Here is a 57,671-nt window from a genome sequence, read left to right on the forward strand (position 1 = left end):
AAAATCATGAATAAGCCTAAAAAAATTAGAATAAAGCCAATGGCATAATTCATCCATTTAAAAAATTTCATAAATCTTTTCAAATATTGCATCAGGGCATTGATTAATAAAGATAATACTAAAAAAGGAATTGCTATACCAAGTGAGTATGCTCCAAGCATCTTTAATCCTGTAATAACGCTGCCACTCATGCCTGAATAGATTAAAATACTTCCAAGCAAAGGTCCTATGCAGGGTGACCATCCTGCTGCAAAACCCAAACCTATAAGAAAGGCTCCCAATGGGCTACCAAATTTTTGAATTTTCAGATTTAATCTGAATTCTCTTAAAAAAATTCCTGATCTTATGAGTCCTAAAAGTAAAAAACCAAACAGAATAAGAAAAACTCCACCAATAATTTTCAAATAATATTGATAGTCAAAAAAAAGACTTCCGATAAGAGAACTTCCAGCACCAAGAGCAAGATATACAGTGGAAAAACCGGCAATAAATAAAAGAGTGTGAAATAAAATACGGAGTTTAGAACTACCCTGAGATATTTCAGTTATTGAGAGTCCTGAAAATAGTGAAATGTATACAGGGAGTAAAGGCAAAATACATGGAGAAAAAAAGCTTAAAAATCCACCTGCAAAAGCTGCAATCAGTGTTATCTCATTCATCTACCGCACTCAGAAGGGTCTCCCTTGAGTTTGTCAATTGCATGGGCAAGTGCATCCATTATTGTCTGCAGGGATTCTTTTACAGCTTTCGGGCTTCCAGGAAGATTTATTATTAAGGTTTTTTCTCTTATACCTGCAATTGCTCTTGAAAGGATTGCAGTCTTTGTTTTCTTGTATCCTTCCCATCTCATAGCCTCTGCAATTCCAGGAACCTCCTTTTCAATAATTTCACGGGTTGCATCAGGGGTTACATCTCTTGGGTGAAGCCCTGTTCCACCATTTGTGAAAACTAAATCTGCCTGAGTTGTTGCTTCAAGAATTGCCTTTTTTATTTCTTCCTTTTCATCAGGAACTATTTTGTAAAAAACAACATCTGCCCATGAATGAACCATCTCCTCAATAACTTTTCCGCTCATGTCTTGTCTTTCACCTTTTGAGCCTTTATCAGAAACAGTAATTATGGCAACTTTGTACTTCATAGCTTTAATATCTCATCTCCAACTTTAATTTTTCCTCCTTTTAAAACCCTTGCAAAAACTCCTTCTTTTGGCATAATGCAGTCACCAACAGTTTTAAAAATCTCACATTTACTATGACAGCTTTTACCGTGCTGAGTAATCTCAAGGATACATTCTCCGATCTTTATCTTTGTTCCTATAGGAAGGCTTATTAAATCAACTCCTTCAGTGGTAATGTTTTCTGCAAAATCTCCATAATTGAGATTTAAACCTTTTGCCCTCATTTTCTCAATACTTTCAACGGATAGAAGACTAATTTGCCTGTGCCAGTGGGAGCCTGCATGCGCATCTCCTTCAATTCCAGAGTTTTCAATAACAATTGCCTCTGAAACAGATTTTTTTGTTGTTCCTTTGTTTTTGCTTATGTTTATTGAAACAACTTTACCAATCATAATAGCATTATAAAACAAATTTAAGAAACAATCAAAACAGGTTTTACAGAATTTTTTATAATACTTTCAGCAACACTTCCAATTATTACCGACTCTGTGTAGGACCTTCCTTTAGAACCAATTACCACCAGATCTATGTCCTTTATTTTTTTTAGGATTTCTTCCGCCGGATTGCCTGAGACAACCTCATAATTCAGGCTTTTGTTTATTTTTTGAATCTCCTCACGAGCTTGTTGTTTTAGATATTCGATATATTTTTCTATCTCTAAAGGTTCTTCAATAATCCCTTTTATCTTCTGCTCTGGCACAACATGTAAAATCTTTAATTCAGAACCCCATTTATTTGCTATTTTCCTGGCAATCTCTAAAGCTTTTAATGAATAAGTAGAAAAATCTAAAGGGCATAGAATTTTTTTTATTTTTATAGCCTCAGGACTGATCTCTTTAAACTCCTCTGCCTTCACAATCAAAACAGGGACTTTCAATCCTTTAAGAATTCTTTCAGAAGTGGAAGGTCTTGTGATATGTGTTTTAAATCCCATTACTGCAAAAGCTTTTTCATCTTTTATAACTTCTTTTATGCTTTCAATTAGCCTTCCAAAAGCAACTTTAAAATCCACATTTAATCTGTATCTACCAAGCTCTTCAGCCAGTGATTTAAGTTTCTCTTCAATCTTCTTTCTTTCTCTGCTAATGTAAGGCATTAAATATGCAGGTGGAGTAAGAGTATACTCCATTATATGAAAGAGACAGATGCTTTCACAATCAAAAGTATCCTTAAGCCAGACTGCATATGAAAGCACGCTCGGGGTAGCAGGTTTAAAATCTATAGCAACATAAATTTTCTCTATATTCATTTTTTCACCGGTCTGCCAAGTTTTTCTTCAACTGACCTCACCTTTGCCTCAATTCTTCCTTTGGCAGCTTTCCTGTCATCAATTTTTATATCAATTACAATTCTTTCCACTTCCTGCATCAGTGCATCTCTACATTTTTTTATAAGACCCATTACTTCATCCCACTGTCCCTCTACAATTGTTCCCATTGCATGAAGTTTATAAGGAAGCCCGCTTTCATCAACAATTTTAATGACCTTTGCTACATAACTACTAACACTTACTCCAACTCCTAATGGAACTATGCTAAATTGTGCAATCATTTTATCCTCCAATTTTAATATACATCTCGAGCAATTTTTACTGTAAGATCACCAAGCATGTTTGTGTAACTGCCAAGCTCATTGTCATACCAGCCATAAATTACTGCCTGAGTTACAGGAATCTGCAATTTATCAACCTTTGGCGAACCAATACCGCATATTTTTGATATATCAAGAGTAATCATGGCTGTTCTTGTGTGAGTTTCACTTCCTTCAATTATTGCTGCAGGACCAAAAAATCCAATTATATCAGTAGATACTTTCTGATCATCTGTGAAAAGTAGATATCCTCTTTTTTCCCTTTCTGCAGCTTCCCTGTAAATGCTATTTATAAGTTCTCCATTAATGATATTGCTTTCTTCATCTCTAAAGGCCACAACAAGTATTATTAATGATCCTGTTACAACAGGCACTCTTACAGATTGAGCAATAAATCCTATATTTTTCATTTCTGGTAAAACAAGTGCAAGAGTTTTTGCTGCTCCTGTGCTTGTAAGAATTATGTTGTTCATTGCAGAACGAATCTTTCTTAAATCCTTCGCATCTGTTTTTGGAACTCTGTCAAGAACCTGTTGAGAGGCTGTTACTGCATGAACAGTTGCCATTGAAACACTGAGGATTCTTTCAGCTCCGAAATAATCAAGAAGAGGTTTCATCATATGGGCTAAACAGGTGGTAGTGCATGATGCACCTGAAATAATAATGTGTTTTTTACTATCATACATCTCTTCATTAATTCCCATTATTACTGTAACAGAGTCTTCTGGAATGTCCTTGGCTTTGTCTTTGATTTTAAAAGGAGCGCTAACCAGTACTTTGTAGGCTCCTGATTCAAGATGTCCTCTTACTGAGCCATCTTTTGCATCAGAGGGCAATGTGGGATCAAGGAATTTTCCTGTTGTGTCAACAACAAGTCTTACTCCGTGCTTTTCCCATCCAATGTCTTTAGGATTTCTATTTTCAGTAAGAACTTTTACCGGGATTCCGTCAATAACAATTGTAGAATTTGCTTCATCAATTTTTTCTATAACTGATTTTGAACGATAACCGTAAAGATAATTATGAAGCCTGCCATAGGTGGAGTCATGCTCAATATAAAAAGCAACATCTTTTAAAGATTGACCAACTTTTCTACCAAGATTAACGACAATCTGAGAAAAATGTTTTCTTCCCACATGATGCCATAAAGTAAGCTTACCAATTCTTCCCAAACCATTAATCCCCAAAATCATTTTTAAACCTCCTTTTTAGTTTTAAAAATACTCTGTAGAAAGATAAATTGTTTGTCTTGGATGCTTTCCAAAATACACCAACCCATTTCTGCCATCAATGCTTATGAAATCCCCTTTTTTAAGTATCTTTTTACCAATTCTACATTTTTTCTCATTTTGATAAACAATCATCCTTGAAAAACCAACCACACAGGTTTTACCAAGTTTTGTGGCAATTATGGATGCATGTGATGTAGAGCCTCCTCTTGCTGTAAGTATTCCATCTGCTGAGGCAATGTGAACAATATCATCAGGAACAGTATCGGCTCGAACAAGTATAAGTGGTGTTTCTGGTTCTTTTTGTTTAAATTCTTTTATGTCTTCAATATCAAAAACAATCCTGCCAGAAAGAGCTCCACCGCTTACACCAATGCCTGTGCCAAGCTTACTTTCATTTAAAGATTCTCCTGGAATAAAAACTGTCATCAGCTGTCTTCTGGCATAACTCATTTCCCTTGTCTGAAGAATATACAGGTCATTTTTACCTCTTCCTTCAAAGGTAAACTCAATTTCCTGATGATCCCATCTTTCTTTGTAAATCAACTTTTCAGCGATTTCCTGCAGAGATTCATAAATTTCAGGGAAAGCTTCTTCAAGGGATTTTTCAGTTTCTCTTCCCTCAATAATTTTCTGCTGCACTGAAATAGGATAAGTTTTTACCAGTCCAGAAACAATGTCTTCACCCTGAGCTCCTGGAGTATAATCACCCCATAATATGAGCGTATCTGTGGATTCCTTAGGATTTCGTGTGAATAAAACACCAGAGCCAGAATTTGTATCAAGATTTCCAAATACCATCTTCTGAACAATGGCAGCTGTGCCCCAGTCTTCAGAAATTCCAAGAATTTCTCTGTAAGCCTTTGCCTTGTCTGAATACCAGGAATTAAAAACCTGTGAAATTGCTATTTCCAGTTGTCTCCATGGATCTTCTTCTATGTAAATACCTCTTGATAAGATAAACTCTTTGTATGCCATTGCCACTTCTTTCATCTGTGAAGGTGTAAACTGAATCTTAAATTCTGCTTTGTATTTCTTTTTAAAATCATTGATAATATTGTCAAAATCATCTCTATCCAGTCCAAAAGACATTCCCCAGCACTGTAAAAATCTTCTGTAACTATCCCAGACAAACCAGGGCTTGCCTGTGTGTTTTATAAGTCCTTCTATGATTTTTTCATTTATTCCCACATTTAAAAAAGAATTCATCATTCCAGGCATTGATATAGCCCCACCACTTCTTACAGAAACCAGTAAAGGATTTGCTGAATCTCCAAAGGTTTTCTTTGTAAACAATTCAAGCCTTTTCATGGCTGAATGAATTTCCCTTGTCAAATGTTCTTTAACAGGTTCAAAATTATTTATTGCTTCTCTGCAACGGAAGACCTCTGTTGTCAAAATAAATCCTGGAGGGACAGAGATTCCTTTATTTGTAAGCCTGATTAAATTATGCCCTTTATTCCCAAGATGAATCCTATCGTTGATTTCTTCTCTTGGATGATAGATATCACACAAAATTTTTTTCGGATCATATGTCATTAAAAGGTCAAGGTCTCTGTAAGTTAACTTTTCTGCCTGATTATAGGAAGCCTTGATAATTCTACTTATTAATCTGTCAAGCTGACTTAATCCAGGATACTGCATAACCATCTCTCTTAAGAATTTTTCTGAGAGAGCATTGACAAGTTCAAAGTCTTTTAGTTCTGTGTCTTCCATATTATTTGAAAATTTCATTATTATTTTTTTTAGCCATTTTTTATAAGGTGCCATGCAGTATGTATTTACAATGTCACTTACAGATTCTGCAAGAGTTCTGAAAATATCCATGTACTGTGAGAATGTAAATCTTCTTATTTCAAGAGCAACAGAAAGCATTGATAGAGTATTAATGTATTTCTGCGAGAAAATTCCATTGAGTTCAAGAATTCTGCCAAAAAGTTTAAGATACTTCTCTATCCTGAAAAGGGTTGCCCGTGTAATGAAACTCAGGTCTATGGATTGTTCAATTTCATCAAGAAGACTGTTAAGCAAGCTTTCTAATCTCAGGAAAAAAGAAAGAGCATTAAATTTTCTCTCACTATATCTTCCTGAAACAGATGGGATTCCAGCGACAATATGTCTTTTATGTGTTATATCTTCAATAGCTTCGTATTTTTCCTGTGAAAGTATGATATTTTTAAGACTCTCAAGATATGTTACAAGGGAGTCAACCTTTCTGGATAAGGAACTGTCTCGTAAAACATCAATTAAAAAACTTGCATCAGGCAAACCATAATAAAAAGCCTCTTTTAAAAAGCTTTCAATCTCAACAAGTTCTGTTTTATATTTTGCATGAAGTAGTTGATAGAGCCTTATTGTTAATATTGCCTTGTTTTTAACAGTCTTGCTGACAGGAAAGGATTCAACCTTACTTACCAGCATATTTAATTGAGTGAAAAGAATTCTCTCTAAGGTGGAATCCTGCACGAGCTTTTTAAATAAATACTGAAGCTCCTTTAAATGTTCCTCTATCAAATTAAGATCTTTCAAAATTTCTTCAGAGACATAAGGGGTGAGAATTTTTCTATCAGCAGTAATCCAGAATTGTATTGTTTTTTCCAGTAGCTCAAGCAAAAGGGGGCTGCTTTCTACATGAATCTGTTTTCTTATAAAATGCATAAGAGGGTCTTTTCTCTTAAAGATTTCATCAACCTCAGTTGAAACTGTTCTTAATTGACCTTCTGCATTTATTTCATTAAAGTAAACAGGGATTTTTCTGAGAAGTGGCTTTACAAGGTAAAATACTTGAGAAATATCAGAATTAAGAAGCTTTGTTATATCTCTCTGGAAAAGATCAGTATCCTTTATATGAATACCGCCAAAAAATAGATAAATACTTAGTGCTGCAATAAGTTCCTTTGACTCTGAAGGATTTTTTGAAATCAAATCAAAATATAACCTGAGGTTACTTACATGATATTGATTAACATTTATTGTGTAATCTTTATAAAATCCTTTAAACTGAGGAGTATAAAAACCTAAGGAGATTAAGTGCCCTATGTAGGAATTTAAGATTTCCGATGTTTTCAATTTATAAACAGCACTGCCAATCTCATTAAGACAAAAGATTACAGATACAGGCATTAGATAAAAGAATTTATCAAATTTAGAAAAAACAGCGTCTAAAAAAGGCGTGAATTTTTTAATATCAATCTTTTTAAACTGCAATAAAAAATTCTTTAAAATACGCCCGATTTCTCTTAAAGAAAACTCATGAAGTTCTTTTAAATGTTCCGTATCCAGTATCCAGAAATGATAGTAAACAATAGTCTGCAGATTAATCCATGCATCACCAGAATCAGAGAAATTTTTTGGTAATTCTCTCAATTTGTTGAAAAATTCCGCCTCAGAAGGAATACTAATAAGTCTATTGATGTCATAGGTTTTTGAAATTTCTTGAGCCATTGACTCTACTTCATTAAGTAAAGCTTCATAAACATGCTTTATGAAGGTAATTCCTTGAGGAAAGAATTTTTTTAAATATTCATCAAGTGGCGGAATTGAAAGAAAGAATGAATAAAATGTGTAAAGATATTTCTGATAAAAAACTGCAAAAGAATTTATCAGTTGAGGCTCTTTAATTCCTTTTTTTATAATTTCTCTTCCTATGTTTTTCAGCACTCCAAGCTGGCAGATGTAGCGGTCAAGAGGGATTGCATAAAAATATTCAAAAACCTCTGAAATAGTGTTTACATAGAAATAATTTTCATTAGCTTTACCTTCTTCAAAAAGTTTCAGGATAATTTTAAAAATGCTCTTTAAAAATGCCTGTTTTTCCTCAGTCTGTTGAAAGCCTTCAATGAGATAGTGAATTAAGGCAGAGGTTGCCTCTTGTCCCTGAGGATCCTTAAAATAATAACTTGCATATTTTACATAATGACTTTCTATTTCCTGAGCTATCTCTGATGTGTAAGGAGAATATTTCAGTTTTTCAATCAGGGCAATAGTATTTTTTAAGACTCCGGGATAAGAGGAAAAAATAGCAGTGATTTTATCAAAATCTTTGTCCACAACTGGCTTCATTTACATTTTAATTATATCAAAATTTTATAGTAATCAGAAGCACTCCTGTGTTAAAATTAAGAAAGACCTTACATAAAGATGAACAAAAGCAACCTTTTTTATGAAATCCATGAAGAATGTGGAGTTTTTGGTATCTTCGGTCATCCTGAAGCTGCCAATCTTACCTATTTGGGTCTTTATGCTCTTCAGCATCGGGGACAGGAAGGTGCTGGAATTTGCTCATCCGATGGAACAAAGCTTTATCTTGAAAAATCTCTCGGACTTGTTGCTGAAATATTTAATGAAAAAGTTTTAAAAAATCTTCCAGGACATATTTCAATAGGACATAATAGATATTCAACAACAGGTTCAAGCACAATAGAAAATGTTCAACCATTGATGGCAACCTACTCTCTCGGAAGCATTGCAATTGCTCATAATGGAAATCTTGTGGATATAGATAAATTAAAAAGCAAACTTGAAAAGGATGGTGCAATATTTCAAACCACCTCGGATAGTGAGATAATTTTGCATCTTATTGCGAGAGCAAAGGATGGCGAAGTGCACGAAAGAATTGCAAATGCTGTAAGACAGGTAAGAGGCGCTTTTTCATTGCTTCTGATGAACGAAAAAGAACTAATTGCTATCAGAGATCCCTATGGAATTAGACCCCTGTCATTGGGACAGCTTAGAGATGCCTATGTAATAGCTTCAGAGACATGTGCCTTTGATTTAATTGGTGCCACATATATAAGAGACATTGAACCTGGAGAAATGCTGATAATAAGTGAAGAAGGAGTGAAATCCTTAAAAATATTTAATTCTGCTCCAAAAGCTCACTGTGTATTTGAATTTATTTACTTTGCAAGACCTGACAGCTATATATTTGACCATATCTGCGTAAACACAGTAAGAAAAGAGCTTGGCAGACAACTTGCGAGAGAAAACCCTGTTGAGGCTGATATAGTTATTCCGGTCCCAGACTCTGGAGTTCCTGCCGCGCTGGGATATGCTGAGCAAAGTGGAATTCCCTTTGAATTTGGCTTAATCAGAAATCACTATGTGGGAAGAACATTTATAGAGCCAAAACAGAGCATCCGACATTTTGGTGTTAAAATTAAGCTCAATCCTGTAAGAGAAGTTTTGCAGGGTAAAAGAGTTGTTGTAATTGATGACTCAATTGTAAGAGGCACAACTTCAAAAAAGATTGTAAAAATGATAAAAGAACTTGGTGGAGCAAAGGAAGTTCATATGAGAATAAGCTCACCTCCTACTGTAGGACCCTGTTTTTATGGAATTGATACACCAACAAGGCAGGAACTAATTGCTTCATCCCATAAAATTGAAGAGATAAGAAAATACATTACTGCAGACTCCCTTGGTTATCTGAGCCTTGAAGGATTAAAAAAAATTATTCCCAATTCAGAGTTTTACTGTATGGCATGTTTTAATTGCAAATATCCTATTGAGTTTGAATCTAAGAAATTAAGCCAGATTGAGCTTTTTTCATGAATACACAGCCTCTTATAAACATTTACAAGATAAATCTTAAAGTAAAAAAACATGAACGAGTTTTGATTTTTACTGATACTATAAGAGCAGATGAAGTTCTTCCTGAGAATGAAATTAAAAGAAGAGAAACTTTAAAAGAAATAGCAAAACATCTTGAAAAAATTGGCAAAAACTTTGCAAAAAAAATTATCTATGCAGAATATCCATCCTTAGGCAGTCATGGAACTGAGCCACCAGAACAGTTATGGAGGCTTGCTTTTGGGAACAAAGCTATAGATAGCCTTAAAAAAACTAATCTCTTTGAAAAACTTCTCAGCAAAAATATTTCAAAAAAAGAACTTTTTCAAGCAAGACAAATAATAAGACAATTTTGCAGTGAAGCTGTTAATGCTGTAATAGCTATTGCTAACTTTTCTACAAGTCATACAAATTTTAGAGACTTTCTTACAAAGCTATGCGGTGCAAGATATGCGAGTATGCCACTTTTTGATCCCTCAATGCTTGATGGAGCCATGTGCGCAGACTGGATAAAACTCAATAAAAGAGGGATTGCAATAAAAAAACTTCTTGACAGCATTTCGAAATTATATTTAGAAACACCAAATGGAACAGAAATTGTATTATTTAAAGGAAAAAGAAAAGTTCATATTGATTCAGGAATCTTGAGCAGAAAAGGTTCCTTTGGAAATTTACCTGCTGGAGAAGTATTTTTTGCACCTCTGGAAGGCTCAGCAGAAGGAAAACTCGTAATAGAATGGGCACCTACAAGGAAGCTCAATTTACCTTTGATTTTAAATGTTAAGCAAGGTAAAGTTGTTTCCATAGAAGGAAATGAGCCTTACAAGAGAGAACTTGAAGAAAAATTAAATAAAGTTGAGAATAAAAATATAGCAGAGCTTGGCATAGGCATTAATGACAGAGCAAGCAAGCCTGACAACATTCTTGAGTCAGAAAAAATTCTTGGCACAGTGCATATTGCCTTGGGTGACAATTCATCCTTTGGTGGCAAGATTAGAACGCCATTCCATCAGGATTTTATATTTTTCAATCCCACTTTATATACCATTGACGAAAAAGGACAAAAAATAAAAATTTTAGAAAAAGGTAAATTTCTGGTATAATATGTTTTTATGAAAGCCATTGTTGAAATAGAGTTTAAAGATTTGCCTATAGAAAAAATTCAGAAAATACTTGTTGAGATACTACATGCTCTGAAGGTTTCTGAATATATTGAAAACAGTAAATTCCAGATATTTACACCTGATGGAGTTGTTACTGAAAAATGTATCCTTGAGGCGAGTAAAGTAATCGCCTGAAGAAGAAATCCTCTGCTGTAAGCAGAGCTAACTAAAAATGTCAATAAAAATCGTCTGCCAGAATAAAAAAGCCTATGCTGACTATTTTATTGATGAAACAATTGAAGCTGGAATTGTTCTTACAGGAACTGAGGTAAAGTCTTTAAGACAGGGAAAAGCAAATCTTAAAGATAGTTATGTAATTATAAAAGATGGTGAAGCCTGGCTCCTTAACTGTCACATAAGTCCTTACAGTCATGGCAACATTTACAATCATGATCCGTTGAGAACGAGAAAATTACTGCTTCATAAAAAAGAGATTGAAAGACTGAGAGGCAAAATCCAGCAACGTGGTTACACTCTTATCCCATTAAAGATATACTTCAAAGGTCCCTATGTAAAGGTTGAAATAGCCCTTGCAAGAGGTAGAAAAAAATATGAAAAAAGAGATATAATTAAGAAAAAAGAAGCTCAAAGAGAAATTGAACGTACTCTTAAAAATAAATGATCTTTAACAAGGGGGCGAAAGGACTCGACGGAGGTAGTGAGGGCTAAGCTGCATGCCGTGGTTCCTGCCACCACGTAAAACAGGTAGGAAAAACACAACTGCCAACACAGAATTGGCACTTGCTGCTTAATTAAAAGCAGCCGCCTTCCTGAGTTCTGCTCTGAGGCTCGGGAAAGGTGTCATAAATCAGAGCTACTCTTAAGTGTTTAACCCGACACTTAAGAGAAAATTTAAGGGTTGTAGGCTATGGGTAAGCCTGTGGAAGGGCGTGCCTTTAGCTGGAACTTAAAACTTCCACTAAGCATGTAGATGCTTAGCAGTAGCACCTTCGGACGCGGGTTCGATTCCCGCCGCCTCCACCATATTATACTCTATGATATTCCTTGTCCTTAATAAAATTAAAACATCCTGTATCAAAACTGAAGCTACTTTAGTAAACATAAACCAGGTTAAAGAAGAAAGGTTTCTCTCAGCATCCGATAGTTTATCGCTTATAAACGTCGTTTTTTCAGCTGAGATACCTCTTTTTCAATGTTTAATGCATCCTCTGTGGTTACTATATTAAAATATTGCTAAAAAATTTAAAATTCACATTAAACATAACCAATTGACAAATTACCATTGAATAAGTAAGTATTAATTATGCAAACAAAGCTTACAAAAGAGGAAATAAAGAGGATAATTATTACAGAGCTTCCTAAACTACTTAAGAGGGATGCTCTAACAAGGGAGTATATATCATCACTTTTTAAAGAGAAGTTTGCTGACAAAAAGCAGACTGAGGACAGATTTGAAAAACTGCTAAAAGAATTGCAGGAACAAAGACAGGAATGGAACAAGAGATTTGAACAAACCCAGGCTGAATGGAATAAAAAGTGGGAAGAAAATGAAAAAAAATGGGCTGAATGGAACAAGAGATTTGAACAAACCCAGGCTGAATGGAACAAAAAGTGGGAAGAAAATGAAAAAAAATGGGCTGAATGGAACAAGAGATTTGAACAAACCCAGGCTGAATGGAATAAAAAGTGGGAAGAAAATGAAAAAAAATGGGCTGAATGGAACAAGAGATTTGAACAAACCCAGGCTGAATGGAACAAACGCTGGGAGGAGAATCAGAAAGTTATAAATTCTATACTTGAAGAAATAAAGCTTCTTCACAGAAAGCATGACACCACCATAGGTGCACTTGGTGCAAGATGGGGATTTAGGGCAGAAGCTTCATTTAGAGATGCAATAAAAGGAATACTTGAGGAAAGCTTTCCTGTAAAAGTGCAAAAGTATTTAGCAAAAGATGAGGAAGGAATGGTTTTTGGAAGGCCAGACCAGATAGAGCTTGACCTTATAGTGAAAGATGGAGAGGTAATAGTGGCAGAGATAAAGTCATCCATAAGCAAAGGTGATGTAGCCACATTTTTAAGGAAAGTAAGATTTTACGAGCAAAAGGAAGGGGTAAAGTTAAGCAGAAAGCTATTGATTTCACCTATGATAGATAATGCAGCGAAAGAGTTTGCCTTAAGCTCTGGCATAGAGGTATATGGATATCCAGAGGAAGTAGAGTTTAAAGAGATACAGTCATCCAATTAGAGAAAGTTAACAGTTTTGAAGCTTTTTTTTATTGTTAAAATGTAGATTCCTCTCTCAGTTCGGAATGACTGTATAGAGTGTCATCACGGTGGCATATGTACTGAGCCCTTCGGCTACGCTCATGGTAAACTCCGCAAAGGATTTGCCAGAGAAATTTAACTCCTAAGTTATCCAGAACATGAGCAATGTCTTTTCCTTAGGATGAAGATAATTGAAAACAAGATCATGTTCAGTGCATTGATTTTTAAGTATTTGTAAGTTTTAGAATTCTTGGTTCTTTTATGGCAACCCTGTCTGAAGCAATCGCCATAGGTGAGAAGTGCGGAATAAGTAAAGTATTTGCATGAGCTTTGTTATTCTATGAAAAAACCAATTTTTACAGGAAGCATTGTTGTAAGTCTTTCTGTTTTATAAATAACGCCTAAGGGAATACGATCACCCCATTCAAGGGATTTTTCAAAGGCTCTTATTCTATCAGTTGGATCATAGTCCTTTTCAAGTTTATATATTCTCTGACGATACCATTCAAAGGTATTAATTTTATTAAAGCTCACACAGGGCTGAAGAATATCAACAACTGCAAAGCCTTTATGATTGACCGCTTCTTTTATTATGTATTTCAGATGATCTATGTCTCCTGCAAAGGCTCTTGCAACGAAGCTACAGTTTAAAGCAATTGCCATTGTTAAAGGATTAAACTGCTGTCCCTTTTTCTTAAAAGTTTTCTTTACAATCTCATACATAATTTCAGGATTCATACCAAGCATACCAATAACAGCACCTACTGCTACAGTGTTTGCCATGATCTTGCTTCCGCCATGAGTTTGGGCAAGCTCAAAAAGAGGAAAATCTAAAAAATTGGGTTTATCATACTTTTTCTTGATAAAAGTGGAGTCATAAAGAACATGTGCCTGTGGACTTAGTTCCTTTTCATGCTCTATGATGCTTTCTTTATCAAGGGCAACAATTATATCAACCTTGCTTCTGGAAGCTGTTACAGGTTTATCGGAGATTCTAATCTGATAAAAATTATGTCCGCCTCTTATGCGGGATTCATAGTCCTGATGGGTGAATACATGATAACCTGCATGAGCAAATATATGGGACAGGGTATCCCCCACTGTCTGGATACCCTGCCCTGCTTCTCCACCTATTTTTATGGTGTAATCCATCATGTTGGAGTTACACCATATTTAACAATATTTATTAATGTGTTTTCAGGTTTTGGAAGTCCTGCAATTTCTGTAAAATTCTTGATAAACTGACCTATCGGAACTCCAAGATAAACGCACTTTACATTATTCATACAGTCATCGGCATCCTGTTTATCAAGATGGGTTATAGTTCAGAAGTGCCTTTCTGGAATCTGATTATGTAAGCCTGTTTTTCTTCACTATAGTAAATATTGACATTGAAACCGTGTTCATTTACTTCAGAATACATCTCAAGAATTTTATTCTTTAAATCATCAATTGTGTAAGCCATAATCTCCTCCTATTTTATTCTTTTTTCTACTTCCTGCCAGTTAATATTTTTAAAGAACGCTTCAATATACTCTGCGCGCTTAAGACCATAGTCAATCATAAAAGCATGTTCAAAAACATCCATAATAAGAAGAGGATTGCAACCTGATGGATGTCCTGTATCGTGCTCATTAATCCAGAAATTAAATAATTTCCCTGTTAAAGTATCCTGATACAGAACTACCCATCCAATTCCACGCATTGTTCCTGTTGCTTTGAAGTCTTTAAGCCAGTTTTCAAAGCTGCCAAAGTTTTCATTTATAAGTTTTGCCAACTTGCCATTCTGAGGTAATACACCGTCTCCACCGAGATTTTCAAAATAAAGCTCATGAAGCCTTGCTCCATTCCACTCCCATCCAAGCCTTCTTTTGAGTTCTGCATACTCTGGTGTTGTTGTTTTACCATCATTTAGCATTGCTTTGAGAGTATCAATAACTTTGTTTGTATTTGTTACATAACCCTGATACAAGGTGAAATGATTTTTGAGAAGTATTTCACTAAAACCCTGCATGCCAATTAATTTTGAATAATCCTTTGCCTCATAGGACATAATGACCTCCCATTTTAATATTATTTTTTTATACTCAATATTAACAAATAAATTTTTAATTGTCAATTTATCCTTACACTCGATTTTAGATACTCTTTGCCTTACTCAATGCTCCCATCCTCTGGACTCATTTTTAAAGATTTAAAGACTACATAGTGGGCATCATATTTACTCCAGTCCGTATGAATCAGCCTTTTAGAATCGCAAGGGGATCAATGTCGGATGCACACCACCAAGAATAACAGTAATGCCCTTTTTTCTTATTCTATCAGCAATAGCATAGGCTCTTGGTGCTATAGATGTAGTAGTTTTTTAAGCATATTACTTTTTCAAACCTTAAATGCCCTTCATTAAATCTTTAATTTCTTAAGCCTCAAAGCATTTCCAACAACTGATACAGAACTGAAACTCATGGCAGCTGCTGCCAATACGGGACTTAGAAGAATGCCAAAAAATGGATAGAGAACTCCAGCTGCAATAGGCACTCCAATGGTGTTATATATGAATGCCCAAAAGAGATTTTGTTTTATGTTGCGCATTGTTGCTCTGCTAAGTCGCCTTGCTCGAACAATTCCCATTAAATCACCTTTTACAAGAGTCACATCAGCGCTTTGCATTGCTACATCTGTGCCTGTTCCCATGGCAATACCAACATCTGCCTGTGCAAGAGCTGGTGCGTCATTTATACCATCTCCTGCCATTGCAACTATTCTTCCTTCTTGCTGCAGTTTTTTCACAATCTGAGCCTTTTCTGCAGGTAATACCTCTGCAATTACTTCGTCAATGTTAAGTTTCTTTGCCACTGCCTGTGCAGTTATTTTATTGTCTCCTGTTACCATAAATATGCGAATACCTTCTTTATGAAGGGCATCAATTGCCTGAGCAGTGGTCTGTTTTATTGAATCTGCCACTGCAAGAACTCCCATTACTTTCTCATCTATAGCAACATAAATTACAGTTGCACCTTCAGCACGAAGGCTATCTGCTTTCTTTGAAAGTTCAGAAAAGTCAATACCAAGGTCATCAAGGAGTTTATGATTACCAACAATAATTCTGTAACCATCAATTCTTCCGATTAATCCTTTGCCTGTTATAGATTCAAAATCCATCACATCAGTAAGTTTTATATTTCTTTCCTGAGCAGCCCTGACAATTGCTGAAGCAAAAGGATGTTCACTACTCCTTTCAAGGCTTGCAGCAAAGTAGAGTATTTCATCTTCTTTAAAACCCTGAACAGGAACTATCTCCACAAGCTCTGGTTTCCCAACTGTGAGTGTACCTGTCTTGTCAACCACAACAGTGTCAACCTTTTTCATTAGCTCAATTGCTTCTGCGTTTTTAAATAGCACTCCCATTGTTGCACCTTTTCCCATAGCAACCATTATTGATACAGGTGTGGCAAGTCCAAGAGCACAAGGACAGGCAATAATTAAGACTGCCACTGCATTGATAATTGCATGTGTCATTTTGGGTTCAGGACCAAGCCATGCCCAAACAATAAATGTAATGATTGCCACTGCTACAACTATCTGAACAAAATATGCTGCCACAATGTCTGCAAGTTTTTGCACAGGTGCTCGACTTCTCTGCGCTTCAGAAACCATTCGAACAATCTGTGAAAGTAAAGTATCAGCTCCAACTTTTTCTGCTTTAATTATAAGCATACCTGTTCCATTTACAGTTGCAGCAATTACACGGTCTCCTTTTTCTTTATATACAGGTATTGATTCTCCTGTAATCATTGATTCATCAACATAACTTTTTCCTTCAATTACAATTCCATCAACAGGTATCTTTTCTCCCGGACGAATGCGAATTAAATCTCCTATTTTTACATGATCCACAGGGATATCTTCTTCAATACCATCTTTTATTATCCTGGCAGTTTTTGGAGCAAGTCCAAGAAGTGCCTTTATGGCAGCTGCTGTTTTACTTCTTGCCTTTAATTCAAGCACCTGACCAAGACACAATAACTGCTGCTGCCTCAAAATAAACAGGTACTTCTCCATTTTTTCTGAAGGAAGGGGGGAATATCTCTGGCATGAATGTGGCAACAACGCTATATCCATAGGCTACTCCAACACCAAGACCTATCAATGTAAACATATTTAGGTTTCTGCTTGAGATGGATTGCCAGAAACGAACAAAGAATGGTAATCCACCCCACAGGACAACTGGAGTTGCGACAATAAATTCAAGCCACTTCATAAGTTCATGAGGAAAAAATTTTTTTAATGGCATACTGATTACAGGACCCATTGTGACCAGAATAAGTGGTATTGTTAAAACAAAGCTAATCCAGAATCGTCTTCTCATATCAATTAATTCAGGATTTTCTTTTTCATCCACTGAAACTGTTTTTGGTTCAAGTGCCATTCCGCAGATAGGACAAATCCCGGGTGCATCACGAATAATTTCAGGATGCATTGGACATGTCCATTCAACTTTTGCCTGACTTCCAGCAGGAGTAATTGGTTTAGATGCATGTCCACATTTTGGGCAATGTTTGTGATCTTCACGGTGTATGGAAGATTTAAAAGTTATTTCTTTTGTCAAAGATGTTGAAGGTTCTTCAGTAAGATAAATTTCAGGGTTTTTGTCAAATTTTTCTTTACAATGTTTTGAACAGAAATAATAAGTTATACCCTTATAAATACTTGTTTCAGCAGCATCTTTATCCTCTATCAACATCTTACATACTGGATCAATAACTTTCATCAAAACCTCCTTATATAAAACTTGAAAAAATCTAAATCATCTTCAACTCCTATAAATTCATTACCTGTTTTCTCACCGCAGGCAGGAATGTCTTCAACAGAGCCATCATAGTCTGTAACTATCTCTATTATTTGTCCCGGCTCCACCTTTTTAATTAATTCTTGAAGCTTTAGTAAATGCATCGGACACATAAGATGAACTATATCCGTAGAAACATTTGCTTGAACATTTTCTACAAATTTAAGCTTTCATTTCTACCTCCCTATGGTTAAGTTCTATAATGTCCTTTAAGGTAATTGTATTAAGAAACTCTTTCATTCTTTCTCCGAGTTTTTCCCAGATAAGATGAATTACACATACGTCAATCCTTAGACAGCCTTTTTTTGGATTAAGACATGGTATAAAAGCTAAAGGACCTTCAAGTTTTTTCAAGAATCCTCTGACAAAGTTATTATTTTTAATGAACAGACTCAATTTTTTGGTAACATTTAAATAAATTAAACCAAAATTAATAATTATTATTTACAATTAAATCACTTTTATGAAATAATTCATAATATGAGGCAAATCACAGAAAATATTATAAATCTAACTAATAAAATTGAAACCATTGATGAAAATCTTATTATCCACGCAAATCCTTTTCAAATAAAAGAAATTGCAAAACTGCTTGTAATGCAGCAAGCAAGATTTATTCATTTAACCGCTATTGATTTTATCACTCAAAAAAATCAAATTGAACTTAATTATTTTTTCTCCCTTATTGATTATAGAATGAATATAATCGTGAAAACATCTTTAGAACCGTCAGACCCTACAATATCATCAATAGCAGAGATAATCCCAGCTGCAGTATGGGCTGAAAGAGAATGCAATGATCTGTTCGGTATAAAGTTTGAAGGACATCCAGATCCAAGAAAGCTTGTTCTTCCCGATGACTGGCCAGATGGAATTCATCCTTTAAGAAAAAATTTCTCTTACAACAGCAAACCTCCTAAATCAAAACAACCTTCACTGCTTAAGAAACCAGAAGAAGGTAAAACAGTTATCCCAATTGGACCATTTTATCCTTCTCTTGAAGAGCCTGCATATTTTAGATTGATTGTTGATGGAGAAGAGATTGTTGATTTTGATTACAGAGGATTTTATGTTCATAGAGGGATTGAAAAGCTTGCAGAGAGTGCTTTGAATTATCAGCAGATTCCATTCCTTGCCGAAAGAATTTGCGGAATATGCGGGTTTGTTCATTCCTGTGCTTACTGTCAGGCAGTAGAAAAAGCTGCTCAAATTGAAATTCCTTTAAGAGCTAAGTTCATCCGTAGCATGTTTCTTGAACTGGAGAGACTACATAGTCATCTTTTATGGGTTGGGCTGGCAGCTCATATTGTTGGTTTTGATACACTTTTTATGCAGGCATGGAGAATTCGTGAACCTGTAATGTATATTTGTGAAATCATTACGGGAAATAGAAAAACATATGGAATAAATATTATTGGAGGAGTAAAAATTGATGTTCACCCCCAGCATCTTAAGGACATAGAAACAGTAATCTCTCAAATTGAAAGAGAAGTAAAAGAACTCAGAGAGATTATTCTTGATGATGAAGTTATACAGGTAAGATTTAAAAATGTAGGGATTCTAAAGCAGGATGATGCTAAAAAATACTGCGTATGCGGACCTCTGGCAAGAGCTTCAAGTATAAATATTGATATGAGAGTTAATTTTCCCTATGCTGCCTATTCTGAGCTAAATCTCAAAGTTCCTTTAAGTAAAGAAGGAGATGTATGGGCAAGAACAATTGTAAGACTTGAAGAAATTTTAATTTCAATAAATATTCTCAGACAAATTATTGAAAATATACCAGAAGGACAAACATCAGTAAAGATTCCAAAAATTGAGCCATGGAAAGAGGCAATATCATACATTGAAGCACCAAGAGGACAGCTTTTTCATTATGTTATGACAGGCCCTGAAGGAAGACCATATAGATGGAGTGTAAGAGCTCCGTCATATCAGAATTATCAGGCTCTTTCTGTTATGCTTAAAGGAGCCTCGATAGCTGATGCTCCTTTGATTATTGGAAGTATTGATCCATGTTTTTCCTGTACTGAAAGATATGAAGTTATTGATTTAAAGAGACAGTCTGTAAGGGTTTACACTTCGGATGAATTGAAAAGATGTTTAAAAGTAAAATAAAAGCACTTTTACTTTCATCAAGGCATAAAAAAATCACGAAACCTTATCCATTTGTTCCTGTTACTCCACCTGAAAATCTAAGAGGAAGACTTGAAGTTGATTCAAATAAATGCATTGGATGTGGAAGTTGTGTTCGAATATGTCCTTCAAGATTAATAACCATTGAAGATTATGAAGATGTAAGAATAGTGAAATTTTCTGCAGGCAGATGTATATATTGTGGAAGATGTGCTAATGTTTGTCCTGCAAAAGCAATCCGAATTACCAATGAGTATGAACTTGCCACTGACAATAAAAAAGATCTTGAAATTGTTATAAAAATAAAAATGGTAAAGTGCCTTATTTGTGGGAAACCTTTTATTTCATTAAACATGTTAAATAAACAAATTGATAGATTTCAGGACAAAAGCGAAGAACAAATAAACAAGCTTAAAATATGTCCTGAATGCAAACAAAAACAGCTTATTAAGGAGTAAGTATGGATTTTCTTGCTTTAACATTAATCATGCCTTTTATAGGAGCATTACTGGCTTATTTATTCAAAAATAAAGCAGAATTTATTTCCTCTCTGTTTTCTCTTATTACTCTTCTATTCAGCATATTCAGTATTTTTGAAACATCCTTTTCAAAAGTAAAGATTTATTACACTTTTTCACTGTTTAAATGGCTTTCCGCTGAATTAAATTTTGGACTTCTTTGTGATCCTCTCACATCAATTCTACTTATTCTTATTACTGTAATTGGCTTTTTTGTAATCTTTTACTCTCAAGGATACCTCTCTCCTTTAAATGTTGAACATCAATTTTATAAACCCTACGGAAGTTACTACTTTCTTATGCTCCTTTTTATAGGTGCAATGGTTGGAATAGTTACAGCAGTTAATTTCTTACAATTATTTTTCTTCTGGGAAATAACAACCCTTTGTTCATGGGCATTAATTTCCTATACAAAAGAAAAAAAGGCTTTGTTTTCAGGATTAAAGGCTTTCATAATGACTCACATTGGAGGGATTGGTTTTTTAATTGCTCTTGCTTTAATGTATTATCAGGCAAAATCCTTTGATTTCTCGGTAATTGATTCTCTATCTTCATCCAGCAAATTTATTGTTTTTGTTCTTCTATTTTTTGCAGCCACTGCAAAGTCAGCTCAGATACCTCTTTTTACATGGTTACCTGATGCAATGGTTGCTCCAACCCCGGTAAGTGCCTATCTTCACGCAGCTGCAATGGTTAAAGCAGGAGTTTATTTAATGGCAAGAATTTATCTTTCAAATTATTATTTAACAGAGAATGAAGCCTTTGTTGTAGGGATTATTGCCATTTCAACAATGATGCTGTCTGTGATTTTATATTATTTTCAGGATGATCTGAAAAAACTGCTTGCCTACTCAACAGTAGGACATCTTGGATATATTTTTTTAGGTGTTTCCTTAGGAATTTATGGTTCAAAAACAGCAGGGGTTGGAGGAATTTTTCATGTAATAAATCATGGATTTGCAAAAGGATTGCTTTTTCTGTCAGTTGGTGGAGTTGCCTATGTAACTGGTTCAAAAAGTATTAAAGAACTTCAGGGTGTTTCAAAAAAATTTCCTCTTTTTACTGGGTGTTTTCTTATAGGAATGTTTGCAATAATAGGAGTACCACCTTTTTCGGGATTCTGGAGCAAATTCATGATTTTTACAGGAGCCTTTGAAATTAAAAACCTCTCTGCAAATGTTTTTGGTGTAGTTGCAATTCTTGAGAGCATTCTTGCTTTTTGTTGGTATATTTTTGTTGGACATAAAGTTTTCTTTGGTGAAGCTTCAGAAAAGGTAATGAAAGCCAGTAATAAAGTCCCTTTATCCATGAAGTTCAGTTTGATAATGCTTTTAATTTTAAGTTTGATATCTCCTTTAATTGGTTATCCTTTTATTGAAGTTTTAGTAGGAGGCCGTTGATGCAGTATATTTATATTTCATTTTTATCTTTGTTTTTAGGAGTAGCCTTAACATCATTCATTAAAAATAAAAATTTTTCTGGTTTTTTAACAGTTCTTTTCACAGCCATATCCTCGATATTTCTTTTTTATATCTCAATAAATACAATCGCAGGAAACAAAATCATTGAGGATGAAGTTTTTTCACTTAAGCCCTTATTAAACTCTTCCTGTGTTGTAAGCATTGATTACCTTTCTGCTTTATTTCTTATGATAATTTCTCTGGTTTCCTTATGTGTATCTTTGTTTTCCTGGAAGTATCTTAATGTCTATAAAACAAGATCTTCAGCAAGATTCTATCCATTTCTAATGTTGCTTTTTATTTCATCTGTTGGAGTAGTATGTGTAAAGGACATTTTATTTTTTATCATTTTTTGGGAGTTTATGACAGTAAGTTCATGGTTTCTTGTTGTTTTTGAAAGAGAAGAAAAATCAGCAATAAAAGGAGGACTTCAATATTTCATAGCAACGCATGTGGCAACAGCATTCTTAATTCTTGCCTCTGTAATTCTTTATTCATACAGCAATGATTTTTCTTTTACAGAAATAAACAAAAGCCTTGCACTTATCATAAATTATCAGCCAGGCATTGCTCATTTTATTCTATTTTGCTTTTTTATTGCTTTTGTGACAAAGGCTGGAGTTCTTCCTTTCGGATTCTGGCTACCAAATGCATATCCACAACCTCCCTCATCAGCTTCTTCTTTCTTTGGTGGAGTTATGTCAAAGCTTGCAGTGTATGCTCTTGTGAGATTTTTTTGCTCGGTACTACCTCTTTCTTTTCATACTCAGGTATGGGGATTTGTTATTGCAGTATTTGGAGTTTTCTCAATCTTTATTGGAACAATTGCAGCGCTCACTCAGGATGAAGCTAAAAGACTCATGTCCTTTCATGCAATAGGACAGGTAGGATACATTCTCTTAGGGATAGGTGTTGGACTTTATTTTATAAAAATTAATCCATTTCTTGGTGCTGTTGCGCTGGTTGGAGGGTTGTTGCATGTTTTTAATAACTCTATTTATAAAAGTCTCTTATTTTTGAATGCAGGCTCTATTTTTTACAAAACAGCAACTACTGATCTTAATAAAGTCTCAGGATTGATAAAAGTAATGCCTGTTACAGCGATAACTGCTCTTGTTGGTTCTTTATCAATTGCAGGAGTTCCGCCTTTTAATGGTTTTATATCAAAACTGCTTATTTTTGAATCCTCAATCTGGTCAGCAAAACAATCAGAAGTCTTCTTACTGATAAAAGGAGCCTTTATAGTTTTCGGAATTATATCTATTTTTATTTCTGCAGTCACTTTAGCATCATTTCTTAAATTTGTAAACTCTGCTTTTATGGGAAAGCTTCAGGGAGCAGTTGATGAAAAAAGAAACATACCCTTGCTCATGACTCTTCCTCAGCTGATACTTGCAATTGTTTGTGTTTTAACAGGTTTGTTCCCAATCATTCCTCTAAAACTTATTTATGCTGGTACTGTGTCTTTATTTAATGATTTACCTGATTTTTCATTAATTTTTGGAGATACTTTTGCTGGAGTAAGTATAAGTTTTTTAAAAAACTATTCGCAAGGAGCATGGTTTCCTGTCTTTGTTATAATTCCTTTAATAATTCTTTGTCTTTTAATATTTTCCTTTGAAAAATATGCTCAAGCACCAAAAAGAGAAGTAAAAACATGGTATGGAGGAAAAGAACATGTTCCTGAAGAAGTAGCATACAGAGGACACAGTTTTTATCAACCCTTTAAAAACCTTGTTAGCTTCAGAATTGGAAAAGTTCAATTTAAGGGATTTTATCCTGTCACAACTCCATCAATAAAAATTTCAGTATCAGAAAAATTTTTAAAAATTCTTCAACCAGATGAATGGCTTTATTATCCGCTTACTAACAAGTGTGTAAAACTTTTTGAATATGTAGAAAAAATATATGAATTAACTACTAAAAAATACATTGCATGGCTGATACTTGGTAGCATAGTAGTTATGGTTTTACTGTTTTATATTTCCGGGGGAAAACAATGAATTTAGAATTCATAATATATTCATCGATTGTAAATATATTTGTTGTTTTGTTATTATCTCCATTTTTTGATGGATTCACAAGAAAAGTAAGAGCATTGATACAAAGCAGAGTAGGACCTCCTCCATTTCAATCATATTATGACATTGTCAAGTTAATGGGTAAGGAAGATCTCAAATCAACTATAAATCCACTCTTCAGACTTTCACCTTATCTTTCTGTTGTAAGCATTGGGATGGCATCTCTTTTAATTCCCATAACAGGATTAATTCCTCCATTAAACTTTTGGGGAGATATATTTCTTTTCATTTACATAATTACGGTTGTTGGAATAGCTATAATTATTACTGCCTCTGCATCAGAAAATCCCTTTGCTTACATTGGTGCTTCAAGAAAAATGATGCTACATCTTTCAGTTGAGCCAATTCTTGCAATTGCTCTTATAACTGGTGCTATAAATGCTGGTTCATTTAAAATTGGAGAGATAGTAACATGGTATTATTCAAATGGTCCGAATGTATCTATGCTTCTTGCCACAGTATGTGTATTTCTTTCACTTCAGGCATTAATTGGTAAGATTCCTTTTGATATATCTGAAGCTGAACAGGAGATTGCAGAAGGAGTCTTGATTGAATTAAGTGGCCCCAAATACGCCTGTGTTAAATGGGCAAATATGTCAAGACAGGTTCTTTTCTGTCTTGTTTTTACTCAAATTTTTGTTCCGTGGACCCACTTAGAAAACTCTTTATTGAACACAGGTATTGCACTGATAAAGGTTACAGCGCTTGTTTTTGTAAGTACTCTTATTGAGGCTTTAAATCCAAGACTTAGAATTGACCAGGCGCTGAAATACAATCTGACTCTTGCTCTTTTTTCATTAACATCTATATTTCTTGCTCTTTTAGGAGTTTAATATGGCAATGATCTATATAGCAATTTTATTTTTTACTCTTCTTGCAGGTGAAGTCAAAAATTTGAAAATTTCAGTTTTAAGCCTTATACCTCATTGTCTTTTTATTGTTATCGCAGTTTTTACCATTGCATATATAAATGAAATATCATCTCTCTATCTAATAGGAACAGTTGACTTGCTTGTAAGAGCTATTTTAATGCCTGTTTTTCTATTTAAGTGTCTGAAAAATAGAGTTGAAACAGAAGAAAAACCATCAATATCCCTTCCTCTTTCTATAGCTTTATCAATAGTTGTTCTTTCTGTTGGTTATCATTTTATTGAAATATTCAAAACCTCTCAATTACATCAAGTGCTTTCAAGTTTTCCCTGCGGATTAACTCTTTTTATTTATGGTTTATATCTTCTTCTATCAAAAAAAGACATGGTTAAAATGATCATAAGCTTTTTCATTATTGAAAATGGCATTCACTTCCTGATAATAAGCATGATTCCTCATATGTCCAAACTTATTGAAATTCTATTAACTTTCAATTTTATTGTTGCAGTGCTGTTTTTTGTTTATCTTACTGTTAGGTTAAATGAAGTGTTTGTTCAAGAAGAAATTAAAAAATTCAAAGAATCAAAATCCCAGAGGACGAACAATGAAACTTGATGTGATATTTACTTTAAGTTTTGTTGCTCCAGCTTTAGGCTCTTTAATAATTTTCTTTTTTGGTAAAAGAGGATTACTAAAAGAATTTGTTTGTATTTCCTCAATAATTTTGTCTCTACTGGGCACAGCTCTATCATGGAATTCATTGGCTTTATCAGATCAAAAAGCTTTATGGTATGGACAGATCTTTTACATCGATGGATTAAGCATAATCATGCAGTTAATGGTTGAGTTTGTGACTCTGATGGTGATTTTATATTCGCCTAAATACATTGCCAGGGTTTATAGCCACAGAAAAGAAAATTTTCATACTTATTACAGTATGATAATTCTCGGAGCAGCATTTATGAATCTTGCATTCAGTCTGAATAATCTTTTCTTGGTTTATATTGCCCTTGAGTTGAGCAGCATTCTTTCAGTTTATCTTATTGTTTTTAAATTAAATAAGGAATCATTGAGAGCTGGTTTTAAATACTTTATTTTAGTCAATGTAGGCATTCTTTTCAGTTTACTCGGAATTATTTTACTTTTTTACTCAACAGGGAGTCTTGTAACAGTAAGTAACATTGGAGAAGTTATTAAGAACCTTCCCAGAAATATAGCTTTACTGTCTGGATTTTTATTTATTGTCGGATTTTTTACAAAGGCAGGATTAATTCCATTTCATCTGTGGTTGCCTGACTCCTATGCAGAATCACCTTCAGCTGTAACAGTATTCTTAGCCGGTGCAGTAACAAAGCTTGGATTTTATGGATTACTCAGAACTGTAACAGTGTTGTCTTTTAATTATGAAGAAATAAAGCATCTGGTGATAACACTTGCATCATTAAGTATGTTGGCTGGAGCTATTCTTGCATTTAATCAAAGGGATATTAAAAAAATGATTGCATACATAAGTATAAGTGAAATGGGATTTATAGTATCAGCTTTAGTTTTAAAAACATATGAAGGAATCTTTGGAGGCCTTTTCCATCTTATTAATCATACACTTATGAAAGGAGTTCTGTTCTTTTCAGTAGGTGCAATAATTTATGCTACTGGAAGTAAAAAAATTGAGGAAATAAGAGAATTGATAGGAAAAGTGCCAGCCATTACGATATTCTTTTTCATTGGTTCACTGGCAGTAGGAGGAATGCCTCTTTTTGCAAGCTTCTTAAGTTCAATTACAATATTTATTTCACTTGCCAGTGAAGGCTTTTTATGGGTATCAATAATTTTAATTATATCAGAGTTTGTCTGCACTATTGCTCTTTTAAAAACTGCCATATCAATATTTTGGCAAAAAAAAGAAAAAAGCGAGTTATTCAAAAGTTCTATACCTTTTTCAATGATATTTTGCACTGCAGTGTTTGTAATTTTGGTTATAATTTTTGGAATTTACCCAGAAATTATTTATCCTGTGATTGACATTGCAGCAAGAGGAATTATTAAAATAGCGGGTTAAAGGAGGCTTAAAATGTCCTTACTTAAAAAATTAGCTCAAAAGGCACTCAAAAAATCAATATGGATATTTCATGTAAACACTGGAGCATGTAATGGTTGCGATATAGAACTCCTTGATATTCTTACTCCTTACTATGACATTGAAAGATTTGGTATGAAAATAGTGAGTTCTCCACGTCATGCAGATGCGCTTGTTATTTCAGGACCTGTAACAAGACCTACTGTAGAGTTTGTTAAATCAGTTTATGAAGCAACTCCTGAACCAAAGATTGTTATTGCTCTTGGCTCCTGTGCCATAGCAGGTGGTATCTGGTTTGACACCTATAATGTAGTTGGCGGAGTTGATAAAGTGATTCCTGTAAATCTATATATACCTGGATGTCCTCCAAGACCAGAGGGTATTATCTTTGGAATTGCTCAGGCAGTTGGGATATCAAAAAAGAAAATCAAACCTATTGTAGCTGAACAAATTGGAATTGAATGAATTTTTAAATAACATCAAAGGGAAAGTTATCATCGCAGGAATAGGTAATCCTTTAAGAGGAGATGATGCGGTAGGGTTATATATTGTTAAAGAATTAAAAAATAAAATCAATGCTGTTTTAATTGATTGTGAAGACAGGCTTGAAAGATTTATTGAAGAAATAATTCAGCATAAACCAGATACAATCATTTTTATTGATGCTTTACATATGCATCATGAACCTGGCTGTGTAGTTTTTTTATCAGAAGAAAATTTGCAGCATCCAGAAATATCAACCCATCAGACTAATCTCAAAATGTGTATTGAATATATAAAAGCAAGAATTAAAACTAAAATTTTCATAATTGGCATTCAACCTGAAAATACAAATTTCGGAAACTCAATGAGTGAAAGAGTTTTAAATGTAGCAAAAATTTTAAAAGATATTTTAATTCAAGAAATAGGAAAATGAAAAAAATTTTTAATGAGTTCTTGTTCTTATAATCTGCCTGTATAAATCATAAAGTATTGTTTTATAATCAATCATACCTTCTTCAACTTTATCCATAAAGGCTTCAAGCTGCTGTGTAAAATCTTCGGAAACAAAATTTTTTATTTTTTCTCTATTATTTAAGTAAGAATACACTGCTTTGCCAAGCTCTGTAGGGATAAGAAATCCTTTAGAGTCAATAACATATTTTCTCTCAACGAGCTTTTCAACAATACTTGCATAAGTTGAAGGTCTTCCAATTCCTTTTTCCTTCATTTTTGCTACAAGTTCGCTGTAAGTGTAAGGATAAACTTTTGGTTGCTGTTTAAACTGTTTTGTATTTTCTACATTGAAAATACCTTTGATTTCTGGATAGGTTTCAATTTTTAAAATTCTGTTCCAGCCATCTTCAATTATTTCAGTTCGCAAATTTATTTTCTGTTCTTTATTCAATGCCTTAATCAGCATTTCACTGTATTTAGATTTAACTGGCTTCATCTGACTTGCAATAAATCTCTTAAAAATCATTTCATAAAGAAGAAGATGTTCCTTACTGAGACCTTCAATTTGGCCAGTTATAAGCATTGAGTTTAATTCCTCTGGTTCAATGGATTTTGTAGGCCTAATGCATTCATGAGCTCCTCCTTCAGCCCAGTTTCTCGGGGAAAAATATTCCAATCCAAATTCCTCTTTTATGAATTCTTTTGCTACATTAATTCCAGCATCAGAAACTCTTTGAGAATCTGTCCTGTGATAGGTTATAAATCCAAGTTCAAAAAGAGTTTGAGCAAGCTGCATTGTTTTTGGCAGAGAAAATTTATAAAAATCTCCTGCATCTTTAAGCATTGTATCAGTTCTGTAAGGAGTTTGTGGTAGCTCTATTTTTTCTTCTTCTGAAACAATTTCAATCTGAACTTCTTTTATACTGTTAAAAAAATTTATAGCTTCTTGTTTATCCTCAAAGTCAAAACTGACTCGCAGTTTTTTATTATTTCTTTCTATGAAAAACAAAACCTTATAAATTTTTTCCCTGTAATTTTTTTCTCTGTCAATTATCCATCCTAAAACAGGAGTTTGAACTCTTCCTGCTGAAAGTGTTTGTTTTCCAAAATTTTTTTGAAGCAGCTGAGAAAACTCAAAACCAACCCATCTGTCAGCAATTCTTCGGACAACTTGAGCTTTAACGAGATTTAAGTTAAAATCTCTTGGTTCTTTTAATGCTCTAATTATTGCTTTTTTTGTAACTTCGTGAAATTCCATTCTTTTTATATCGCTAACATAAGGTTTTAAAATCTCATGAATATCCCAGCTAATTTTTTCTCCTTCTGTATCAGGATCAGTAGCAATAAGAATTTGTTCTGCTTCTATGGCTATTTTTCTTATGCTTTTGATAATTGGTTCTTTACCTTCAATAGCTTCATAAATTGGAACAATTTCTTTGTCTACCAGAACTCCATAAAAAGCTTCATTTTTTACCAGATCAAGGATGTGTCCATAGGAAGATGTTATCATTATGTACCTATCTTCAATAGATGTTTCAAAAATGTCGTGGTCAAAAACTTTTCTTCTTACAGGTTTGCCAAAAAAGTTTGCAATAGTTTTTGCTTTATTGGGGGACTCCACGATTATTAAAACAGGTTTAAGAAGATCTGTGCTGGGTTGAAATTTTCTGTGGTTTAAAAATTCTTTAATTTTTATCCTGTCTTCATCAATTTCTTTTAATGTGCTATCTAAATCTATCTCTGAAACGGATAAAAACTTTATTTCATCATTGAACCATCTTACTTTTTTGGCAAGATGTTTGAATGTGGCTCTGTCATCTACCAGGATCAGAGAAAGTCCCTTTGTTATTCCACCAGCATACATCCGTGAAGTTCTTCCGCTTGCCTGCAGATACCCTGTAGCATCAGATACTGTCATAAAATAACCTTCTTTAGTGAATTTAAGTGTTATCTCATCAGAGGAGTTTAGTAAATCCAGAACTTCTTTTGATGATAAAAATTTACCAATTTCCTCAGTCAGATTTTCTATTTTTTGTTTTAAAGATGGTTTAACTTCAACAAAATTTAGGTGTTGATATTTTCTCAGTTGACTGATCCAGCTGTTTATTTTCTGTGTGTATTCAGGAAGTTTTTTAACAATAAAAGAACGAATTGAAGATACTGCCCATAAGAGATGATTCAGATTTGATTCAAATTTTAAAGAGATAACAATTTTGGGAACTCCGTAAAAAAGAGCATATCTGACAACATGGGGCATATCAAATCCGCGAGCTAAGGGATTTTTATAAGAGGCTATGCCAACAAGAACATCTATTTTACCTTTTTCAAAACGAGATATCGTTGTATTATTTAATGTTTCATAGGATGCAGCTTTTATCCCATTTTTCTTAAGTTCATGCATAATTTCATCTATTGCTTCTCTGCCTTTGTCTGAGGAAAGAAAAACCAATCCTCCTTTGCCAAGTTTTTTAATCCATTCAACTAAAGAACCTTCTTCAGTAAAGGCATCAACAACATTTCTTAAATAAAATGTAGGAGTGCCAACTTCAAATCCCAGAAGTTCACGAAAAAGTTTTACTCTATTGGAACGAGGTTGAGTGGTGGCAGAAGATATTACAAGCACGCCTTTTTTATAATTTTTTACATTATCAAGCTCCTTCTGAATTTCCTTGAGTTTTTCCCAGTCAGTATCAGTTTTTTTAGCCTTTGCTTTAAGCAAAATAAGTTCAAAAGCTTTTGCAATGTCAGATTGACAAAATCCGAGCAAATGGAGAACTTTGTCAACATTTTTCGCTGTTTTTAAGAAGGAATCAACATCGTCAACAAAAATAAAACTAAAGTTTCTGGGAAGTATTTCCTGATTTTTATACAGAAACATTGATGTGGTAACGAGAACCTTGAAATTCTCTTTTTTTAATCTTTCCTTAAGTTTTGCAGTTATTTCATTAAAAGCAAGAATTTCATCTTTAAGCCCAAAATCTTTTAAACGCTCACAGACCTGTTCAACAAGAAGCTTTGTTGGCACAATAATGTATGACTTTTTATTTTCTTTTGCAAGATATGATGCCACGGAGATTCCAAATGAAGTTTTACCAACTCCTGTTGGTGCTAAAAGAGCAAAAGAAATGCCTGAAAAAACTCTTTTTGCCCATGTTTTCTGAAGACTCCAGGGTTTTAATTTTAAATGATTTTCAAAGTGTTTTTCCCATTTTTGAACATCTTCATTGATTCGACAAATTTCTTTGTAATTTCCTGCTTTTATAAATTTACAGGGATCAGCATCCTGTTGAGGAAGGCATTTTTCGCAGGGAATGCCCTTTTGCAGTCTTTGAGAATTTATCTCACCACCGCAGTTAGGGCACAGGCCTTTAAACAGGCTTGGAATCATATAAAAGATTTTTATACTCCTCTTTTAATTTATATTTCTAAATCTTTCCACCTACTGTTTTTGAAAGACTTTCTATAAAAATTATAGCTTTAGGAATTTCATAAAAAGCAAGCTTTCCTCTACAAAAAGAGATTAGTTCTTTTTCTGTTGCTTTTTCCCCTACCAGAGCTTCTTTTTCAGGAAATGACCATGTAACTCTTTCAAGTACATCACCAACAGAAATTCTTTTCCATCTATTAATTGCTCTTCTTCCATATAATGTAGTAACATCGATCTTCATATTAAAACTCCCTTTAAAGCTTATACTGAATTTGCCATCTTATAAATGTGGCATTCTTTGCTTTTGATGTATAAAAGTCTTCAGGGATAAAATATTCAAACTGCAACAGTCCGTCAACATTTTTCGTAAACTGATATATCCCAAGAAAAGTTAACATATGACCCCTGTCATAACCATCATTAGAAAACATCTGATTAAGAGGTGTTGCAGTGAAGTTTGTCTTTTTATCTGACCAGAGATGTTGATAAGAGAAACAAAGATTAGCATTTTTTGAAAGATTTAAAGATAATTTTGTCACAATTTCCCTTAAATTTGTCCAGTATCCGGGAATCGGACCACCTTTTAACACAGTCTCTGGAATAACTATATATGCAAAAAGTTCATTTGTAAAGGCCCCCCTTGAAAAAGGTGGATTCCATGCTTCGTCTTTCCCGGTGTTTCTATTGTCTCCAGAAAGATAAACAAAGCCTATTTCAATTTTTGGTGAAAGTTTTATTTGAGGGAAAGCTTTTGTTAAAAATACATATCCTCCAATACCTGTTTTACCTCTTCCATCAGAGTATTTACCAATCTGACGAGCAAGTTCTCCTCTTAAAGACCATTCTTCGTTTATTTTTAAAACTGCTCTCATTCCAAAAGTATGAAAATTAAGTTGAGGATTGGTAGCCCATTGATCCTCTGTTTTGTAAAGATAATAGGGCTCCAACATAAGTTTTTGAGAAAGTTTATTTCTTCCATAAATTAAAAAACCCTGTTCATGAGAGGCAGTGAGTCTTTTTTTATGATTTATATAAAGTCTGCTTGTTTCTTTTTCTGTGTCGTATACAGAAGGATGAAGACTTGGCAGATAAATATCAGTCCTTGGATTTGATATATAAACAAAGTCAATTGTATGGTTTTCTACAATAATAAGTTGAAGTTTAACAGCATTGACATAAAAACTTCTTGAACCATCAGCCGGAGTTCCATCAAAAATTATAAATCCCTCTCCATACATGTCTTTACCGAGAAAGTCCTGTCTTCCAATTCTTAAATTTACAGGTAAATCAAAGGGTTTTTTAAAATCTAAATAAAGATTGTCAATAAAAATTTCATCTTGATCAAGTCTTTTTAGATTTCTTTCATTATCAAGAGTAACTCTATAAGGACCTGCCACATGATATCTTGGCTCTGTTGCCAATCTTGCATAAAGCGAAATTTCTTTATTAAACTTAACATTGTCCCAGAGTTGGATCCTTAGTCTGAAATAGCTTCTGTCATCAGCTGCTGCACGGGTTGTTCCAAGGTAAATAAAATTATCAAGAATTTCCTGTCTAAGCCTTATTGAAGCACCAATTTCATTTTCAACAGCAAAAGCAAAAGAAGACGAAGACAATATTAAAACTAAAAATAGAAAAATTACCCCATTTGACACCTCCTTGATTATCTTAAAAGTAAGCCCTTTTTTAAATCATCTATGGCTTGTTCACGGAGTTTGTAGTGTTGCTTTTTACCAGTGGCTGTCATTGGAAGTGCATCAAGAAATCTCCAGTAACGAGGTCTTTTATATGCCGGAAGCATAGGATGTTTTGATATGAATTTTTTAAGCTCATCAAGAGTTAAGGTTTCATCTTTTGTTACAACATAGGCTACCAGAGCCTGTCCTCTTGTCTCATCAGGAATTCCTACCACTGCACAATGCATGACCTTTGGATGCTCCTGTATTACTTCTTCAATCTGAATTGGATAAATGTTTTCCCCTCCAACAATTATCATGTCATCTTTCCTTGAAACAATTGTTATATAACCATTTTCATTCCATGTTGCGAGGTCACCTGTGTAAAACCAATCTTTATTAAGCTTTTTCTTTGTCTCTTCAGGTTTGTTATAGTAATCATAACTGCATTTCAATGACTTTACAATGACTTCTCCAACTTCCTGATTATTCTTTTTAACAATTTCCTCTGGCTCAGAGAGTTTGTCTTCATAAACCTTAACAACTCTTACCTCATCACAAAATACTGCACGACCTGCTGTCCCTGCCATCTCAAGAAGATCCTCTGGAGTTAAAAGGGTGTTCCAGAATGTTTCAGAAGTTCCGTATCCATTAAATATGTTTGGTGTAAACACCTTTTGCATCTCAACGCACAGTGTTTTGTCAAGTGGAGAACCCATACTGACAAGCCCTCTTAAAGAGCGTAGATTATGAGGATGCTTCTTCTGTTCTTCCATCATAACTTTATACATAGTAGGAACACCGATTATAAATGTAATTTTGTATTTTTCTACTGCTTCCAGCGCGGGTTTTGTATAGAAGGTTTTTAATGATACAATTGTTGCTCCAAGATAAAGCCCTGGATTAGGTCCTCCAATATGAAGTCCTCCACGATGAAACCATGGAGAAAGATTCATGATAATATCATTTTTATTAAGTCCTAAGCTGATAATGACATCAATAGCGGTTAAAATTTCATTTATATTGTTCAGTGGAACTCCTTTAGGTCTTCCAGTTGTTCCTGATGTATAAAGCCTTGTAACTTCAGAATAAGCATTTTGACAGCACTGCATCGGCTCAAATTCTGGTTTTCCTTTTACATATTCTTCATAAGGTATAGCAAAATCACATTCTCCTTCCCCTACATAAATGAGCCTTTTCGGTTTATGCTTTGAAATTTGAATTGCTTCTTTCACCATCTCCTTTAAAGATATATCAAAGATAAATGCTACAGGTTGACAATCCTCTATCGTATAGGCAGTCTCACCTGAAGAAAACCTGAAATTGATAGGACTGCTTACAGCTCCAATTTTCTGACACCCAAGCCAGATAAAAGCAAATTCCGGAACATTCATAAGCTGAAACATAACACTATCACCTTTTTTTACTTTATCTTGAAGCAAGGCTGAGGAAAACCGATTTACCTCTTTATTAAGCTCACTATATGTCCATTGTCTTTCAGTATCTGCATCAATAAGAGCTACTTTTTCAGGAAATCTTTCAACACTCCTCAAAAATCCTGCAATATAAATGAAATTTCTTTCAAAAATTTCTTTAAATCTTTCTACATTGTAGCTATTCATGATTCCCTCCCATTTTTTTAAATCCTTTTTAATACCAAGGAGGCATTAATACCTCCAAAACCAAAGGAATTTTTTAGAACTATTTTTACATTCTTTTTTCTTGCTTTATTTGCAACATAATCAAGATCACAGGCTGGATCAGGATTTTCAAGATTTATTGTGGGAGGAATAATTCCTTCAAGGATAGTTTTTGCAGAAAAAATTGTTTCTACTATACCTGCAGCACCCCACATATGACCAATCATTGATTTATTTGATGATATAGGAATTCTGTAGGCATGCTCTTTGAAAAAACTCTTTATTGCTATTGTTTCAGTTAAATCATTTAAAACAGTGGAAGTACCATGAGCATTAATATAATCAATCTCCTCTGGTGAGACTCTTGCATCTTGTAAAGCCTTTCTCATACATTCAACAATGCTTAAAGCTTCAGGCTCTGGTGCAGTGGGATGATAGGCATCGCAGGTTGCACCAAATCCAGCAATTTCAACCAGAGGAGTTGCTCCTCTTTTTAGGGCATGTTCATAAGCTTCTATAATTACACAGCCAGCTCCTTCTGAAGGAACAAATCCGCATCTTAACCTGTCAAATGGCCTTGATGCTTTTTTAGGTTGAGTGTTTGCTTTGTCAGTAGCAATTGCCCCAATATTGTCAAGGCTTGCAATAATTGTTGGTGTTATACCTGCATCAGCTCCTATGACCATTGCAATATCAATTATTTCCATCTGAATTAATTTCATAGCCAGACCTATTGCTTTTGTTCCTGCAGCACAAGCCTCTTGAAGAAAATACTGTGGACCTCTGGCATTGAAAATTCTTGCTACTTGTCCTGCTACAGGATTACCAGCTAAGTTTATAATGCAAAAAGGAGATACTTTTTTTGGTCCTTTCGATATTAACATTTCATAATTCTGTTCAAAAGAGGATGGACAACCAATAGCGCTTGCTCCGATGATGGAAAATCTGAAGGGATCTTTAATTGATTTAGTTTTAAAGCCTGATGTTTCAGCTGTCAATAAAGCGACGGAAATGAAGAAATGAAACATTCTATCATAGCGAGATAATATCTTTTTATCAAGAAATTCTTCAGCGTGGAACTCCTTACACTCTCCAGCAATCTGACATTTATGATTTTCAGGATTAAAAAGTGTAATTCTGTCAATTCCAGATTCTCCATTGATTAATCTGTTCCAGCATACATCTAAACCAATCCCCAATGGAGTAATAAGATTCATTGCTGTTATGACAATTCTTCGTTTCATATTTATTCAAAATTTTTTAGAATTTTTACAAAGGAATGGGGCAGAGTAACTGGTTTGTTTTCATTGTTGACACATATGTGATATGTAAAACCTTCGGCAATTTTCTCCCCTTCTTTTAAAACTTCATAATGAAACACAATTCCTCTTGATTTTAAACTCTTTATTGAGGTTTTTATAAATAATAAATCATCATATCTTGCAGGCTTATAATATTTAACATGGAATTCAACAACCGGAAGGTGATAACCTTTGTTTTCTAATTCTTTATAAGTAAAACCTCTTTTTCTTAAGTATTCTGTTCTTGCCTTTTCAAAGAATATTGCATAGTTTCCGTAATAAACAATCCCAAAATTATCTGTATCTGCATACTTGACTCTAACCGGAACATCTACAAAAATCTTTGAATGCATGGTGACAAAATTATATCAAAAAAAATTTTTGTTGTAAAGTTCAGTGGCTAACTCTAAGCGTAAGCGAAGAGGCTCCTCCTACCCCCCCCCCTATCAAGCTTAATCCTGAAGGCAATTTCAGAAAATTCCTTTAACTTGACAACATCGCAATAAAATAGGATAAAATTCAATAAACTGAATTTCTGAGCTAAGGAGGATTTGATGACGAAGGCGGATCTTATTAATTTTATATTCGAAAGAGTAGGATTACCGAAAACTGAGATACAGAAAATTGTGGAAACAGTTTTTGAAACAATAAAAGAGGCTTTAAAGGAAGAAGAAGTAGTTAAAATCTCAGGCTTTGGAGTTTTTACAGTAAGACGAAAGGGAAGTAGAATAGGTAGAAATCCGAAAACCATGCAGACTGTGGAAATTAAGTCAAGAAAGGTGGTTACTTTCAGACCAAGTGAACAGCTGAAGCAAAGGATCCAGCAAAATATGAACTGAAATGGGAGAACCAGTACAAAGACAACTACCTTTTAAATTTTTTTATAAAATTGGAGAAACAAGCAGAATTGTTGGAGTTGAGCCTTATGTTTTAAGATACTGGGAAACAGAATTCCCTTTTTTAAAGCCTAAAAAGACAAAGACAGGGCAAAGATTGTATACTAAAAAAGAGATAGAAATGCTTTTTTTAATAAAAAAGATGCTTTATGAAGAGAGATTTACAGTAGAGGGAGTGAGACAGAAATTAGGAAAAATGTATCGCCAAGCTTCAAATGAAACGCTAACAAAACAAGATATATTAAATAAAGTAAAAATTAAACTTAAAGAGATTTTGAGAATGCTTTCCTGAATCGGGGCGTAGCGCAGCCTGGTTAGCGCACTCGCTTGGGGTGCGAGTGGTCGGCCGTTCAAATCGGCTCGCCCCGATTTTTTAATTAAAGATTTTATGAAGACTTTAAAATAAGAGGTTTGGGAAGACTGCAAGTTCTTGATTTTCAAGAACTTGCAAGTTTTTAACAGTTTCAATAAATCAAGGGGGTTAAATCAGGAATATGCAGGAAACACCTTTATCTGAGCTTATCCAGCAGAGAATTAAAAAACTTGAAACACTGAGAAGTCTTGGTATTGAACCTTACAATGGAGTTTTTAATCCTGAATACAGCACTGAAGAAATTTTTATAAAATTTGGGAATCTTGATAAAGAAAAACTGGAACAGGAAAACATAAAAGCCTCAGCTGCTGGAAGAATAATTCTTTTAAGAGATTTTGGTAAAGCAGCCTTTGCCCATATACAGGATTCAAAGGGAAGAATTCAAATTTATCTTAGAAAAGATGTCTTAGGAGAAAAATTTTCTTTAATTAAGAATCTTGATATCGGCGATATTGTCGGTGTTGAAGGAAGACTTTTTAGAACAAAAACAAATGAGTTAACTATAGAAGTGCAGGAATTTGTTTTTTTAAGTAAATCCCTTAGGCCTCTTCCAGAAAAATGGCATGGACTCAAAGATATTGAGGCAAGATACAGGCAGAGATATGTTGACCTTATTGTAAATCCGTCGGTAAAGGAAACTTTTATAAAGAGGCAGCAAATTATTAAGTATTTGAGAGAGTTTCTTGAAAATGAAGGATTCCTTGAAGTTGAAACACCTGTGATGCATACAATTGCAGGAGGTGCGAGAGCAAAGCCATTTAAAACTTATCATGAAGCTCTTGACATGGAGCTTTACTTAAGAATTGCACCTGAGCTTTATCTGAAAAGGCTTCTTGTGGGCGGATTTGAAAGAGTTTTTGAAATAGGTAAGAATTTTAGAAATGAAGGAATATCAACGAAGCATAATCCTGAATTCACAATGGTAGAGTTTTATGTAGCTTACAAAGACTATAACTGGCTTATGGATTTTACAGAAAAGCTATTAGTTTACATTGTTGAAAAAATCTTCGGAAGTCTTCAGGTAAAATACGGAGATTACACAATTGATTTCACTCCACCCTTTAAAAAAATTACCATGTATGATGCCCTGAAGACTAAAGGTGTGCCAGAGGAGACATTAAAAAACATGGACTTTGCTTTAAAATGGGCAAAGGACAAAGGCATAGAAATTCCTGAGGGAAGCTCTCTAAGCAAGGTTCTTGACGAGATATTTAAAGAAGTTGTAGAGCCTGAACTTATTCAGCCAACATTTATTATTGATTATCCTGTTGAGCTTTCTCCTTTAGCAAAAAGGAAAAGAGACAATCCAGAGCTTGTAGAAAGATTTGAGCTTTTCATTGCTGGTAGAGAAATTGCAAATGCCTTTTCTGAGCTTAATGACCCCATTGATCAGAAAGAAAGATTTCTCCGTCAGCTTGAAGAAAGACTTAAAGGAGATGAAGAAGTGCCTGAGATGGATGAGGATTTTGTGAGAGCCCTTGAAATTGGTATGCCTCCAGCAGCAGGAGAAGGTATTGGAATAGATAGGCTTGTGATGATTTTAACTGACAGTCACTCAATAAGAGATGTTATACTGTTTCCTCTTTTAAGACCTGAAAAATGAAACTTCCTTTTTATATTGCTTTAAGGTATTTAAAAAGTAAAAAAAGAGGTTTTTCCTTTGGCACTATAATTTCCATAAGCGGAGTTGCCCTGGGAGTTATGGCTCTGATTGTTGTTATTTCTGTAATAAGTGGATTTCACGAGGATTTACAGAAAAAAATTCTTGGCACACAGGCACATGCTGTTGTTTTAAATTATTCTGGAGGAATAGAGAATTACAGAGCTGTTATGGATTTTTTATCAAAAAAACAGGAAATTGAAGCATACTCCCCTTTTGTAATGGGACAGGTTCTTATTTCCTCCGGTAAAAGAGCTCATGGAGTTTATCTTAGAGGAATTATTCCAGATTATGATATGAAAACTACGGAGGTTTTTAAACATGTGAAATATAAATATCAAAATCATACAGATCTGCCATGGATAATAATTGGCAAAGAACTGGCAAATCTTCTTGGAGTGCTTCCTGGAGACACAATCACAATAATATCTCCAATGGGTTCAATTGGTCCATTGGGTATAATTCCAAAGGTCAAAAAGTTTATTGTTACAGGAATTTTTGAAATAGGAATGTATGAGTATGATATGAATCTTGCAATAACAGACCTAAGTATAGCTCAAGACTTTTTTGAATATGGAGATAAAGTAACAGGTATTCAACTCAAGCTTAAAGATGTCTATAAGGCAGATAAAATCTGTCAGAGACTTGCTCGTGAACTTGATGGAGAGTTTTATTGCAAGGACTGGATGCAAATGAACAGAAACCTCTTTTCTGCTCTTAAACTTGAAAAATTCACAATGTTTCTTATTCTTATATTGATTGTGCTCGTGGCATCCTTTAACATAATAAGTATGTTAATGATAAATGTTACTGAAAAGCAGAGAGAAATTGCTATACTTAAATCAATGGGCGCAACAGACAGTTTTATAAAATGGATTTTCGTATGTCAGGGGCTTATTATTGGTTTAATTGGAACTTTTATAGGATTAACAGGAGGAATTTTTCTATGTGAGATTGTTAAATCCTATGAAATTGTAAAACTTCCAGCAGATGTTTACTATTTGAGTAAGCTGCCAGTTAAAATTAAGATTTTTGATGTTATGGTGATATGTGCATGTGCTTTATTTATCAGCCTTATTTCAACTGTTTATCCTGCTCACAGAGCATCAAAAATAAATCCTGTTGAGATTCTCAGGTATGAGTGATGTTTAGATTAATAAGAAACATTGGATGCCTGAGTATAATTGTATTTATTATTTTTCTTATTGTTGCAGTGTTTTTTGATGGAGAAAAAATTAGACAACTTGGTGATAAGACAACAGGAATTGTTAAAAAAGGATTTCACTATGCTGCAGACAAAGCAGATAGGATTCACCAGGATATAATGAAAAAAATAAATGAACTCGGGAAACCCTTCCGTGAAAGAGATACTGAGGACAAAAAACCTTAAAAAAACTTACTGGACAAAGGCTGGTTCAATAGAAGTATTGAAAGGGATTGATTTTATAGCCTATCAAGGTGAGATTGTGGCTATAACAGGAGCAAGCGGAGTTGGTAAAAGCACTTTTCTCCATGTGATTGGAACTCTTGATAAACCAACCTCTGGTGAGATTTTATTCAAATTTGACAGAGAAATAAATCCTTTAAAGCTTTCAGCAGATTGTCTCGCAGAATTTCGTAACAAATATATTGGTTTTGTCTTTCAATTTCACTATCTTTTGTCAGAGTTTAATGTTCTGGAAAATGTTATAATGCCAGAGTTAATTGCAGGGCATTACAACAAGATTAAGCTAAATCAAAATATTATTAAAGAAAAGGCTTTTGAAATACTGAAAAAATTAGGATTATCAGAACGAGCTCATCATCGTCCTGGTGAGCTCTCAGGTGGTGAACAGCAGAGAGTTGCCGTGGCAAGAGCTTTATTTAAAAATCCTTCTTTGGTGCTTGCTGATGAGCCTACAGGAAATCTTGATTCACGGTCAGCCCATGAGCTTTTTGAGCTTTTTCAGAAAATTAATTCTGAAGAAGGCACAACCTTTATAATTGTTACTCATAATGAAGCAATTGCTCAAAAATGCACAAGAACACTAAGAATGATAGATGGAGTTTTAACCTGAAAAGAGTTCAACTGTTGACAACATCAGTAGAAAATTATGTATAATTAACAATCCGTAGGCGCGTAGCTCAGTGGGAGAGCGCTTCCTTGACGCGGAAGAGGTCGTGGGTTCGATCCCCTCCGCGCCTACTGTAAATCAAGAGTTTACGAAAATTATCTGTCCTCTTTTTTCCACAAACTGTATTCATAGAGACACACCATAAAAACACAAAAACAGAAAATAAAACCATCTTCCTCTGGCAGAGAATTTGCTTATATTATTAAGGAATTAAAAATACTTGACAACTAAAAAAAAGTATGTTAAACTTTTTAAAAAACGCAAAAAAAGGAGGTGATAGGCGAACACGGTGCGTGGGGTAATTCCCAGTAAGCTTTTCCGAAGCAGTTCACTGCTCGGAGTTTTTTTAGCTGTACCACCGCCCTTGGCGGTGTAACTGAACTAACCGATGGAGGTTAGGAAGTGAAAAAATATGCAAGTATTTTAGCTGCATTGGTTCTTCTCTTAGGTTTAGCTGCATTGAGTTATGCAGCACCAGCAGAAATCCCCTCAGACACAACAGCAGTAATCGCAAAAGGTAAAACCCAGATAACACTCGGTGGCGAACTCCGTTTTAGAGGATTATATGGAAAGAATTTGGATGTGGAAGAAAAGGATACTTATCCTGACTCACAATCCTACTACGACTACCGTGTAAGGCTCAATCTTGAGGCAAAGGTATCTCCTAATACAACTGGATATGTGGAAGTTGAAAGTAATAGAACTGCTACTAATAATAGCTCTGAAAATGTATACTGGGGTTCTGGTACCCGAGGTCCAAGAGGTACCTATCCAGTTGGTAACTGGCATAATGAGAGCAATCTTTACATCCGTCAGGCATGGATTCAGTATCAGGGAACAGGGCTTCTTGGTGTTCCAGCAGGATTTAAAGTTGGAAAGCAGCTCATCAAGCTTGGTTACGGACTCTTCTTTGATCACACCTACTATGGTGATGATGCAATCTTAGTGTTTGTTCAGCCATTAAAAGAGCTCACAATTGCTGCTCATACAATTAAGTTTTCTGAAGGTAATATCGCACTCAATGATGATGCAACAGCATACGGAATTCTTGCTGCATATGCAGGTAAAGGATTTGGCTTGAGTGCAGATGTAACCTATGTTGATCACCAGAATTTTGGAACTATTGGAGGACCTGGCCCATTCCTAGATATTCACCTCTGGAACTTTGGTTTAAGAGGTAATGCTGATGACATTGCAGGAACAGGGCTTAACTTCAGAGCAGATGTTGAATTCCAGACTGGAAAAATTAGAGATACCAATCCAGATATCAAACTTCGTGGCTGGGCTGCATTAGCAGGGCTTGACTACAAATTCAAACCAATTCCATTAACACTTACCTTAGAGTATGCAATTGGTAGTGGTAACAAACAGAACACACTCAACAAGGACGAATCATTCATTACAGCACTTGGTCCAGAGCAGCACTATACATTCATTTATGAATACCTTGCACCTACAGCATGCTTCGGAACAACAGGAACAGGACTCTGCAATACCCAGTATCTGAAATTTGGTGGATCCTTTGACATCACAAAGGACATCAATGCAAAACTCTATGGTTACTGGTTAAGAGCTCATAGGGCAGTTGCTATTAATGGCTCCTTACAACCAGATAAAGACATTGGATGGGAAGTTGATGGAGTTGTAACTTACCAGATTGACAAGGGTCTTAAGTACTGGGTTGAGGCTGGATACTTCTGGCCAGGCGATGCATACAAGCTTCCAAATGGCAAAGATGCTGATGATGCCTGGGCAGTAAGACATGGCATCCAGCTCAACTTCTAACAACTAAAAGAAACGCACCGTGTTCGTCATAGAGGCGGGCATCTGCCCGCCTTTTTTATTGTGCACAGCCGCAACTGTTTGAACCTGAATGAGAAAAAATTTGACTTTTACATCTGTATTGTTCTAATATTTTTTTTATGGAAACTACAGTTATTGATCTCATAAGACAAACAGGAGTTGTTGCTAAAGCTGTTTTGCTTATTCTTCTTTTCTTTTCAATTTTTTCCTGGGCTATCATATTTTACAAATGGAAGATTTTCAAAAACATGAAAAAAGAAAACCAGAAATTTTTTGATGCTTTTTTAAATTCCAATGGAACAAAGGAGCTTTTCGCAGTTGCTAAAAGATTTGAATTAAGCCCTATTGCCAGTCTTTACAGAGAAGTTTTTTCTGAAATTCAGGGAAAAAATCCGACAAACCTTGAAGCAATTGTAAGAAAGTACTCTTCTGAGGAGGCAAATAAAGTAGAAAGTTATCTTGGCTTTCTTGCAACAACAGGCTCTACAACTCCATTTATAGGACTTTTTGGAACAGTCTGGGGAATTATGGATGCTTTCAGACATATAGGTATGAAAGGTTCAGCTTCAATTGCCACTGTTGCACCAGGTATTGCAGAGGCACTGGTTACAACAGCTGCTGGTCTCTTTGCAGCAATTCCTGCAGTGATTGCTTACAATTACTTTACCTCTCAGGCAAATAAAATAATTAATGAAGTCAATGACTTTTCTGAAACCCTCTTAAAATACCCATGGCAGCACTAAATCCTCGCAGAAGATCATCAATAGCAGACATTAATGTCACTCCTTTAGTTGATGTAATGCTTGTATTGCTCATAATTTTTATGGTTACAGCTCCACTTTTAAAACAAGGAATTGATGTGAATCTTCCAAAAGCAAAAGGAAAAAGCCTTGAAGAAACTGAAAAAATAAGCATTGTCATTACTAAAGAAGGCAAAATATTTTTAAATGATAAGATAATCAATAAAGATGATCTGCCCTCAATACTCAATTCATACAGAGAAAGCAATACTGCTGTACTTTTAAAGGCTGACAAAGATGTTCCTTATGGTCTTGTAGCTGAAGTTATGGGAGAAATTAAAGCTGCTGGAATAGAAAAAATAGGAATGGTAACAGAGCCAAAAGAAAGTAGATGACAGGCAAAATTTATCCTTCTTTGTTTTTATCTCTCATTTTTCATTGTCTGTTTATGCTTGCGTTAATCTTCGGAGTAAAAAATTCAGCTAAGGATTTTAAAAATCTCACATATGTAACTTTGATTCAAGAAACAAGTAATTCATTGCAGACAGCCTCATTGAATGAAGAAAATAAGCTTCCACCATCCCTTGAACAATCAAAAGAAATTCCAACAACAGCAAGACAGTCAAAAAAAACTTATGAAAAAACTCAAAAAATATCTAAACAAGAGGAACAACTTCTACAAGAAAGACTTGCTGCGCTTAGAGCAAAAAAAAAGATTCTTGAAAAAGCTCAAGCAGGTTCTGTTGAACTTAAAAGCGGACAAAATACTAAGGGAAGTGAAGTTTCACCCGGTTACTTAGCATTAATCTCTGGAATTATAAGACAGCACTGGAGCGTTCCTGATACTGTTCCTCGGAATCTTGAAGCAGTTGTTTCAGTAAGAATTCTTTCAAATGGAAAGGTTCTCATTGAAGGATTTGAACAAAAATCTGGAAATATTCTTTTTGATTCTTCTGTTGTTAGAGCCATCAAAAATTCCTCTCCTCTTCCACCACCTAAAAATGAAGTTATTGTAGGATTGAGGTTTAAACCATGAATTCAAAATTAATAAAAAAATTCATCGCTTTTGTTTTATTTTTCTATGTTTTACAGCCTTTAAATGCGCTGGCAGAAAAAATTTATCTTGACATAACTCAGCCCGGAATTAAAAAGCTTGCAATAGCACTTGAAGGTTTTGATAATCTTTCTAATGTTTCTAAAACAATAAAAGAAAATCTTGAATTTACAGAATATTTTAGAGTTTATGGTCCTTTTCCCATCACTGCAGAATTTGATCCTCAGTTGTGGAAATCTTCTGATGTTGAAATTGTTGTCCGAGCCAGAACTCTGGATAAAATTTCAGTAAAAATTTTTGCAACTACTTCTGCTTCGCCAATATTTGTAAAAGAATATCCCCTGAAGAATAATGAATTTACAGGAAATTTAATCTCATCAGATATATATAAACTATTGACAGGCAAGGAATCGCCCTTTTTCAATCGCTTTGTTTTTGTGAGAAAGCTATCCAGCTGTATGGGAATTTTTTTAAGTAACTGGAATGGGAAAAATGTTCAAGATACAGGACTCAGAAGACACATAATTTCTCGAGTTCTTTTAAAGGGAAACAAAATTTTTTATTCTGCTTTAAATGGAAAATCATGGACAATAGAAGTATTTGATATCTCAAACAAAACAAATAAAGAAATTATAAAAAGCAAAGCTCTCCTTGTGCTTGGAGATGTTTTAAATGAATCGCAATTTATATACTCAGAGAGCGATGGAGAAATCTCAGAAATCAAAATTTCAGATATCTATGGAAGAACAAAAGCAGTATCTTCATCTCGATGGATTGATACTTCTGCAAGATGGTCAGCATCTCACATATTTTTTGTTTCAAATAGAGATGGTTCTCCTCAAATTTATAAAATTACTTCCTCAGGCACTCAAAGAGTAACATTCCAGGGCAGATACAATACAGAACCATCTATAAATCCTCAGGGCAGTAAGATGGCTTTTTCATCTCTGGTTGGAAATTTTCAAATTTATATTATGGACATTCTCTCAGGCACACAAACTCAAATAACAAACCAGGGCAACAATGAGCAGCCCTGTTTTTGCCCGGATGGTCATTTTCTAACAATAATGTCAGACAGAAGAGGGAAAAAGGAGATATATCTTATAAGCTCTGATGGAGCAGTGCAAAAATCTTTAACACATGGATATCTTCCCTTCTGTAGCAGATAAATGGTTCATTCAGGCATAGATAGATTTGAAAAAAGGCTTCCTAAGAAATTTTATGGAGCTAAAGCAGGATTAGTTATTCATCCAGCCTCAGTAAATAGAAAACTTGTACACACCAGAGATATTCTTCTCGAGAGCAAAAAAATCAAAATTACAGCCTTTTTCGGACCGCAGCACGGAATATTTGGAAATACTCAGGACAACATGATTGAATGGGAAGGATTTATTGATAAACAAACAGGATTGCCTGTATTTAGCCTTTATGGAAAAACGAGAAAGCCAACAGAAGAAATGCTTAAAAATCTTGATATTTTGATTATTGATCTTCAGGATGTTGGAGCAAGATACTACACATTTATCTGGACAATGGCTTTGTGTATGGAAGCCTGTAAAGAAAAGGCAATGCCGATGATTGTGCTTGATAGAGTAAATCCAATTGGTGGACACATAGTAGAAGGACCTGTGCTTATGCCAGAGTTTTCATCTTTTGTAGGACTTCATCCATTGCCTGTCCGCCATGGAATGACTATTGGAGAGATTGCGTTTTACTTTAAAGATAAGTTTTACCCAGAACTTGATCTTACAGTAATTCCTCTTTATGGATGGAAAAGAAATCAATGGTTTGATGAAACAGCGCTGCCCTGGGTAATGCCTTCTCCAAACATGCCAGCCCTTCAGACAGCGACAGTTTATCCTGGAATGTGTCTTTTTGAGGGAACTATTTTAAGCGAAGGAAGAGGCACCACAAGACCATTTGAAATATTTGGTGCACCCTTTATAGAGCCTGAGAGGCTTGTAAAAAAGCTAAATGAATTTAAGTTGAAAGGAGTATTTTTTAGACCTCTTTACTTTATTCCAACTTTTAACAAATTTTCTGGACATTTATGTGGTGGTGCTCAAATTCATGTAATTGATAGAGAAAAATTTAAACCTTTTAAAACTGCTGTAGCAATTCTTCTTGCAATAAAAGAGCTGTATCCAGAAATTAATCTTTGGCGCGAACCTCCCTATGAATACGAGTTTGAGAAACTTCCCTTTGACATTCTTGCTGGTTCAGATAGATTAAGGAGAGAAATTGAAAAAGGAAAATCTCTTAAGGATATGGAGTCCTGGTGGACTAAAGAGTGTGAAATGTGGGCAAAAGTAAGAAAAAAATATCTCCTATATGATTAAAGGATTCATTCTTGCTGCAGGATATTCAACCAGACTAAGGCCAATTACAGAGCATATTCCCAAACCATTGATGCCAATTGCTGGCGAAGTCTTACTTGAATGGATTTTTAAAAATTTAAATGCTTTGACCACAGAGATTGGCATAAATTTGCATTATAAAGCAAAGAAAATTGAAGATTACATAAAAAAGCAGAATCTTCCATTAAAAACATTTTATGAAAAAGAAATTCTTCTTACAGGCGGAGCACTGTGGAATGCAAAAAATTTTCTCAAAGACTCTGTTTTTGTTGTCCATAATGGAGATATTTATTCTGATGCAAATATTAAAGAAGCAGCAAAATGGCATATAGAAAACGAAAACTCAATAACTCTCCTGGTTCATGATTACAAGCCTCACAATAAATTAATTGTTGATAAAGATGGAAATTTACTTGGAATCGGAAATTCAGATAAATCTCATCTTGCCTTTTCAGGAATTGCTATTTATAGCCCTCACGTGCTTGAACTTTTGCCTGAAGGTCCTTCATCAGTGATTGATTTGTGGATGAGAGCCATTAAAAATGGATTCAGGGTAAGCACCTTTAAAATAAAATACAGCTTCTGGTTTGACATTGGAACTCCGGGGGATTATGCCAGTGCAGTCTTTGATAAATTAAAGAGGAATTTTACTTCTGTATACATTCATCCTTCAGTGTGTGGATGCGAGCTTATTGAACCCGAAGGTAAAATAGTGGTTGAAAGAGATGTAAAAATAAATAAGCCATTTAAGGGAAAAAATATCATAATTCTGCCTGAGACTGAATTTACACCTGAAAATGATTACCTTTCAAACCTCATAATTGGTAAAAATTTTATGATACCATTTGAGACACCACCCATTGAAACATTAACTTCTGGTGGATCTGATCGAAAATACCTCAGAGAAAATAACAAAGTCTTTTGCAAATGGGAAAAATTATCAGAGGATTTTGAAAAAACGATTGCTTTAAACAGGTTTTTTCATGAAAAAGGATTCCCTGTGCCTAAAATCCTTGAAGTAGACATAAATAAAAAAACGATTGCTTTTGAAGATCTTGGAGATTTAACACTTTACAGCTGGCTTCAATGCAGGAGAAGAGATAAAAAAATTGAGACAATATATAAAAAAATACTTGAAAATATAGGAAAACTTCACTGGGGAATCTCTAAACAAGCAAAGAATCTTAACCTTTTAGAGTTTGACTACTCCTATTTTCGCTGGGAAAGCAATTACTTTTTACAGGAATGTGTAAAGGCGCTCTTTAAAATTGATGAAAACTTAGAAGAAGAATTACACAGTATTGCAGAAATTTTATCAAAAGCTAAAAAGGTGATACTGCACAGAGACTTGCAAAGTCAAAACATAATGTTAAAAGAAGGAAAGGTTTATTTTATTGACTACCAGAGTGCAAGATGGGGACCTGCAGGTTATGACATAGCTTCACTTCTCTGGGATCCATATGTAAAACTCAATGATGAAATGAGAATAAGACTTGTCAATTTCTATATCAAAAGCCATGAACTTGATGAAAAAGCTTTTTTAGAAGAACTTTCTCTATGCAGAATCCAGAGACATATGCAGGCTCTTGGAGCATACGGATTCCTGTCTTTAAAAAAAGGAAAGAGAAATTTCCTTAAATTTATTCCTGATGCAATAGACTTACTGATAAAGGACCTTGAAGAATGTCATATTGATTTCTCAAGGCTAAAAAACCTTGTTTTTAACATCAAAAAACAGATCTTTAATATTTAGTTCAGGATTGTGGATTAAAATCCCTTTTATTTCCTTAAATTTCTTTCGTTCATTTTCATCCTTGATTTTTTTCTCAAGTTTTCTGATGCTTTTCAGCTTGCTTTCGTAAAGTTTTAAATATGCTGTGTATCTATTCCTGTCAACCTTTATTGAGAAATCTCCAGGAATGAACCACTTATCAGTGAAGTAAATCCATGAGGCAAAATCTGTTAATTTAAATCCGGGTAAAACATTTATTTTAGTATGCCAGAAATCTTTTATTCTTAAACCTTTTTCGTCTGCTATAATTTTATATCCTCCGCTGAAAGGCTCTGCACCCTGAGTATCTTCATACTGCCATGTAGACACAGAAATCTGCCTTCCCTTGTGGCAGCTTTTACAATTCCTTGCTTTTCCAAAAGGATGGGAAACTTCCTCAATCTGAAACCATAGTAAGTGTCTGTTACCAGAGGGAAGATTATTAACTGTTCCAACAATGTAATACATATCTTTTGTTTCACTATTTTTCCATCTATAGTGAAGTCCTGATGACGATACATCTTCTCTAATATTGCTAACACTGTGAGGAAATATCTTTACAGGAAACCAGATCCCTTTTTGATCTTTCATAAGAATCAACGGTTTTTGAACTCCATAATAAAGTGAATATTTTTTAAATGGCGTTGGTTTATCTCCTATATACCCCCTCCCCCATATTGTAATTTGATATCCACCAGCTTCTGTTACATGACAAGCTGTACATGAAAGATTTCTATGAATTGACTTTGAATGAGCTTTTTCAATTTCAATATGACAGTCCTGACAGGTTGCTTTACGCTGCATATCTCCCATACCTTTTTTGCCTGATGGATGACAATCCGCACAGTGAATACCCTTTTTGAAATGAATATCAGCACTTCTTCCCTGAGGAATTGAATAAAATCCACCAATATAAGTTTCACCTCTTCTTGATTGAGCAGCACCAGTATGACATACAGAATTACCTCTTCCTCTTCCCATACAACTATAAGAATCCGGCACTTTTAAAAATGCATGAGAGCCTCTTTCGCGACTCGGTGCATAGTGACAGTCAAGACAGCCTGCATGACAAATGTTACACATCTTCTGCCTTCTCATCGCCTGTTCATCAGTGAAAGGAATATTCATTTCTTTTCTAATCTTTTCAGTGTTTGTAAAATCAAATCCTGCTTTATTTAAAACTTCCTCCGGTGGAACATCTGCAAAAGAAGGACCACAGTTGTGAGGACCATATGGTTTTAACCAGCTAACCATTGTCCTCTGCCTAAAGTTTATAGCCATTACTGTGGTTTTAAATTGTTTTAATTCGTCTGAATGACATCCTCTCTTGCCGCATGTTTTTTTTGCAATCTCAGGGTCAAAGTTAAAACTTTCACTGTTTCTATCATGCCAGAGAATGTTTCTTACTTCTGGATGCAAATGAAGTTCGCCGTCTTCCTTTACCTTTGGAAGCATATCAAAGAGTCTGTCTTTTCCCTGTGGGATCAATCTATTCAGTTCAAAATCGTTTTTTTTATAAAGCATTTTTCTATCTACAATATCCATTGAATCCTTCACATAAATTGGCTTAAGCATACCTCTGTGGGCTTCATCTTTGTCCTTTGCTCTACCATTACCAAGATGGCAGTCTCTGCAAGAAACAGTACTGTGTCCTGTCTGTTTTCGAACATCTGTTAAAGTTACATAGAATTGTGGATATCCAAACTCAACCATTTTTTCTTTTGAGCCATGACATTGAATACAGCTTTCTGAAGAATCCATGTAGTAATCATAGCCAAAATATCCAATGATTACTAAAAATTGAAGAAAAAAAATTATGACAGTGAAAGGTGAGGCTAAATCGCTGATTTTACCAAGTTTAAAGTTCATTAAAATCAATTTTAACATATAAAGGTCGTATGGGTATAAATGGGTTTTTCCATTGACATAAATAATTTATTTAGTATATACTCCTATAGAGTATTCCTGCTTTGCAGGATAAAAAACTGATTATGGAGGTTTAAAAATGAGGAAGTATGTGAATGCTTCATGTGATTATGGGTGTAAGAAAAGAAGTTTTATCCCAACTTTTCTAATCGCAGGAGTTTTGATTTTACTTCTTGTCAATTTCACATGGGCTGGAACTCCGCTGAGTGACGAAAGAGTAAAAGAAGCTCAACAATGCGGAATCAATGTAGTTGATGTAAAGGGAGTAAAGGAACTTATCAAAAAAGGTGCGGTTATTGTTGATGTCAGAGAGTATACTGAATATGTAGCAGGACACATTCCAGGTGCAATCTGGGCTCCAAGAGGATTAATGGATTTTCAAGCTTTTACATGGCTTCCGGACAAAGATAAAACATATCTTATTTATTGCAAAACAGGTGGCAGAGGTTCAATAGTAGCATGCGATTTGAAAAAGCTGGGTTATAAAAATGTTTACAATCTTAAAGGCGGATTTGAAGCATGGACAAAGGCTGGAGAGCCTGTAGAAAAGGGTGAACCAGAAGGTATGGGCAAAGGTATTAAGAAATAATTGACAAAATATAACATTTTAGGTTAATTTAAATTTTGATGGGCCTATAGCTCAGCTCGGTTAGAGCGCACCCCTGATAAGGGTGAGGTGGTTGGTTCGACTCCAACTAGGCCCATTCAGAATGTGGGGGCGTAGCTCAGTTGGGAGAGCGCCTGCTTTGCACGCAGGAGGTCGTGGGTTCGAATCCCTTCGCCTCCACCAATTATTTTTTGTAAATAATCAAGTTTTTACAGTACTTGTCAATGCATCTTCTCAATATTTTCACTGTTTTCTGCAAACCATGCCATGAAGCAGAGTTCTATGGGTCTGTAGCCTGTTTTACTGGCAAGAGCTTCAACTTCTCTTATGAACTCCATGTCATTATAAACAGCCATCTTTCCTGCTTTTGCAAGTATTTCATTTATCACTTTTTTTACAATTTTATCAGGCATTACTGTGTCAATGCCACCCATCATCCTTAAATACTGATAAGTAATCAGTCCCACACCTTTGATTTTCCCGATTGGGTCATTTTTCCAGCCATCAAGGGATGAGTTTTTTGCCCATGTTCTCAATGATTCTTTATCGTTATTGGAAAGCTCTGAAAAGTATTTTGCTATCTCCTTTACCACATTCCAAGATCTTGAGTTTTTCCATATATGGAAAGCTTCTTTATAGTCAAAATGAACAAGACAAGACAGATTGCTAATCCTTCCTGTGTTTACAAATTCAGCTTCAAAGGCTCGAACTTTGGGCACCACAACTTGAAAGTAGTTAACTCCAACGGATGTGAATGCTGCATCAAGAATCATTAATGAAACATTTCCACTCCAGCGCTGAGAGTTTAAACAGCGATCACAAATTTTTTTTAATCCTTGAAAATCTTTTATTCGGCAACTGATTAATTTCTGTAAATACATTTTCTGAGCTTCTTTTTTAAGTTTTTCAACTAAATATCTATAAATTTCATATTTCCTCGTTGTTACGAATAAAGGGGAAGGTATATATCAAACTTTGTTCCCTTTCCTGGCTCAGATTCTACAAAAATAAATCCCTTTAACATTTGCACTATGTGATAAACTATTGTCAATCCAAGACCTGAGCCCTTTTCTCCTTTTGTTGTAAAAAAAGGATCAAAGATTTTTTCTTTTGTTTCTTCATCCATTCCTATTCCAGTGTCCTGTATTGATAAACATATGTATTGTGTTGAAAGTTCTTTGATTCCAATAAGGCTTATAAATTTCTCAGGCATTTGTTTTGTTTTTGCCTGTATTTTTATTTCACCACCCTCTGGCATTGCATCCTGGGCATTTAAAACAAGGTTTGTAATAATCTTTTCTATGTCTGTCTTGTCTGCAAAACAGGGAAGAGGTTTTTCCTCAAAGTCCAAGATTAAACTAATGTTTTCTCTTAATGAAGCTTTGAGAAATGTAACCAGATTTTTTATCACATCTTTTAAATCTAAAACTTCGGGATTTCTTCCAAATTCTCTTGGAAATCCTAATATCTCTTTAATGCTCATTGATACAGAATCAACTATTGAAAGAAGCTTTTCCACATATGCCCTTGTCTGCTCAATATTTTCTGTTTGTAAAGCAAGCTGAGCAAAACCTTTTATTCCTGTAAGCATATTTTTTATCTCATGAGAATAAACAGATACAAGCTTTCTTATGGATTCCATCTTATGCGAGATTATTATCTGTTCTTCGTATTTTCTTAGTGTTGTTATATCTGTTAAAAATATTGCATAGCCATCCTCTTCGTTAATTCTCATTCCTCTTAAGCGAAAAATTTTTCCTTCAAATTTTATTTCTTTTAAATAGCTATTGTGAATTTCATAAAGGGATATCTGTGGAAATAGTTCAAAAATATTTCTTCCTTTTGCTGTCTTAAGTTGAGTATATTTTAAAAAAGATTCATTGCAATAAATGATTTTTCCTGAAAATTCTAAAACAGCAACTCCTACAGGAGAATGCTCAACAATATTAAATAGTTTTCTCAGTTCAATCTCAGCATTTTTCCTTATTGTAATGTCTCTTACAATCTGGACAGCTCCAATTATATCACAGGCTTCATCATAAATAGGATGAGCAGACATTCTTACCCAAGCTCCTTTCCCATTGTAAAGCTTTGGGACGAATGTTTCTATTTCAACAGTCTCTTTTTTTGTGTTTAAGTTTTCTGGATAGTTGAGATCAGGATTAATAACATAATCAACTGGCATTGGTCTACGAAATCCATAAAAAGGAATCGCATACTCAAAATCACCTTTACCAACTATTTCACCTTCTTTGACTCCTGTAAGCTCCTCCATTGCCCTGTTCCATACTAAGACTTTTCCAGATAAATCAATGACAAAAACACCATCTGGCAGAAGCCTTATTATTCTTTTTAAAATGTTTTCTTTCACACTTTTACTCCTTTTATAGACTCTTAAGCTTTATTATAACATTATTTAAGTTTTCAACTTCTGTGATAATGCTTTCTAAATTATTGATTTTATAGATTTTTTTTGGGGGGGGTAAAAAATGTTTTTCCTGCCTTATTTAACAGAGGCAAAGAACTTAAAACTGCCATCAGGGAAATATTGTATTGAGCGAAGCGAAAGCAAGTTTTCTCTATCGGCAAATTTAGGAAGAAAAATTTAGTTGTATAGAAACGAAACTCAATCATAATAAATTCAGGAGGAGGCTAGCCTCCTCCTGCTCCTGATAGAAATTTACTTCTTTCTTACAACCATTACTGGTCTGGCTGAAGTGCTTATTACCCTTTCTGTAACACTTCCCATGAAGAATTTTTCAATCCCTGTTCTTCCATATGTTCCCATAACTATTAATCCAACAGTGTTCTTGTTTGCTGTATCAATTATTTGCTCAAAAGGCTCTCCACGAGCAACAACTGTTTGAACTTTAACTCCTTCACGCTCAGCTGCTTCTTTAACAATCTTTACAGATTCTTCTGCATAAGGTATATTTTCATTCTTTTTCGCCACAGAAACAACTATCAGTTCACTGTTAAATCTTTTTGCTGCTCCTATTGCTTCTGCCGCAGCAATCTGACTGTAAACTGAACCATCAGTTGCTATAAGAATCTTATCAAAACTCAAAGTAGCACCTACTGGAACAACCAAAACCTTGCATGGAGCATTTCCAATTACTTTTTTACCTACTGCACCAAGAATAACACCTTTTTTACCAAGTATTATTAAGTCAACACTGTTTTTAATTGCCTCATCAATTATGTATTTGTATGGTTCAGGACCTGTATAGCTTATTGTCTCACATTTTACACCTGCTTTATTAGCTATTGTTTTGACTTCATCAAGTGCTGCATTTGCCCTTTTCTCAAGGGAATCTATTAATTGAGGCAGTGTTTCCACAAACTCTGCTGCAAAGATTGGCACTTCAGCAACACATATTGCGTAAACTGTGCTTCCGCATGGTTTTGCAAGCTCAACTGCTGCTTGTGCTGCAAATCTTGCTGCCTCTGAACCATCAGTTGCTACAAGAATTTTATCTACCTTTGTTAAAGGACATGCACCTATTGCCATTTTATACCTCCTTCTTAACTTTTGCTTTCTTTGTTGAAAGCCCTAAGCCTTCAAAAAGATAAAGAACTCCAAATCCATACCACACAGTATACAGTATATAAAAGGCTAACAAGCCTGTTGCTACACCTGCTTTTTCTGAAATCTTAACAGCTTGAATTCCATAAAAATTATATGCAGGTTCAATTGCTGCGGTTGTAACCTTTTTTACAAACATAGCATCCTCAGCTTTTTTCTGAAGAGTTAGTCTCTTCCCTATAAGAGAAAAGGCATTGTGCCACTGTCTAAACATCTGTTTCATTTTTTCATCATCAGTTACATCGTATTTTTTCTTAATGTAGTCTCCATTATTATGATACATCTGATCAGAATCTTCCAGTGCTGCTGCCACAATTGCTCCAAGATCCGCCACAATATGAACTTTTGAGCCATCCACTTCAGCTTTAGCACCATTAATTGTAAATACTTTTGCTATTCTTTCAGCTCTCTTTTCTGCATCACCAGGTTTGTCAGTAGGTTTCTTTACATTGATTACTACATCAAGTATTTTACCTCTATATTTTTCTACATCCTTCTTTAGCTTAGGAATTTGATAACATGAACCCTTTGCAAGCTTGTTAAAAAGAGCATCACTGTATTCCAATCCATTCATTCCCTGTCCATATATTGGTGCAAAGATTAATATCAATACACCAACAAAGCTTATTAATAAAATCAATCCCCATGCTAAATGTTTTTTCTGTGCATTAGCCATATTAGACCTCCTCTCTAAAGGCTTTTAAATTCTTAAAGAAGCTTCCCAATACCCATACAGCAAATCCACCAATTGCTGCCCAAAATACAATGTTTCCGATGAGAATGATTATGTCACATACATCCTTTGATATTGCCCAAATATCAAGACTTCTAAGTTTGTCAGGAACAACGCTTGCTCTGTTGGCAAAACCAGCTAAAATTGTCAATACCCAGAATCCTCTTATTACCATTCCAGGAACAACCTTTGTTGTAAGTGCTCCAATTTGAATTCCAACAAGTGATCCAAGAAGCAGTCCCATTGCAAGTGTGTAAAATACATAACCATATATTGCGTACTGAGTTATTGAAGAGTATCCTGCTGTAAATATTATCTAGAGTATGTCAGTTCCAACTGTTGTTGGTGTTGATACTCCTAAGACATAAACAAAAAGAGGAAATGTAACAAAGCCACCACCAACTCCCATAACTGCTGCAAGAATCCCTACAACGAAACCACACATTGTAACAAAAAGCCAAGAGATCCTTCTTCCTCCAAAGTCTTCATCAAAGTAAATCATAGGAGGAATTTTAATCTTCTGAATATTAATTGCAAGCTGAGTTGTTGTCATAGGTCCACCATGGACATCACCACCTGTTTCGACACCTTTTTTACGAGCCTTGCTTAGCTTTATATAGTCTCTCAATCCATAAAATCCGAGAAAACCAAGAATTGTAGCATAAACTATGCTTATAAAAGCTTCACTTGCAACAGGATCTCAATTATATATTGACCTCTGGATATAACCACCTGTTGTAGCACCTAAAACTGAACCAATAACAAAGGCAATTGCCAGACCTACGCATACATTGCCAAGTTTCTTATGAATCACTGTTCCCATTATTGCCTTTGCAAAGATGTGGAATTGGTCTGTTCCAACTGCTAAAATTCCCTTGACACCTGCTGCCATAAGTGCTGGTGCAATGATAAATCCTCCACCAGCACCTATACATCCTGTAATTAGACCTGCTGCCATTCCAACTGCCAATGATGCAACAAATATAGTAGTTGTGTAGTGTGCTGGTGCATAGGCTGCTTTACCACCTATGATGTCTGCTGCATTAAGAAAAGATACAAGAAGGATTGGAGAAATCAGAGCAAGCAAAATCAACAGCCTCTTTTTGTTTCTTAAAATATTGTCTGACATTTTCTTTTCCCAGCGGGCTTGATATATTGCACCCACCATCATGAGTTCATAAATTTTTCTTAACTTATTCATTCCACAGCCTTCTCCTTTTTTGTTTTTTTTAATTAAAAAATTTACTTAAACAAAACACTTTAAAATCTTTCTTTTTCCACCTCCTCTCTTTTTTGTTTTTTCCTTCTCACAAATTCTGTCAAATTCCTTAGGCTTTGAAAGTGTTATTGATACAAGCAAATCTTTCATTTTTTTCCAGACTTTTTTCATGACAATTACTTTTGCAATAGATATGCCAAAAAAGAAAACAAATAATATAACGCTTTTAAATTAATGAAAAATCTTCCATTGCAACAATGCGTTGCATTTTAATGTATTAAAAAAATTTTTTTATGTTAAATTGGAATGCTTAATGCAACAAAATATGGCAGGTGAAATTATGTAGCAATTTTGTATTGTTTTAGTTTTCTCTGAAGCTGTTGCCTATGGATTCCGAGAAGTTCTGCTGCTTTTGAAATATTGCCTCTGGTTTTTTGCAGGGCTGACCATATAAGTTCCTTTTCAAAATTATTAATAGCCTCTTTCAGATTGCCATGAGAGATTTTTTTAGAATGCGAGCTTTTTATTATATATGAAGGAAGATCTTTAACTGTTATTTCCGATGAATTTGTGAATGCAATTGCTCTTTCTATAATATTTTCAAGTTCACGAACATTACCTGGGAAAGAATAATTCATCAACGCATCAAGAGTTTCCTCTGTAATTCCTCGAATATGAATATCCTTTCTTTTTGAGGAATGTTTGTTTATAAAAAATTTTACCAGAGATGGTATATCTTCCTTTCTGTTTCTTAAAGGTGGAAGTTCTATCTGAATAACATTTAATCTGTAAAAAAGGTCCTCTCTAAAAGAGCCTTCTTTACATGCCTTGATCAAATCTTTGTTGGTTGCTGCTATAAATCTTACATTTACCTTTATAGGCTGTGCTCCACCAATTTTTATAAA

At 34.6% G+C, this 57,671-nt stretch carries 56 protein-coding genes, 4 tRNA genes, 1 other RNA gene and 1 pseudogene (2 of these 62 running past the window's edge); 33 read left to right on the top strand and 29 right to left on the bottom strand.

The genetic code is table 11. The features are described 5' to 3' along the window. The 7 genes in view from V4D31_RS05460 to V4D31_RS05490 are tightly spaced (at most 21 nt apart) and all read right to left on the bottom strand, a layout consistent with a single transcriptional unit that may run on beyond the window. Positions 1–659, bottom strand: the 5' portion of a protein-coding gene (locus V4D31_RS05460) for a cytochrome c biogenesis protein CcdA (RefSeq protein ID WP_353685454.1). Its footprint begins 7 nt before the window's first position; 659 of the gene's 666 nt are visible here — the first part of the coding sequence; its start codon is at positions 657–659; its stop codon lies off the left edge, out of view. Further along, positions 656–1,138, bottom strand: a complete 483-nt coding sequence (locus V4D31_RS05465) for a MogA/MoaB family molybdenum cofactor biosynthesis protein (RefSeq protein WP_353685455.1) — start codon at positions 1,136–1,138, stop codon at positions 656–658. The genes V4D31_RS05460 and V4D31_RS05465 overlap by 4 nt, the downstream gene beginning before the upstream one ends. Continuing rightward, positions 1,135–1,569: an MOSC domain-containing protein gene (locus tag V4D31_RS05470; protein ID WP_353685456.1), complete on the bottom strand. Its 435-nt coding sequence runs from the start codon at positions 1,567–1,569 to the stop codon at positions 1,135–1,137. Before V4D31_RS05470 ends, V4D31_RS05465 begins: the two co-directional genes overlap by 4 nt. A 20-nt stretch (positions 1,570–1,589) precedes the next feature. Then, positions 1,590–2,426, bottom strand: a complete 837-nt coding sequence (locus V4D31_RS05475; protein WP_353685457.1) for a universal stress protein — start codon at positions 2,424–2,426, stop codon at positions 1,590–1,592. Then, positions 2,423–2,728 (bottom strand): MTH1187 family thiamine-binding protein, encoded by a 306-nt coding sequence (locus V4D31_RS05480; protein WP_353685458.1) that lies wholly within the window; start codon positions 2,726–2,728, stop codon positions 2,423–2,425. The genes V4D31_RS05475 and V4D31_RS05480 overlap by 4 nt, the downstream gene beginning before the upstream one ends. Positions 2,729–2,742: 14 nt before the next feature. Beyond that, on the bottom strand, positions 2,743–3,960 hold the full coding sequence (locus V4D31_RS05485) for a glyceraldehyde 3-phosphate dehydrogenase NAD-binding domain-containing protein (RefSeq protein ID WP_353685459.1): 1,218 nt from the start codon (positions 3,958–3,960) through the stop codon (positions 2,743–2,745). A gap of 21 nt (positions 3,961–3,981) precedes the next feature. Then, positions 3,982–8,058 (bottom strand): PEP/pyruvate-binding domain-containing protein, encoded by a 4,077-nt coding sequence (locus V4D31_RS05490; protein ID WP_353685460.1) that lies wholly within the window; start codon positions 8,056–8,058, stop codon positions 3,982–3,984. A 78-nt stretch (positions 8,059–8,136) separates the two neighbouring features. Between V4D31_RS05490 and purF the strand changes: the two genes are divergently transcribed. The 6 genes from purF (at position 8,137) to V4D31_RS05520 (ending at position 12,936) form a co-directional block, all read left to right on the top strand. Beyond that, positions 8,137–9,549 carry an amidophosphoribosyltransferase gene (gene purF / locus V4D31_RS05495; protein ID WP_353685461.1) on the top strand — a complete coding sequence of 471 codons (1,413 nt, stop codon included), beginning with the start codon at positions 8,137–8,139 and terminating at the stop codon, positions 9,547–9,549. Continuing rightward, the gene (locus V4D31_RS05500) at positions 9,546–10,670 is read left to right on the top strand and encodes an aminopeptidase (protein ID WP_353685462.1); all 1,125 of its coding nucleotides are present in this window, start codon (positions 9,546–9,548) and stop codon (positions 10,668–10,670) included. Before purF ends, V4D31_RS05500 begins: the two co-directional genes overlap by 4 nt. A gap of 9 nt (positions 10,671–10,679) precedes the next feature. Continuing rightward, complete coding sequence (locus V4D31_RS05505) at positions 10,680–10,865, top strand: hypothetical protein (protein WP_353685463.1); 186 nt, start codon at positions 10,680–10,682, stop codon at positions 10,863–10,865. A 37-nt stretch (positions 10,866–10,902) separates the two neighbouring features. Further along, positions 10,903–11,352 carry an SsrA-binding protein SmpB gene (smpB, locus tag V4D31_RS05510; protein WP_353685464.1) on the top strand — a complete coding sequence of 150 codons (450 nt, stop codon included), beginning with the start codon at positions 10,903–10,905 and terminating at the stop codon, positions 11,350–11,352. Between the two features lie 10 nt (positions 11,353–11,362). Then, positions 11,363–11,714: a transfer-messenger RNA gene (ssrA, locus tag V4D31_RS05515) on the top strand. A gap of 280 nt (positions 11,715–11,994) precedes the next feature. Next, positions 11,995–12,936, top strand: coding sequence for a DUF3782 domain-containing protein (locus V4D31_RS05520; RefSeq protein WP_353685465.1), 942 nt, complete (start codon positions 11,995–11,997; stop codon positions 12,934–12,936). Between the two features lie 353 nt (positions 12,937–13,289). Here V4D31_RS05520 and V4D31_RS05525 read toward each other — a convergent pair whose 3' ends face one another. The 8 genes from V4D31_RS05525 to V4D31_RS05560 all read right to left on the bottom strand — a co-directional run bounded on the left by V4D31_RS05525 (position 13,290) and on the right by V4D31_RS05560 (position 18,159). After that, on the bottom strand, positions 13,290–14,111 hold the full coding sequence (locus V4D31_RS05525; RefSeq protein WP_353685466.1) for a 2-oxoacid:acceptor oxidoreductase family protein: 822 nt from the start codon (positions 14,109–14,111) through the stop codon (positions 13,290–13,292). Continuing rightward, entirely contained in the window at positions 14,108–14,242 is a 135-nt protein-coding gene (locus tag V4D31_RS05530; protein ID WP_353685467.1) for a hypothetical protein, read from the bottom strand. Before V4D31_RS05530 ends, V4D31_RS05525 begins: the two co-directional genes overlap by 4 nt. 32 nt (positions 14,243–14,274) lie before the next feature. Continuing rightward, positions 14,275–14,421 (bottom strand): hypothetical protein, encoded by a 147-nt coding sequence (locus V4D31_RS05535; protein ID WP_353685468.1) that lies wholly within the window; start codon positions 14,419–14,421, stop codon positions 14,275–14,277. Positions 14,422–14,430: 9 nt separating this feature from the next. After that, a complete protein-coding gene (locus V4D31_RS05540) occupies positions 14,431–15,009 on the bottom strand; it encodes a Fe-Mn family superoxide dismutase (RefSeq protein ID WP_353685469.1) in 579 nt (192 codons plus the stop codon). Positions 15,010–15,359: 350 nt separating this feature from the next. Next, positions 15,360–16,964 carry a copper-translocating P-type ATPase gene (locus V4D31_RS05545; RefSeq protein WP_353685470.1) on the bottom strand — a complete coding sequence of 535 codons (1,605 nt, stop codon included), beginning with the start codon at positions 16,962–16,964 and terminating at the stop codon, positions 15,360–15,362. Beyond that, positions 16,957–17,727: a YHS domain-containing protein gene (locus tag V4D31_RS05550; protein WP_353685471.1), complete on the bottom strand. Its 771-nt coding sequence runs from the start codon at positions 17,725–17,727 to the stop codon at positions 16,957–16,959. The genes V4D31_RS05545 and V4D31_RS05550 overlap by 8 nt, the downstream gene beginning before the upstream one ends. After that, entirely contained in the window at positions 17,727–17,909 is a 183-nt protein-coding gene (locus V4D31_RS05555; RefSeq protein ID WP_353685472.1) for a sulfurtransferase TusA family protein, read from the bottom strand. Before V4D31_RS05555 ends, V4D31_RS05550 begins: the two co-directional genes overlap by 1 nt. Before the next feature lie 58 nt (positions 17,910–17,967). Continuing rightward, complete coding sequence (locus V4D31_RS05560; RefSeq protein ID WP_353685473.1) at positions 17,968–18,159, bottom strand: Rrf2 family transcriptional regulator; 192 nt, start codon at positions 18,157–18,159, stop codon at positions 17,968–17,970. Positions 18,160–18,285: 126 nt separating this feature from the next. Between V4D31_RS05560 and V4D31_RS05565 the strand changes: the two genes are divergently transcribed. The 9 genes from V4D31_RS05565 to V4D31_RS05605 are packed head-to-tail and all read left to right on the top strand — an operon-like array spanning position 18,286 to position 27,863. Beyond that, positions 18,286–19,923, top strand: a complete 1,638-nt coding sequence (locus tag V4D31_RS05565; protein ID WP_353685474.1) for an NADH-quinone oxidoreductase subunit C — start codon at positions 18,286–18,288, stop codon at positions 19,921–19,923. Further along, positions 19,905–20,399 (top strand): 4Fe-4S dicluster domain-containing protein, encoded by a 495-nt coding sequence (locus tag V4D31_RS05570; RefSeq protein ID WP_353685475.1) that lies wholly within the window; start codon positions 19,905–19,907, stop codon positions 20,397–20,399. Before V4D31_RS05565 ends, V4D31_RS05570 begins: the two co-directional genes overlap by 19 nt. A 2-nt stretch (positions 20,400–20,401) precedes the next feature. After that, complete coding sequence (locus tag V4D31_RS05575) at positions 20,402–21,859, top strand: hydrogenase 4 subunit D (RefSeq protein ID WP_353685476.1); 1,458 nt, start codon at positions 20,402–20,404, stop codon at positions 21,857–21,859. Then, on the top strand, positions 21,859–23,922 hold the full coding sequence (locus V4D31_RS05580) for a proton-conducting transporter membrane subunit (RefSeq protein ID WP_353685477.1): 2,064 nt from the start codon (positions 21,859–21,861) through the stop codon (positions 23,920–23,922). The genes V4D31_RS05575 and V4D31_RS05580 overlap by 1 nt, the downstream gene beginning before the upstream one ends. Next, positions 23,919–24,833 carry an NADH-quinone oxidoreductase subunit H gene (locus V4D31_RS05585; protein ID WP_353685478.1) on the top strand — a complete coding sequence of 305 codons (915 nt, stop codon included), beginning with the start codon at positions 23,919–23,921 and terminating at the stop codon, positions 24,831–24,833. The genes V4D31_RS05580 and V4D31_RS05585 overlap by 4 nt, the downstream gene beginning before the upstream one ends. 1 nt (position 24,834) lies before the next feature. Continuing rightward, the gene (locus V4D31_RS05590) at positions 24,835–25,485 is read left to right on the top strand and encodes an NADH-quinone oxidoreductase subunit K (protein WP_353685479.1); all 651 of its coding nucleotides are present in this window, start codon (positions 24,835–24,837) and stop codon (positions 25,483–25,485) included. Next, the gene (locus V4D31_RS05595) at positions 25,475–26,929 is read left to right on the top strand and encodes a proton-conducting transporter membrane subunit (protein WP_353685480.1); all 1,455 of its coding nucleotides are present in this window, start codon (positions 25,475–25,477) and stop codon (positions 26,927–26,929) included. The genes V4D31_RS05590 and V4D31_RS05595 overlap by 11 nt, the downstream gene beginning before the upstream one ends. 12 nt (positions 26,930–26,941) lie before the next feature. Then, the gene (locus V4D31_RS05600) at positions 26,942–27,412 is read left to right on the top strand and encodes an NADH-quinone oxidoreductase subunit B family protein (RefSeq protein ID WP_353685481.1); all 471 of its coding nucleotides are present in this window, start codon (positions 26,942–26,944) and stop codon (positions 27,410–27,412) included. Next, positions 27,399–27,863 (top strand): hydrogenase 3 maturation endopeptidase HyCI, encoded by a 465-nt coding sequence (locus tag V4D31_RS05605; protein WP_353685482.1) that lies wholly within the window; start codon positions 27,399–27,401, stop codon positions 27,861–27,863. Before V4D31_RS05600 ends, V4D31_RS05605 begins: the two co-directional genes overlap by 14 nt. Positions 27,864–27,872: 9 nt before the next feature. Here V4D31_RS05605 and rgy read toward each other — a convergent pair whose 3' ends face one another. From rgy to V4D31_RS05635, 6 genes are read right to left on the bottom strand one after another with little or no spacing between them, the layout of a single operon-like run. Continuing rightward, positions 27,873–31,271 (bottom strand): reverse gyrase, encoded by a 3,399-nt coding sequence (gene rgy / locus V4D31_RS05610; RefSeq protein WP_353685483.1) that lies wholly within the window; start codon positions 31,269–31,271, stop codon positions 27,873–27,875. Positions 31,272–31,308: 37 nt separating this feature from the next. Further along, a complete protein-coding gene (locus V4D31_RS05615) occupies positions 31,309–31,551 on the bottom strand; it encodes a hypothetical protein (RefSeq protein ID WP_353685484.1) in 243 nt (80 codons plus the stop codon). A gap of 13 nt (positions 31,552–31,564) precedes the next feature. Then, positions 31,565–32,965 (bottom strand): alginate export family protein, encoded by a 1,401-nt coding sequence (locus tag V4D31_RS05620; protein WP_353685485.1) that lies wholly within the window; start codon positions 32,963–32,965, stop codon positions 31,565–31,567. Between the two features lie 8 nt (positions 32,966–32,973). Further along, positions 32,974–34,608, bottom strand: coding sequence for a class I adenylate-forming enzyme family protein (locus V4D31_RS05625; protein ID WP_353685486.1), 1,635 nt, complete (start codon positions 34,606–34,608; stop codon positions 32,974–32,976). A gap of 17 nt (positions 34,609–34,625) precedes the next feature. Continuing rightward, a complete protein-coding gene (locus V4D31_RS05630) occupies positions 34,626–35,870 on the bottom strand; it encodes a beta-ketoacyl-ACP synthase II (RefSeq protein WP_353685487.1) in 1,245 nt (414 codons plus the stop codon). Positions 35,871–35,872: 2 nt separating this feature from the next. Then, a complete protein-coding gene (locus V4D31_RS05635) occupies positions 35,873–36,280 on the bottom strand; it encodes a thioesterase family protein (RefSeq protein WP_353685488.1) in 408 nt (135 codons plus the stop codon). A gap of 201 nt (positions 36,281–36,481) precedes the next feature. Between V4D31_RS05635 and V4D31_RS05640 the strand changes: the two genes are divergently transcribed. The 15 genes from V4D31_RS05640 (at position 36,482) to V4D31_RS05710 (ending at position 48,677) form a co-directional block, all read left to right on the top strand. Then, on the top strand, positions 36,482–36,766 hold the full coding sequence (locus V4D31_RS05640) for an integration host factor subunit alpha (protein ID WP_353685489.1): 285 nt from the start codon (positions 36,482–36,484) through the stop codon (positions 36,764–36,766). 1 nt (position 36,767) lies between these two features. Then, positions 36,768–37,115 (top strand): MerR family transcriptional regulator, encoded by a 348-nt coding sequence (locus V4D31_RS05645; RefSeq protein ID WP_353685490.1) that lies wholly within the window; start codon positions 36,768–36,770, stop codon positions 37,113–37,115. A gap of 2 nt (positions 37,116–37,117) precedes the next feature. Continuing rightward, positions 37,118–37,192 (top strand) — tRNA-Pro (locus tag V4D31_RS05650). 125 nt (positions 37,193–37,317) lie between these two features. Then, positions 37,318–38,799 carry a lysine--tRNA ligase gene (lysS, locus tag V4D31_RS05655; RefSeq protein WP_353685491.1) on the top strand — a complete coding sequence of 494 codons (1,482 nt, stop codon included), beginning with the start codon at positions 37,318–37,320 and terminating at the stop codon, positions 38,797–38,799. Further along, on the top strand, positions 38,796–40,001 hold the full coding sequence (locus tag V4D31_RS05660) for a lipoprotein-releasing ABC transporter permease subunit (protein WP_353685492.1): 1,206 nt from the start codon (positions 38,796–38,798) through the stop codon (positions 39,999–40,001). The genes lysS and V4D31_RS05660 overlap by 4 nt, the downstream gene beginning before the upstream one ends. Further along, positions 40,001–40,246: a hypothetical protein gene (locus tag V4D31_RS05665; RefSeq protein WP_353685493.1), complete on the top strand. Its 246-nt coding sequence runs from the start codon at positions 40,001–40,003 to the stop codon at positions 40,244–40,246. The genes V4D31_RS05660 and V4D31_RS05665 overlap by 1 nt, the downstream gene beginning before the upstream one ends. After that, complete coding sequence (locus V4D31_RS05670; protein ID WP_353685494.1) at positions 40,215–40,913, top strand: ABC transporter ATP-binding protein; 699 nt, start codon at positions 40,215–40,217, stop codon at positions 40,911–40,913. The genes V4D31_RS05665 and V4D31_RS05670 overlap by 32 nt, the downstream gene beginning before the upstream one ends. Positions 40,914–40,969: 56 nt before the next feature. Further along, positions 40,970–41,041: transfer RNA gene (locus V4D31_RS05675), tRNA-Val, on the top strand. A gap of 331 nt (positions 41,042–41,372) precedes the next feature. Beyond that, complete coding sequence (locus tag V4D31_RS05680; RefSeq protein WP_353685495.1) at positions 41,373–42,755, top strand: alginate export family protein; 1,383 nt, start codon at positions 41,373–41,375, stop codon at positions 42,753–42,755. A gap of 137 nt (positions 42,756–42,892) precedes the next feature. After that, the gene (gene tolQ, locus V4D31_RS05685) at positions 42,893–43,516 is read left to right on the top strand and encodes a protein TolQ (RefSeq protein ID WP_353685496.1); all 624 of its coding nucleotides are present in this window, start codon (positions 42,893–42,895) and stop codon (positions 43,514–43,516) included. After that, complete coding sequence (gene tolR, locus V4D31_RS05690; RefSeq protein WP_353685497.1) at positions 43,504–43,908, top strand: protein TolR; 405 nt, start codon at positions 43,504–43,506, stop codon at positions 43,906–43,908. Before tolQ ends, tolR begins: the two co-directional genes overlap by 13 nt. A 53-nt stretch (positions 43,909–43,961) precedes the next feature. Then, the gene (locus V4D31_RS05695) at positions 43,962–44,549 is read left to right on the top strand and encodes a TonB C-terminal domain-containing protein (RefSeq protein WP_353685498.1); all 588 of its coding nucleotides are present in this window, start codon (positions 43,962–43,964) and stop codon (positions 44,547–44,549) included. Then, positions 44,546–45,736 carry a hypothetical protein gene (locus V4D31_RS05700; RefSeq protein ID WP_353685499.1) on the top strand — a complete coding sequence of 397 codons (1,191 nt, stop codon included), beginning with the start codon at positions 44,546–44,548 and terminating at the stop codon, positions 45,734–45,736. Before V4D31_RS05695 ends, V4D31_RS05700 begins: the two co-directional genes overlap by 4 nt. Continuing rightward, positions 45,737–46,906 carry a DUF1343 domain-containing protein gene (locus tag V4D31_RS05705; RefSeq protein WP_353685500.1) on the top strand — a complete coding sequence of 390 codons (1,170 nt, stop codon included), beginning with the start codon at positions 45,737–45,739 and terminating at the stop codon, positions 46,904–46,906. Then, complete coding sequence (locus tag V4D31_RS05710; RefSeq protein WP_353685501.1) at positions 46,899–48,677, top strand: sugar phosphate nucleotidyltransferase; 1,779 nt, start codon at positions 46,899–46,901, stop codon at positions 48,675–48,677. Before V4D31_RS05705 ends, V4D31_RS05710 begins: the two co-directional genes overlap by 8 nt. Here V4D31_RS05710 and V4D31_RS05715 read toward each other — a convergent pair. Then, positions 48,630–50,564, bottom strand: coding sequence for a cytochrome c3 family protein (locus V4D31_RS05715; protein ID WP_353685502.1), 1,935 nt, complete (start codon positions 50,562–50,564; stop codon positions 48,630–48,632). The two genes, V4D31_RS05710 and V4D31_RS05715, sit on opposite strands and share 48 nt — an antisense overlap. Before the next feature lie 136 nt (positions 50,565–50,700). Between V4D31_RS05715 and V4D31_RS05720 the strand changes: the two genes are divergently transcribed. The 3 genes from V4D31_RS05720 to V4D31_RS05730 all read left to right on the top strand — a co-directional run bounded on the left by V4D31_RS05720 (position 50,701) and on the right by V4D31_RS05730 (position 51,411). After that, positions 50,701–51,210, top strand: coding sequence for a rhodanese-like domain-containing protein (locus tag V4D31_RS05720; RefSeq protein WP_353685503.1), 510 nt, complete (start codon positions 50,701–50,703; stop codon positions 51,208–51,210). A gap of 40 nt (positions 51,211–51,250) precedes the next feature. Then, positions 51,251–51,325: transfer RNA gene (locus V4D31_RS05725), tRNA-Ile, on the top strand. A 10-nt stretch (positions 51,326–51,335) separates the two neighbouring features. Next, positions 51,336–51,411 (top strand) — tRNA-Ala (locus V4D31_RS05730). Positions 51,412–51,449: 38 nt separating this feature from the next. On the opposite strand, the gene V4D31_RS05735 is transcribed toward V4D31_RS05730, so the two are convergent. The 7 genes and pseudogenes from V4D31_RS05735 to V4D31_RS05765 form a co-directional block, all read right to left on the bottom strand. Next, positions 51,450–52,109, bottom strand: a complete 660-nt coding sequence (locus V4D31_RS05735) for a hypothetical protein (RefSeq protein WP_353685504.1) — start codon at positions 52,107–52,109, stop codon at positions 51,450–51,452. A gap of 62 nt (positions 52,110–52,171) precedes the next feature. Next, a complete protein-coding gene (locus V4D31_RS05740; RefSeq protein ID WP_353685505.1) occupies positions 52,172–53,599 on the bottom strand; it encodes an ATP-binding protein in 1,428 nt (475 codons plus the stop codon). A gap of 309 nt (positions 53,600–53,908) precedes the next feature. Beyond that, entirely contained in the window at positions 53,909–54,739 is an 831-nt protein-coding gene (locus V4D31_RS05745) for a universal stress protein (protein WP_353685506.1), read from the bottom strand. Between the two features lies 1 nt (position 54,740). Next, a complete protein-coding gene (locus tag V4D31_RS05750; protein ID WP_353685507.1) occupies positions 54,741–55,490 on the bottom strand; it encodes a hypothetical protein in 750 nt (249 codons plus the stop codon). A gap of 1 nt (position 55,491) precedes the next feature. After that, positions 55,492–56,748: pseudogene (locus tag V4D31_RS05755) on the bottom strand (sulfite exporter TauE/SafE family protein). A 45-nt stretch (positions 56,749–56,793) separates the two neighbouring features. Beyond that, on the bottom strand, positions 56,794–56,937 hold the full coding sequence (locus V4D31_RS05760) for a hypothetical protein (RefSeq protein WP_353685508.1): 144 nt from the start codon (positions 56,935–56,937) through the stop codon (positions 56,794–56,796). Positions 56,938–57,104: 167 nt separating this feature from the next. Continuing rightward, on the bottom strand, positions 57,105–57,671 hold the 3' portion of the coding sequence (locus tag V4D31_RS05765) for a sigma-54 dependent transcriptional regulator (RefSeq protein WP_353685509.1). The gene runs 363 nt beyond the window's last position; only the last 567 of its 930 coding nucleotides appear in the window; the start codon falls outside the window, past its right edge; the stop codon is at positions 57,105–57,107.

The organism is Thermodesulfovibrio sp. 3462-1 (genome assembly GCF_040451425.1).
Lineage (GTDB): Bacteria > Nitrospirota > Thermodesulfovibrionia > Thermodesulfovibrionales > Thermodesulfovibrionaceae > Thermodesulfovibrio > Thermodesulfovibrio obliviosus.

Excerpts from the sequence above, each read along its gene's own strand:
- purF (WP_353685461.1), top strand. The coding sequence starts at position 8,137 with ATGAACAAAAGCAACCTTTTTTATGAAATCCATGAAGAATGTGGAGTT.
- V4D31_RS05640 (WP_353685489.1), top strand. The coding sequence starts at position 36,482 with ATGACGAAGGCGGATCTTATTAATTTTATATTCGAAAGAGTAGGATTA.
- V4D31_RS05600 (WP_353685481.1), top strand. The coding sequence starts at position 26,942 with ATGTCCTTACTTAAAAAATTAGCTCAAAAGGCACTCAAAAAATCAATA.
- V4D31_RS05615 (WP_353685484.1), bottom strand. The coding sequence starts at position 31,551 with ATGAAGATCGATGTTACTACATTATATGGAAGAAGAGCAATTAATAGA.
- smpB (WP_353685464.1), top strand. The coding sequence starts at position 10,903 with ATGTCAATAAAAATCGTCTGCCAGAATAAAAAAGCCTATGCTGACTAT.
- V4D31_RS05645 (WP_353685490.1), top strand. The coding sequence starts at position 36,768 with ATGGGAGAACCAGTACAAAGACAACTACCTTTTAAATTTTTTTATAAA.
- V4D31_RS05745 (WP_353685506.1), bottom strand. The coding sequence starts at position 54,739 with ATGGCAATAGGTGCATGTCCTTTAACAAAGGTAGATAAAATTCTTGTA.
- V4D31_RS05475 (WP_353685457.1), bottom strand. The coding sequence starts at position 2,426 with ATGAATATAGAGAAAATTTATGTTGCTATAGATTTTAAACCTGCTACC.
- V4D31_RS05465 (WP_353685455.1), bottom strand. The coding sequence starts at position 1,138 with ATGAAGTACAAAGTTGCCATAATTACTGTTTCTGATAAAGGCTCAAAA.
- V4D31_RS05705 (WP_353685500.1), top strand. The coding sequence starts at position 45,737 with ATGGTTCATTCAGGCATAGATAGATTTGAAAAAAGGCTTCCTAAGAAA.
- V4D31_RS05590 (WP_353685479.1), top strand. The coding sequence starts at position 24,835 with ATGGCAATGATCTATATAGCAATTTTATTTTTTACTCTTCTTGCAGGT.
- lysS (WP_353685491.1), top strand. The coding sequence starts at position 37,318 with ATGCAGGAAACACCTTTATCTGAGCTTATCCAGCAGAGAATTAAAAAA.
- V4D31_RS05570 (WP_353685475.1), top strand. The coding sequence starts at position 19,905 with ATGTTTAAAAGTAAAATAAAAGCACTTTTACTTTCATCAAGGCATAAA.
- V4D31_RS05660 (WP_353685492.1), top strand. The coding sequence starts at position 38,796 with ATGAAACTTCCTTTTTATATTGCTTTAAGGTATTTAAAAAGTAAAAAA.
- V4D31_RS05485 (WP_353685459.1), bottom strand. The coding sequence starts at position 3,960 with ATGATTTTGGGGATTAATGGTTTGGGAAGAATTGGTAAGCTTACTTTA.
- tolQ (WP_353685496.1), top strand. The coding sequence starts at position 42,893 with ATGGAAACTACAGTTATTGATCTCATAAGACAAACAGGAGTTGTTGCT.
- V4D31_RS05710 (WP_353685501.1), top strand. The coding sequence starts at position 46,899 with ATGATTAAAGGATTCATTCTTGCTGCAGGATATTCAACCAGACTAAGG.
- V4D31_RS05555 (WP_353685472.1), bottom strand. The coding sequence starts at position 17,909 with ATGCATTTACTAAAGCTTCAAGAATTAATTAAAAAGGTGGAGCCGGGA.
- V4D31_RS05470 (WP_353685456.1), bottom strand. The coding sequence starts at position 1,569 with ATGATTGGTAAAGTTGTTTCAATAAACATAAGCAAAAACAAAGGAACA.
- V4D31_RS05535 (WP_353685468.1), bottom strand. The coding sequence starts at position 14,421 with ATGGCTTACACAATTGATGATTTAAAGAATAAAATTCTTGAGATGTAT.
- V4D31_RS05550 (WP_353685471.1), bottom strand. The coding sequence starts at position 17,727 with ATGAAAGTTATTGATCCAGTATGTAAGATGTTGATAGAGGATAAAGAT.
- V4D31_RS05665 (WP_353685493.1), top strand. The coding sequence starts at position 40,001 with ATGTTTAGATTAATAAGAAACATTGGATGCCTGAGTATAATTGTATTT.
- V4D31_RS05700 (WP_353685499.1), top strand. The coding sequence starts at position 44,546 with ATGAATTCAAAATTAATAAAAAAATTCATCGCTTTTGTTTTATTTTTC.
- V4D31_RS05735 (WP_353685504.1), bottom strand. The coding sequence starts at position 52,109 with ATGTATTTACAGAAATTAATCAGTTGCCGAATAAAAGATTTTCAAGGA.
- V4D31_RS05585 (WP_353685478.1), top strand. The coding sequence starts at position 23,919 with ATGAATTTAGAATTCATAATATATTCATCGATTGTAAATATATTTGTT.
- V4D31_RS05540 (WP_353685469.1), bottom strand. The coding sequence starts at position 15,009 with ATGTCCTATGAGGCAAAGGATTATTCAAAATTAATTGGCATGCAGGGT.
- V4D31_RS05630 (WP_353685487.1), bottom strand. The coding sequence starts at position 35,870 with ATGAAACGAAGAATTGTCATAACAGCAATGAATCTTATTACTCCATTG.
- V4D31_RS05595 (WP_353685480.1), top strand. The coding sequence starts at position 25,475 with ATGAAACTTGATGTGATATTTACTTTAAGTTTTGTTGCTCCAGCTTTA.
- V4D31_RS05500 (WP_353685462.1), top strand. The coding sequence starts at position 9,546 with ATGAATACACAGCCTCTTATAAACATTTACAAGATAAATCTTAAAGTA.
- V4D31_RS05565 (WP_353685474.1), top strand. The coding sequence starts at position 18,286 with ATGAGGCAAATCACAGAAAATATTATAAATCTAACTAATAAAATTGAA.
- rgy (WP_353685483.1), bottom strand. The coding sequence starts at position 31,271 with ATGATTCCAAGCCTGTTTAAAGGCCTGTGCCCTAACTGCGGTGGTGAG.
- V4D31_RS05575 (WP_353685476.1), top strand. The coding sequence starts at position 20,402 with ATGGATTTTCTTGCTTTAACATTAATCATGCCTTTTATAGGAGCATTA.
- V4D31_RS05520 (WP_353685465.1), top strand. The coding sequence starts at position 11,995 with ATGCAAACAAAGCTTACAAAAGAGGAAATAAAGAGGATAATTATTACA.
- V4D31_RS05625 (WP_353685486.1), bottom strand. The coding sequence starts at position 34,608 with ATGAATAGCTACAATGTAGAAAGATTTAAAGAAATTTTTGAAAGAAAT.
- V4D31_RS05480 (WP_353685458.1), bottom strand. The coding sequence starts at position 2,728 with ATGATTGCACAATTTAGCATAGTTCCATTAGGAGTTGGAGTAAGTGTT.
- V4D31_RS05505 (WP_353685463.1), top strand. The coding sequence starts at position 10,680 with ATGAAAGCCATTGTTGAAATAGAGTTTAAAGATTTGCCTATAGAAAAA.
- tolR (WP_353685497.1), top strand. The coding sequence starts at position 43,504 with ATGGCAGCACTAAATCCTCGCAGAAGATCATCAATAGCAGACATTAAT.
- V4D31_RS05635 (WP_353685488.1), bottom strand. The coding sequence starts at position 36,280 with ATGCATTCAAAGATTTTTGTAGATGTTCCGGTTAGAGTCAAGTATGCA.
- V4D31_RS05530 (WP_353685467.1), bottom strand. The coding sequence starts at position 14,242 with ATGAATAATGTAAAGTGCGTTTATCTTGGAGTTCCGATAGGTCAGTTT.
- V4D31_RS05715 (WP_353685502.1), bottom strand. The coding sequence starts at position 50,564 with ATGAACTTTAAACTTGGTAAAATCAGCGATTTAGCCTCACCTTTCACT.
- V4D31_RS05580 (WP_353685477.1), top strand. The coding sequence starts at position 21,859 with ATGCAGTATATTTATATTTCATTTTTATCTTTGTTTTTAGGAGTAGCC.
- V4D31_RS05760 (WP_353685508.1), bottom strand. The coding sequence starts at position 56,937 with ATGAAAAAAGTCTGGAAAAAAATGAAAGATTTGCTTGTATCAATAACA.
- V4D31_RS05720 (WP_353685503.1), top strand. The coding sequence starts at position 50,701 with ATGAGGAAGTATGTGAATGCTTCATGTGATTATGGGTGTAAGAAAAGA.
- V4D31_RS05750 (WP_353685507.1), bottom strand. The coding sequence starts at position 55,490 with ATGGCTAATGCACAGAAAAAACATTTAGCATGGGGATTGATTTTATTA.
- V4D31_RS05490 (WP_353685460.1), bottom strand. The coding sequence starts at position 8,058 with ATGAAGCCAGTTGTGGACAAAGATTTTGATAAAATCACTGCTATTTTT.
- V4D31_RS05695 (WP_353685498.1), top strand. The coding sequence starts at position 43,962 with ATGCTTGCGTTAATCTTCGGAGTAAAAAATTCAGCTAAGGATTTTAAA.
- V4D31_RS05525 (WP_353685466.1), bottom strand. The coding sequence starts at position 14,111 with ATGATGGATTACACCATAAAAATAGGTGGAGAAGCAGGGCAGGGTATC.